Annotated in this window: 57 protein-coding genes (1 of these 57 running past the window's edge); 21 read left to right on the forward strand and 36 right to left on the reverse strand. The window is 43.5% G+C overall.

The genetic code is table 11. The annotated features are described in order from the left end of the window. Positions 1–483 precede the first annotated feature (483 nt). Entirely contained in the window at positions 484–1,605 is a 1,122-nt protein-coding gene (locus tag ABIX36_RS04630) for an AAA family ATPase (RefSeq protein ID WP_348080994.1), read from the forward strand. A gap of 268 nt (positions 1,606–1,873) precedes the next feature. On the opposite strand, the gene ABIX36_RS04635 is transcribed toward ABIX36_RS04630, so the two are convergent. The 8 genes from ABIX36_RS04635 to ABIX36_RS04670 form a co-directional block, all read right to left on the reverse strand. Further along, on the reverse strand, positions 1,874–3,475 hold the full coding sequence (locus ABIX36_RS04635) for a non-canonical purine NTP pyrophosphatase (protein ID WP_348080995.1): 1,602 nt from the start codon (positions 3,473–3,475) through the stop codon (positions 1,874–1,876). Then, positions 3,468–4,463, reverse strand: coding sequence for a beta-ribofuranosylaminobenzene 5'-phosphate synthase family protein (locus ABIX36_RS04640; RefSeq protein ID WP_348080996.1), 996 nt, complete (start codon positions 4,461–4,463; stop codon positions 3,468–3,470). Before ABIX36_RS04640 ends, ABIX36_RS04635 begins: the two co-directional genes overlap by 8 nt. After that, complete coding sequence (locus ABIX36_RS04645) at positions 4,441–5,145, reverse strand: hypothetical protein (protein WP_348080997.1); 705 nt, start codon at positions 5,143–5,145, stop codon at positions 4,441–4,443. The genes ABIX36_RS04640 and ABIX36_RS04645 overlap by 23 nt, the downstream gene beginning before the upstream one ends. A 13-nt stretch (positions 5,146–5,158) precedes the next feature. Continuing rightward, on the reverse strand, positions 5,159–6,238 hold the full coding sequence (locus tag ABIX36_RS04650; protein ID WP_348080998.1) for a DNA adenine methylase: 1,080 nt from the start codon (positions 6,236–6,238) through the stop codon (positions 5,159–5,161). A gap of 527 nt (positions 6,239–6,765) precedes the next feature. Continuing rightward, entirely contained in the window at positions 6,766–8,331 is a 1,566-nt protein-coding gene (locus ABIX36_RS04655; protein ID WP_348080999.1) for a hypothetical protein, read from the reverse strand. Continuing rightward, a complete protein-coding gene (locus ABIX36_RS04660) occupies positions 8,332–10,170 on the reverse strand; it encodes a glycosyltransferase (RefSeq protein ID WP_348081000.1) in 1,839 nt (612 codons plus the stop codon). 48 nt (positions 10,171–10,218) lie between these two features. Continuing rightward, positions 10,219–12,300, reverse strand: a complete 2,082-nt coding sequence (locus ABIX36_RS04665) for a cellulose biosynthesis cyclic di-GMP-binding regulatory protein BcsB (RefSeq protein WP_348081001.1) — start codon at positions 12,298–12,300, stop codon at positions 10,219–10,221. Positions 12,301–12,313: 13 nt separating this feature from the next. Next, entirely contained in the window at positions 12,314–13,663 is a 1,350-nt protein-coding gene (locus ABIX36_RS04670; protein ID WP_348081002.1) for a HAMP domain-containing sensor histidine kinase, read from the reverse strand. A 129-nt stretch (positions 13,664–13,792) separates the two neighbouring features. On the opposite strand from ABIX36_RS04670, the gene ABIX36_RS04675 reads away from it, so the two are divergent. Beyond that, on the forward strand, positions 13,793–14,869 hold the full coding sequence (locus tag ABIX36_RS04675) for a cellulase family glycosylhydrolase (protein WP_348081003.1): 1,077 nt from the start codon (positions 13,793–13,795) through the stop codon (positions 14,867–14,869). A gap of 40 nt (positions 14,870–14,909) precedes the next feature. Continuing rightward, complete coding sequence (locus tag ABIX36_RS04680; protein ID WP_348081004.1) at positions 14,910–15,890, forward strand: acyl-ACP desaturase; 981 nt, start codon at positions 14,910–14,912, stop codon at positions 15,888–15,890. A 66-nt stretch (positions 15,891–15,956) separates the two neighbouring features. Here the strand turns inward: ABIX36_RS04680 and ABIX36_RS04685 are convergent, their stop codons facing one another. Both ABIX36_RS04685 and ABIX36_RS04690 read right to left on the reverse strand, forming a co-directional pair. Beyond that, positions 15,957–17,567 (reverse strand): mechanosensitive ion channel family protein, encoded by a 1,611-nt coding sequence (locus ABIX36_RS04685; RefSeq protein WP_348081005.1) that lies wholly within the window; start codon positions 17,565–17,567, stop codon positions 15,957–15,959. A 55-nt stretch (positions 17,568–17,622) separates the two neighbouring features. After that, the gene (locus tag ABIX36_RS04690) at positions 17,623–17,949 is read right to left on the reverse strand and encodes a hypothetical protein (RefSeq protein WP_348081006.1); all 327 of its coding nucleotides are present in this window, start codon (positions 17,947–17,949) and stop codon (positions 17,623–17,625) included. Positions 17,950–18,063: 114 nt separating this feature from the next. On the opposite strand from ABIX36_RS04690, the gene ABIX36_RS04695 reads away from it, so the two are divergent. The 8 genes from ABIX36_RS04695 to pyrH all read left to right on the forward strand — a co-directional run bounded on the left by ABIX36_RS04695 (position 18,064) and on the right by pyrH (position 24,990). Then, positions 18,064–19,089, forward strand: a complete 1,026-nt coding sequence (locus ABIX36_RS04695; RefSeq protein WP_348081007.1) for an aldo/keto reductase — start codon at positions 18,064–18,066, stop codon at positions 19,087–19,089. Further along, positions 19,086–19,865: a GDSL-type esterase/lipase family protein gene (locus ABIX36_RS04700; protein WP_348081008.1), complete on the forward strand. Its 780-nt coding sequence runs from the start codon at positions 19,086–19,088 to the stop codon at positions 19,863–19,865. The genes ABIX36_RS04695 and ABIX36_RS04700 overlap by 4 nt, the downstream gene beginning before the upstream one ends. 418 nt (positions 19,866–20,283) lie before the next feature. Continuing rightward, the gene (gene rplM, locus ABIX36_RS04705) at positions 20,284–20,721 is read left to right on the forward strand and encodes a 50S ribosomal protein L13 (protein ID WP_348081009.1); all 438 of its coding nucleotides are present in this window, start codon (positions 20,284–20,286) and stop codon (positions 20,719–20,721) included. A 19-nt stretch (positions 20,722–20,740) separates the two neighbouring features. Then, the gene (gene rpsI / locus ABIX36_RS04710; protein ID WP_348081010.1) at positions 20,741–21,127 is read left to right on the forward strand and encodes a 30S ribosomal protein S9; all 387 of its coding nucleotides are present in this window, start codon (positions 20,741–20,743) and stop codon (positions 21,125–21,127) included. 21 nt (positions 21,128–21,148) lie between these two features. Beyond that, on the forward strand, positions 21,149–22,012 hold the full coding sequence (rpsB, locus tag ABIX36_RS04715; RefSeq protein ID WP_348081011.1) for a 30S ribosomal protein S2: 864 nt from the start codon (positions 21,149–21,151) through the stop codon (positions 22,010–22,012). Positions 22,013–22,152: 140 nt separating this feature from the next. Next, positions 22,153–23,004 carry a translation elongation factor Ts gene (gene tsf, locus ABIX36_RS04720; protein ID WP_128535166.1) on the forward strand — a complete coding sequence of 284 codons (852 nt, stop codon included), beginning with the start codon at positions 22,153–22,155 and terminating at the stop codon, positions 23,002–23,004. Between the two features lie 109 nt (positions 23,005–23,113). Then, on the forward strand, positions 23,114–24,235 hold the full coding sequence (nagA, locus tag ABIX36_RS04725; protein ID WP_348081012.1) for an N-acetylglucosamine-6-phosphate deacetylase: 1,122 nt from the start codon (positions 23,114–23,116) through the stop codon (positions 24,233–24,235). A 50-nt stretch (positions 24,236–24,285) separates the two neighbouring features. Next, positions 24,286–24,990 carry a UMP kinase gene (gene pyrH, locus ABIX36_RS04730; RefSeq protein ID WP_348081013.1) on the forward strand — a complete coding sequence of 235 codons (705 nt, stop codon included), beginning with the start codon at positions 24,286–24,288 and terminating at the stop codon, positions 24,988–24,990. Between the two features lie 182 nt (positions 24,991–25,172). On the opposite strand, the gene ABIX36_RS04735 is transcribed toward pyrH, so the two are convergent. The 5 genes from ABIX36_RS04735 to ABIX36_RS04755 form a co-directional block, all read right to left on the reverse strand. Further along, complete coding sequence (locus ABIX36_RS04735) at positions 25,173–26,927, reverse strand: ABC transporter ATP-binding protein (protein WP_348081014.1); 1,755 nt, start codon at positions 26,925–26,927, stop codon at positions 25,173–25,175. Between the two features lie 218 nt (positions 26,928–27,145). Beyond that, entirely contained in the window at positions 27,146–27,709 is a 564-nt protein-coding gene (gene frr / locus ABIX36_RS04740) for a ribosome recycling factor (protein ID WP_348081015.1), read from the reverse strand. A 116-nt stretch (positions 27,710–27,825) separates the two neighbouring features. Next, positions 27,826–28,059, reverse strand: coding sequence for a lipocalin family protein (locus tag ABIX36_RS04745; RefSeq protein WP_348081016.1), 234 nt, complete (start codon positions 28,057–28,059; stop codon positions 27,826–27,828). A gap of 340 nt (positions 28,060–28,399) precedes the next feature. Beyond that, entirely contained in the window at positions 28,400–28,813 is a 414-nt protein-coding gene (locus ABIX36_RS04750; RefSeq protein ID WP_128535173.1) for an RNA-binding protein, read from the reverse strand. A gap of 146 nt (positions 28,814–28,959) precedes the next feature. After that, positions 28,960–29,412, reverse strand: coding sequence for a 3-oxoacyl-ACP synthase (locus tag ABIX36_RS04755; RefSeq protein WP_348081017.1), 453 nt, complete (start codon positions 29,410–29,412; stop codon positions 28,960–28,962). 718 nt (positions 29,413–30,130) lie between these two features. On the opposite strand from ABIX36_RS04755, the gene ABIX36_RS04760 reads away from it, so the two are divergent. Beyond that, positions 30,131–30,316 carry a hypothetical protein gene (locus ABIX36_RS04760; RefSeq protein WP_348081018.1) on the forward strand — a complete coding sequence of 62 codons (186 nt, stop codon included), beginning with the start codon at positions 30,131–30,133 and terminating at the stop codon, positions 30,314–30,316. On the opposite strand, the gene ABIX36_RS04765 is transcribed toward ABIX36_RS04760, so the two are convergent. Both ABIX36_RS04765 and ABIX36_RS04770 read right to left on the reverse strand, forming a co-directional pair. Then, positions 30,313–31,353: a CapA family protein gene (locus ABIX36_RS04765; RefSeq protein WP_348081019.1), complete on the reverse strand. Its 1,041-nt coding sequence runs from the start codon at positions 31,351–31,353 to the stop codon at positions 30,313–30,315. The genes ABIX36_RS04760 and ABIX36_RS04765 overlap by 4 nt on opposite strands. 154 nt (positions 31,354–31,507) lie before the next feature. Next, complete coding sequence (locus ABIX36_RS04770) at positions 31,508–32,089, reverse strand: NlpC/P60 family protein (protein ID WP_348081020.1); 582 nt, start codon at positions 32,087–32,089, stop codon at positions 31,508–31,510. A gap of 772 nt (positions 32,090–32,861) precedes the next feature. Between ABIX36_RS04770 and pdhA the strand changes: the two genes are divergently transcribed. The 4 genes from pdhA to ABIX36_RS04790 all read left to right on the forward strand — a co-directional run bounded on the left by pdhA (position 32,862) and on the right by ABIX36_RS04790 (position 37,319). After that, positions 32,862–33,857: a pyruvate dehydrogenase (acetyl-transferring) E1 component subunit alpha gene (pdhA, locus tag ABIX36_RS04775; protein WP_348081021.1), complete on the forward strand. Its 996-nt coding sequence runs from the start codon at positions 32,862–32,864 to the stop codon at positions 33,855–33,857. Between the two features lie 34 nt (positions 33,858–33,891). Continuing rightward, positions 33,892–35,613 carry a 2-oxo acid dehydrogenase subunit E2 gene (locus ABIX36_RS04780; protein WP_348081022.1) on the forward strand — a complete coding sequence of 574 codons (1,722 nt, stop codon included), beginning with the start codon at positions 33,892–33,894 and terminating at the stop codon, positions 35,611–35,613. A gap of 186 nt (positions 35,614–35,799) precedes the next feature. Next, complete coding sequence (locus ABIX36_RS04785) at positions 35,800–36,621, forward strand: M90 family metallopeptidase (protein ID WP_348081023.1); 822 nt, start codon at positions 35,800–35,802, stop codon at positions 36,619–36,621. A gap of 5 nt (positions 36,622–36,626) precedes the next feature. After that, positions 36,627–37,319, forward strand: a complete 693-nt coding sequence (locus tag ABIX36_RS04790; RefSeq protein WP_348081024.1) for a uracil-DNA glycosylase family protein — start codon at positions 36,627–36,629, stop codon at positions 37,317–37,319. 4 nt (positions 37,320–37,323) lie between these two features. On the opposite strand, the gene ABIX36_RS04795 is transcribed toward ABIX36_RS04790, so the two are convergent. The 5 genes from ABIX36_RS04795 to ABIX36_RS04815 form a co-directional block, all read right to left on the reverse strand. Beyond that, entirely contained in the window at positions 37,324–38,091 is a 768-nt protein-coding gene (locus ABIX36_RS04795; RefSeq protein ID WP_348081025.1) for a hypothetical protein, read from the reverse strand. Between the two features lie 2 nt (positions 38,092–38,093). Next, positions 38,094–38,594: a hypothetical protein gene (locus ABIX36_RS04800; protein WP_348081026.1), complete on the reverse strand. Its 501-nt coding sequence runs from the start codon at positions 38,592–38,594 to the stop codon at positions 38,094–38,096. Between the two features lie 4 nt (positions 38,595–38,598). After that, a complete protein-coding gene (locus tag ABIX36_RS04805) occupies positions 38,599–39,060 on the reverse strand; it encodes a hypothetical protein (protein ID WP_128535197.1) in 462 nt (153 codons plus the stop codon). Positions 39,061–39,169: 109 nt separating this feature from the next. Further along, positions 39,170–39,532 (reverse strand): hypothetical protein, encoded by a 363-nt coding sequence (locus ABIX36_RS04810; protein WP_348081027.1) that lies wholly within the window; start codon positions 39,530–39,532, stop codon positions 39,170–39,172. Between the two features lie 597 nt (positions 39,533–40,129). Then, on the reverse strand, positions 40,130–40,330 hold the full coding sequence (locus ABIX36_RS04815; protein ID WP_348081028.1) for a carboxypeptidase-like regulatory domain-containing protein: 201 nt from the start codon (positions 40,328–40,330) through the stop codon (positions 40,130–40,132). Positions 40,331–40,410: 80 nt separating this feature from the next. Here ABIX36_RS04815 and ABIX36_RS04820 point away from each other — a divergent pair, with 80 nt between their 5' ends. Both ABIX36_RS04820 and ABIX36_RS04825 read left to right on the forward strand, forming a co-directional pair. After that, the gene (locus tag ABIX36_RS04820; protein WP_348081029.1) at positions 40,411–40,986 is read left to right on the forward strand and encodes a sigma-70 family RNA polymerase sigma factor; all 576 of its coding nucleotides are present in this window, start codon (positions 40,411–40,413) and stop codon (positions 40,984–40,986) included. Beyond that, positions 40,979–42,322: a carboxypeptidase regulatory-like domain-containing protein gene (locus ABIX36_RS04825; protein WP_348081030.1), complete on the forward strand. Its 1,344-nt coding sequence runs from the start codon at positions 40,979–40,981 to the stop codon at positions 42,320–42,322. Before ABIX36_RS04820 ends, ABIX36_RS04825 begins: the two co-directional genes overlap by 8 nt. A gap of 36 nt (positions 42,323–42,358) precedes the next feature. Here ABIX36_RS04825 and ABIX36_RS04830 read toward each other — a convergent pair whose 3' ends face one another. From ABIX36_RS04830 to ABIX36_RS04875, 10 genes are all read right to left on the reverse strand, one after another. Further along, positions 42,359–43,081: a DUF4197 domain-containing protein gene (locus ABIX36_RS04830; protein WP_348081031.1), complete on the reverse strand. Its 723-nt coding sequence runs from the start codon at positions 43,079–43,081 to the stop codon at positions 42,359–42,361. Positions 43,082–43,116: 35 nt separating this feature from the next. Next, the gene (locus ABIX36_RS04835) at positions 43,117–44,127 is read right to left on the reverse strand and encodes an inorganic phosphate transporter (protein ID WP_348081032.1); all 1,011 of its coding nucleotides are present in this window, start codon (positions 44,125–44,127) and stop codon (positions 43,117–43,119) included. 22 nt (positions 44,128–44,149) lie between these two features. Then, complete coding sequence (locus ABIX36_RS04840; protein WP_348081033.1) at positions 44,150–44,800, reverse strand: DUF47 family protein; 651 nt, start codon at positions 44,798–44,800, stop codon at positions 44,150–44,152. A gap of 47 nt (positions 44,801–44,847) precedes the next feature. Then, a complete protein-coding gene (locus tag ABIX36_RS04845; protein ID WP_348081034.1) occupies positions 44,848–45,912 on the reverse strand; it encodes an ATP-binding protein in 1,065 nt (354 codons plus the stop codon). 84 nt (positions 45,913–45,996) lie between these two features. After that, on the reverse strand, positions 45,997–46,530 hold the full coding sequence (locus ABIX36_RS04850) for a YceI family protein (protein WP_348081035.1): 534 nt from the start codon (positions 46,528–46,530) through the stop codon (positions 45,997–45,999). Positions 46,531–46,624: 94 nt separating this feature from the next. Then, on the reverse strand, positions 46,625–47,941 hold the full coding sequence (locus ABIX36_RS04855; protein WP_348081036.1) for a carbohydrate porin: 1,317 nt from the start codon (positions 47,939–47,941) through the stop codon (positions 46,625–46,627). 20 nt (positions 47,942–47,961) lie between these two features. Then, positions 47,962–48,606 (reverse strand): HD domain-containing protein, encoded by a 645-nt coding sequence (locus tag ABIX36_RS04860; RefSeq protein ID WP_348081037.1) that lies wholly within the window; start codon positions 48,604–48,606, stop codon positions 47,962–47,964. A gap of 60 nt (positions 48,607–48,666) precedes the next feature. After that, positions 48,667–48,954 (reverse strand): helix-turn-helix transcriptional regulator, encoded by a 288-nt coding sequence (locus tag ABIX36_RS04865; protein ID WP_348081038.1) that lies wholly within the window; start codon positions 48,952–48,954, stop codon positions 48,667–48,669. A gap of 247 nt (positions 48,955–49,201) precedes the next feature. Continuing rightward, on the reverse strand, positions 49,202–49,693 hold the full coding sequence (locus ABIX36_RS04870; protein WP_348081039.1) for a hypothetical protein: 492 nt from the start codon (positions 49,691–49,693) through the stop codon (positions 49,202–49,204). Continuing rightward, on the reverse strand, positions 49,694–50,866 hold the full coding sequence (locus ABIX36_RS04875; protein ID WP_348081040.1) for a class I SAM-dependent RNA methyltransferase: 1,173 nt from the start codon (positions 50,864–50,866) through the stop codon (positions 49,694–49,696). 82 nt (positions 50,867–50,948) lie between these two features. On the opposite strand from ABIX36_RS04875, the gene ABIX36_RS04880 reads away from it, so the two are divergent. Continuing rightward, positions 50,949–51,311: a DUF3127 domain-containing protein gene (locus ABIX36_RS04880; RefSeq protein ID WP_128535183.1), complete on the forward strand. Its 363-nt coding sequence runs from the start codon at positions 50,949–50,951 to the stop codon at positions 51,309–51,311. A gap of 134 nt (positions 51,312–51,445) precedes the next feature. Here ABIX36_RS04880 and ABIX36_RS04885 read toward each other — a convergent pair whose 3' ends face one another. Beyond that, positions 51,446–53,068 (reverse strand): carboxylesterase family protein, encoded by a 1,623-nt coding sequence (locus tag ABIX36_RS04885; protein ID WP_348081041.1) that lies wholly within the window; start codon positions 53,066–53,068, stop codon positions 51,446–51,448. Between the two features lie 220 nt (positions 53,069–53,288). After that, positions 53,289–53,870, reverse strand: a complete 582-nt coding sequence (locus ABIX36_RS04890; protein ID WP_348081042.1) for a Crp/Fnr family transcriptional regulator — start codon at positions 53,868–53,870, stop codon at positions 53,289–53,291. A 313-nt stretch (positions 53,871–54,183) separates the two neighbouring features. On the opposite strand from ABIX36_RS04890, the gene ABIX36_RS04895 reads away from it, so the two are divergent. Together ABIX36_RS04895 and ABIX36_RS04900 are read left to right on the forward strand one after the other, a co-directional pair. Further along, on the forward strand, positions 54,184–54,918 hold the full coding sequence (locus ABIX36_RS04895; RefSeq protein ID WP_348081043.1) for a hypothetical protein: 735 nt from the start codon (positions 54,184–54,186) through the stop codon (positions 54,916–54,918). A 44-nt stretch (positions 54,919–54,962) separates the two neighbouring features. Continuing rightward, a complete protein-coding gene (locus tag ABIX36_RS04900; protein WP_348081044.1) occupies positions 54,963–56,414 on the forward strand; it encodes a family 43 glycosylhydrolase in 1,452 nt (483 codons plus the stop codon). Between the two features lie 316 nt (positions 56,415–56,730). On the opposite strand, the gene ABIX36_RS04905 is transcribed toward ABIX36_RS04900, so the two are convergent. Further along, complete coding sequence (locus ABIX36_RS04905; RefSeq protein ID WP_348081045.1) at positions 56,731–57,213, reverse strand: hypothetical protein; 483 nt, start codon at positions 57,211–57,213, stop codon at positions 56,731–56,733. A 188-nt stretch (positions 57,214–57,401) separates the two neighbouring features. Further along, positions 57,402–57,671 carry the end of a T9SS type A sorting domain-containing protein gene (locus tag ABIX36_RS04910; RefSeq protein WP_348081046.1) on the reverse strand. 678 nt of this gene lie beyond the right edge of the window, so only the last 270 of its 948 coding nucleotides appear in the window; its start codon lies beyond the right edge, outside the window — the gene reads right to left on this strand; the stop codon is at positions 57,402–57,404.

The following is a 57,671-nucleotide window of genomic DNA, read 5'->3' on the forward strand; positions in this document are numbered from 1 at the left end:
AGTTAAGCCCGCCAGAGCCGATGGTACTGCAGTAAAATGTGGGAGAGTAGGTCGGTGCCAAATCTTAATGCCGAAAGGCCTTAACAAGAACCCCGCGTAGCAATACGTGGGGTTTCTTCGTTTAAAACGGTCCATAGTACATGGTAGCTGCAACTGCTCCTCATCTTCCCTGCTATGAACTATCATCTATAAGCTATCAACCCCCTCCACTGTTCACGACACACAGATGAACACCGTGAACATATTCATGTCATTCATAATCAAGTTATTGCGAATTAACCCATGGTGTCAATATCCTGTCACCAACTTTGTTAGGGCGAGCCGGTATATTTGGGTATAAAAACGGTGCTATCTTAACTCGCCTCCATGCAGTTGGGAGCCTGCCCGAAAATTGTGAGCTTTTACTCATAAGCCGCGGACCCAGGTAGATTAGTAGTGCCGGAATACAATTTTACTATATCCCGCACAATTCACGTTACACCAATGGACCATAACCATACTGCAGAACGCCCGGATTATATCGAAAGCATCCGTGCCGAAGTAAGGGGCTTTAAATCGCGACCGGCCAGGCTACCGGCCAGGGAATACCGCCAACCGCCCGACCCGGAAGAAGGCCGCCACCTGTTTACCGTTTTTACGGGCAATCGCTGGATGGAACTTGGCCAGCGCGAACCCGGGGCTAAAATGCTTTTCGGGGAGTTTTGGCACCAGAACGAACTTTGTATCCTTTTTGCCGATACCAATGTGGGCAAATCGGTGTTGGCGGTGCAAATTGGCAATAGCGTAGCCCGGGGTAAGGCTATTGCGCCCTTTGCCCTGCAGGCCCCGCCCGCCAAAGTGCTTTATATCGATTTTGAGTTAACCACACTGCAATTTTACCAGCGCTATACACATACACAAGGTAATGACAGTTTTAACGATAACTTTTTCCGCGCGGAGTTCAACATTGGTAACAACGTTATGGGGACTTATGGCAGTACGGATGATGAAATTATAGCCGGCATTGAGTATAAAATTAAACTGGTAAAGGCCAATGTGCTCATCATTGATAACATCAGCTGCCTGCGGGGCGGTACTGAAAACGCTGCCGTGGCGCTGGGCCTGATGAAGCGCCTTAAAGAGCTTAAAACCCGCTTTAATCTTTCTATCCTGGTGTTGGCCCATACACCCAAACGGCGCAACCCCGGCTGGCCACTCTCGGCCGACGAACTGCACGGCAGTAAAATACTCATTAACCTGGCCGATAGCGCCCTTGCTATTGGCACCAGCAGCGCCCAACAGCACCTGCGTTATTTGAAACAAATTAAGCAGCGCAGCACCGCGCAGGTGTATGGCGAAGATAATGTATGCCTTTGCCGCATTATAAAGCACCATGATTTTTTGCAAATGCAGTTTGAAGGCAACAGCCACGAACGCCTGCACCTGCGCACCCGCGCCCCTCTGGATAAAGAGCTGCTCGCCACACGCGTAGCCCACCTGGCCGGTAAAGGCTACAGCCAGCGCCGGATAGGCATCGAACTGTGCATCTCGGTAGGTTTGGTTAATAAGCTGATGCCGAAGCCGCCGGCGGGAAGCGGTGCGGTGATAACACCGACAGCAAGTTAAAGGTTGTGCTGTAGCAGGTTTAGTGTTGACCGAACAAGCTAAGGCCGATTTAAGAAGTTGTTGTTAAGTCCCTTTGCGCTATCGCGAGCAGCAACCCATGCTGTGCATAGCCTAAATTTAATTACATAAAAGCAGATCCTGGCGAGTGTATGTAGCGCGGAGAATGGCATTAAGCAATCGTGACTTCCTAAAATGAACGGGTAATCAGCACACGCTCCCGCTCGGCATACCCGCGCCAAGTTGTGGACATTTGCGGCAGCAGCGATTGCTAAATTGTGTTAAGGACTTCTTTAACGGGAGCGTCGATATTGTTTTTAGCAATTTGTATCAATTTCTCTAAGAGCCTTGCATAAGCTTTGCCGGTCTGCGATAATTGGTAACAAGCAGTTCCATCTAGGTTTTTCTGGATATCGTAGTAAGGATGGAAATTCTGATTAAAATATCGACTTATATTGTTTTTATTTTTTGATCGTTCAAAATTGGCATCTCTAATTAAATGGGCTATTTCAGTTGTCGTATAAAAAATTGAAGGGTTTGACCTGTTTAGTATTCTTATAATAACATTTTGCAAACTATTGATATTTTTTAAAATAGGTAATTTTTTAAAATTAAATAGGTTTTCGTTTAATTGATACTCGTACTTCTTTTCAAATTTTGCAAATAGACTTTCAATAAGTTCTTCGTTTCTTATTATAGAAGATTTGTAGATTTCCTTAATCTTGCTAAGACCCATATTTTCCTGCTGGTGATCTTTTTCTTTAAACTTTTCATATGTTTTTTGAGCATCATTGCGGTTTCTTTCCAAACTTCTTTTGTATCTTGTTTTATCACTTGCGCTGACGTAAATGACTTTAATTTTTAGGGTTCCAGCGTATTTTTTTTTGAAATTCTCCACCTCTAAAGGCGAGCGAAAACCAGTGACTATTACCGGTATATTTTTAAATTTCGTAATATTGCTAATTATTTGATTTACAACAATAGACGGGTTTTCTTTTAAAGCGACCTCTGCGAAATCTCCGATATTTACGTTTGAATTTATTCCGTGTCTTTCATGATAACTCAAGTACATAAAATCACTTGCTTCGATGTGATAGTAGTTGTATTTTTCGGACAAATAGGTAGAGAGCGTAGTCTTGCCAGCACAAGTAGGACCGGAAATTAGAAAAACAGAGGGCTCAAATAATTGTAGTTGTTTGTAATTTATCTGAGCGTTTATGTAATTGTATTTCTCTAAGAATAGTAGCATTTCTTGAAACGCTTCTGCTCTAAAGTCGTATTTGTCTGCGCTTTTAATAGATAATAGACTTAATGGTTTGTTGCTACCGTCGGGAATGAACCATTTATTAAAAGTTTTGTCGTTTAACCAAGGGTATAAGGGTTGGGTTTTAATTTTCCACTCTTTTTTGGTAATCGTTCCCGAAGTAACACTTGTGAATGTAATATAATTTGTACCTAATTTATTTTGTAAGGTTTTATTAAGTGCTAAAACAACATCCGATCTTACCGTTACTCTTCTATCATTTCCAGCCTGCCGTAACATGTTGTCTATAGAAGAAAAGTTATTTTCTCTCATCCAATATTTTATATCAACACCAGGATATTCTCTGGTTTGCGATAAAGCACTTATGATAACTGACGTGTCCTCGATAAAAAAGAACTTTTCATCATGGTTGGGTACACTTTTCTTAAATCTCGCAATAGCATCTTCTACACTTTGCTTTAATAATTCATGCCGATCATCAATCCTTGGTTCTATGTAGCCAATACCATAGTTTTTTTGTTTTGATATATATACTGAAGCATCTCTACACAAATGCCGTGCATGCTCTAATTTTTCGTTACTGGATGTGATAAAAATTAGTTCAAGCATTATCAATAATTATAGTTCGACCAGAATTTTTGCTTGACGACGCAAATAATTCGCAATTAGGCATTTTGGATCTTAGTTTTTCAATAAGATCGACTACGTCGTCACTCGTGAAAAACAAACACGGGCCTAAACTTGACATCCCGACACATTTTGCACCAGCGTTATATAATATTTGTTCGTATAATTCTATCTCTCCTTTGTAAATGGACCTTTCCGCTTTTTTCCAGCCAGAAGTTTGGATTTTTTTTATAGCTGAAGAAAATGTCTCCTTATCAAGCTCTTTTATGCTAGCAACTAGCCCAAAAACCACCTCATATACAACTTTATGGACTTCCTCATTAGATAATAAAGCATTGGTTTTAAAGAAATTAACCTCCTGAATATTTGAGAGGCCTTTAACTTTATTTGGAATACAAATTCCAAAGTTCCAATTGGGCATTTTTCCCTGGGCAATTATTAGAGACTGTTTTGGGTTGTTTTCTAAAGAACTGGATGGCAAAAGATGTTCTTTTTTGTTTTTTTTCCCCACGTCGAAAACATATCCTCCTTCAAAATATGTCCGAACGCCAATACCCGATGTTCCTCCTCTTCCCGAATAGCTTGTTAATTGGTCGTTGTTAACGCTAATATCATTTAAAAGGAAGAGACCTTCGATAATGGCGAGTCGTATAGCAGTCCCCGAGCCAAAGCCTGAATGTGACTGAAGGCTGCCAGATACGGATATAGCAAGGTTTCTTTCTATACCATATTTTTTTTTGATGAATTCAATTTTGTTTTTGTGTCGGTCAATCTCTTGTTGACTAGTTGACATTTCCCGATTGTCTTTAAATATAAATTCGTCGGAATTTTTAATTTCAATATTAAGTGCTGGATAATCAATCGAGAAGCCAAAGCCCCCATTAACTCTATAACCTTTTTTGCTCATCGCAATTAGTGCAATATGCAACCGGGCAAATGTTTTTATTTTAACTACTCTTACTCCACTCACTTTCAAAGTATTCTAGGTATTTTACTGCGTAAGGACTTGTGTCTTCAAAATATATAGCTGGAGTATCTTTACTATTAATTTCTGGAAACACTGGACCTAAGATACACTTGTCATCGATGACGAATATACTATGTGAAGGTGTGTGTTGAAAATATCTATTTTCAAAATTTTGATGTGAATCCCTAATGGCTGCGAAACTTGTTTTTATATTTTCAAAATGTTGTTGTTGCCTTTCCTTCTGCAAAAATTCTTTGTCCGGTAGTAATATCCTAACCTCCACATCTCTCGTCAACGCTGCAAACAAGACTTTTCTTTCACTTAAAGTGTTATCTATGTCAGCAAAATCATTAAGAAATCGATCAGCGGTAACCCCCATTATATAAATTCTTTTCGTTGAGTTAACAATGAGATTAGCATAAAATTCCCTTTTATCTCTATCGGGCCTGATATCAATTATTTTCATGGATTCAAATTTTTCCATTTTTTTGAATTCATACCAACTAAGAAAAAGTTGCATTATGGCAACTATAACACCCGTTAGTAAACCTGAAAATATACTCGCCGTTTTACTGTTTTCCGTGGCATTAAAAAAAATAAAAAACAAGATTAGTGCGACAATTATTGCAGTTAAAATGACAAGTTTAAAGACGTTTACGTCAAACTTTTTATTGAAAATCAACATATTTTTTCTTAATTCAAATACCTATTATTAAGACTTCTCGATTCTTTTGTGCGTCACCATTTTGATGATTAAGGGCATATTTATAATGAATGCTTTTTGAGATTACTTTTTTTCCAAGTTTGTTAAGTATTTCAATAATATAATCAATGGACGGTATCCCGCCTTCTTTATATGAAAGTATTATTGTCGATTTTCTAAATTTATAAAGTAATTCTTCAAGTTTTTCACTTATGTTGTGTCGATTCAGGGATGGTTCAGGCAATTGATAAATTAAACGCCGATTAATTGTTTCATAATTAATCATTCGTTCCCAATTATTATAATTGGCTAGTCCTTCTAAAAAATGGTAGCATTTAAAATAGTCGGATGTTTCATGGTCATCTTTTTTTACAAAATATGGCGGATCAAAATAAACTAAATCGTAACCATCTGAATTCAAATCAAAAACCGACAAATTCAACGATAAACATTTTTTTTGATTATCAAATGCAGTTGTATTTGCTTCTTCAATAAATTTTTTAAACAACTCGTCAAATGGTTTTTCCCAGCTGGTTTTATTCCCAAAATTTCTCTTTACATCATTTAATCTAAGGTTTAAATTTTTCCTATGGAAAAGATTGAATGGGCGTTTTATCAAACAAGCTTGGAATAATGCGTAAAAAGACATCGCGTACTTATATTCGTCGAATGAGGGCGAACCGGCCCCAAACCTATTGTTAATATTTTCTGCAACGTTGTCAATCCATTTATTCTCGTTGTCGGTGTAATAAATTCCCTGGAAATTCTTTTCAACGATATTAGAAATAGAATTAAAATTTACGAGAGTCTCCAGTTCATTTGGATATAACCTTACGTCATTATTTTCAATTAGTGTTTTGCCAATTAAATAGTTAAATTTCAAGCTATCATTATAAGTTACATTTTTCCCCATTTTTTTAAATAAGTAGCTTACAGATGCTGTACCCCCAAATCCGTCAAGCACTGTTTCAAACGATAAATCTAATTCGTTAAGGACGTCGAAAATCCAAGAAATCATTTTTCTTTTGCTTCCTTGATACCTTGTTACTGGGAATTCTTTTAGGTTTATTATCACTATTAAAAAAAACAAAAATATCCTTTTATTTGGATAACTACTATTCAAATAGTTATGTCTTAAAAATAAGCAACTTTTTCTTTTTCAATCAAATAGAATCTATTACTGCCTACATCTGGTAGCATATAAAGCACACAGAAAATAAAAGGTACTACGGTCAATCCACCACCCAGTTTAAAACTGCTCTCTTTACCATCGTTCCCCCCTAAACCCGATTGGCGGAAAAGCCGCTTCCACCGGCGTCTTGTACAGAAAGCGGGGCGGAACCGCGGCGAAGCACTACAACAGCACCTTCTTTGAAAATAGAATCAAGAGGTAAGAATCAAGAGACAAGAAAGAAATGCATGGTGGTAAGGTCTTCGACAGGCTCAGACTGACACGTAGATATGCATGGCCTATACCTGTCCTGTGGGGTGCTGAAACAAGTTCAGCATGACGGGGTGATAAATCCGAAACTGCGTAGCCCTCTGGAGCACCAATTAAAACAATAAATCCGAAATCGAACATCCGAACTCCGAAATCAACCCCTACTTCACTACCCGGTATACTATCCAGTTTTCGGTTTCGTATACTTTTTTAAAGATGAGCTGCGGCAGGGTGCGTTTAATGCTCACGAGGTAGCGGTCGTTGAGTTGGGTGTAGCCGGTTACGAGGTTTTTGGCGGTGGCGATTACAATGTAGTCGGCAGCTTTATCGGGCGATTCTACCCCGCTCAGGAAGTTATCCTGGTAAGGCATTGTGAGCGATTTTATCTTCTGCGGTTCTACAAACGCTACCACGCCGTAAGCGGTGGCATCGTCCATTAATATATGGGCATCATCGGGCAGGCTGTTAAGGTATCCGGCTACGTCGGCATTATCGGCCTGGGTTTTGTCTTCGGTACGTTTGGTAAGTACGCTCAGGAAGTTGCGGTCTTCGGCAATGGGCGATGTTTTGAGGAAATACCAACCGGAGTACAGCTGCACTATTACCGATAGAACGAGCAGGATGCGGAACGACTTCTGATTTTTTACGGTTTGCGATTTAAACATTACGCACAGAAACGCCAGCACTATAAAGATGAGGTAGTATTGGTAGGCGAGGTAAACCTTATCGTACTTAAGGTGTAAAAACTCGATGAACGCGAAAGGTGTAAGCAGGGTGAGGATCTGGTAGGTGCTCTCCCTGAACAGGTAGATGGCTATCAGTATCATGGGGCAGAACAGTAGCACCCGGGCCGATAGCAGCAGACTGATCTCGGGGATCTGGTAGATGTTGTTGGTGGTTTGCTGGTCGAAGCTGAGCTTATCTATCAGCACGTTCCAGGTGGCGTAGGGGCTTTCGCTAAAGTAGTTGAGGTCGCTTGCGTGGGTAAGGTTCAGCAGCTTGTAGCAAAGCACTGCAACCAGCGGCAAAGCAAACAAAATAATGTACAGCGCGAAGGTTTTGTTCACCAGTTTACGCCTCAGCGACGGGCTGTTGAAGCTGAGGAACAGGCGGAAGATACTCTCCTGCTCGCCAAGGTTTAAGCTGTGGATGGTGATGGTAAGCACCAGCGGTAAAAAGAACAGCGTAAGCCATACAAACTTATAATCGCAAAAGATGAGTGTTACCAAACATATACTGGCAATAGATACGTGGAAGGTAGTATTGCTTCGATAGAATTTGAGCAGGTTGAGGAAGAACAGGAAAAAGAAGATGAGTACGAGGTACGTGCTTTTGCCGGAGGCCGCCGTATACAATATGCCGGGGTGAAACAGGAAGATAGCCAGCAGCAGGTACATAAAAAAGTCATCGTCGCGGCGTTTGATAAGGGTGCCTGCAATTACATGGAACAACATGCCCGTACCAATGGCCGACGCGAGTGCCGGTGCAAGCGTATAGCTGATGGAGGTGAAAAAGAAGGTAGCCATGAAGGGGATCATGGGTGATGTTAGGCCCATTACCTTTAAACGCGCGCCTACGCCATCGAACACTATGCGTGTTTTTTCGATGTAGAATAACGACTCATGGTTGTAGTACCCCAAATTGTTAAGATATATGGCAGCCACCAGGTAATATATGATCAATATAACCGTGAGGAAGATTAAATATAGCGACCTGCTGATTCTCATTTATTTAACAACGTTTGTTGGGTTATTAACTTTACTTAGGCCGTGGTTGGTTTTTTCCCAGTAGAACGGATTGGTAATTAACTGGTAAAGCCCCTTATAAGCCGATATGCTGTGCATTAGCCAGTAAATAGGGTTGGCTATGGCAAATAATATTAACTCGTAGTAGCGCCTTTTAAATACAGCCATCATGTTTATGTATATCATGAGGATGTTACCCACCATGAGGTTAAAGATAGACATGAAGAGCACCCAATCCGGAAACAGGGTACGGATAGATGACAGATCGAATACGATATAGCAGATGAAAAAGGTTAACAGCAGCGGGTACACCAAAAATATAATGGGTGTGGCACCTATAAAGAAGTTAAAGCCCAGGAAACCTTTCCAGCCTATCTTTTTTATGAGTGCAGCAGGGTCGCGCATGTGTACCAGATAGGTTTGCATGTAGCCCTTTATCCAGCGGCTGCGCTGACGGATCCAGTTGAAGGGTTCGTTGTTGGCCTCCTCGTAAGTGGTGGAGTTGATGATGGCAATTTTGTGCCCCTTTGCATAAGCGCGCACGCCAAGGTCGGCATCCTCGGTAACGTTAAAGGGATCCCAGGCACCAAGGTCAACCAGTTCCTGTAGTTTAAAGTGGTTACTGGTACCACCAAGCGGGATAGGGATATCCAGGGTATCCAGCCCGGGCAGCATATAATCAAACCAGTACGAGTACTCGAGGGTAAACATACGGGTAAGAAAGTTCTCGTTACGGTTGAAGTAGTTAAGGGCACTTTGTATGCAAATGTATTCTGACGGTAGTTTGCCAAATAGCGATACTACTTTCTTCAGCTGATCGGTATCGGGGATATCCTCTGCATCGTAAATGGTAAGGTATTTACCACGGGCAAAGTGCAGGCCGTAGTTACAAGCCTTAGGCTTGGTTTTAGGCATGTGGTAAGGTACTACGATCACCTCAAATATAGCCGGGAAATCGAGGTTACGTACCGCGTTAAGGGTTTTATCGTCGTCTTCCTCTATCAGCAGCTTAACATCCAGCTTGTGGCGCGGATAATCAATAGCCTGTAAGTTCCAGATGAGCTTTTTGATCAGTTTATCTTCCTTGTATACCGGTAGCAGGATGGTGTATATGGGTAGCTCGTCATCAAATACCAGCTTAAGCTCCTCTTTGGTAACCGCCTGGTGCAACTCAAACCTCGACCCAACCAGTGCCAGAAACAGTTTGAAGATGATTGCCACCAAGAAAAACGAACTGATGATAACGTTGATGATGATGGACGTATTCTTAAAACTCAATACCATCCCTACGGCCACAAGCGCTATCAGCACAAAGATAAAAACCAGCTGTGCCGATGAAAAGGTAACCACCGCCGAACTATCCGGATCGCGCTTCATCAGTTCAAAAACGGATGATTTAAGGTATTTTTCACCAATTAATTTATTGCTGAGCCATATAATATCAAGGTCCGACGCGATGATGATATGGGGCTCCATATCATAAGTGAACCGTATAAAATCTTTAAATAGTTCATCATCCGGGTTGGCCATTACCGTTACTACCTTCCCGTTTTCTATACGCAATGGCAGGGCAAGGCGCTCGTTGGCAAACGCGAGATCTATTTTATCTAAAACAGCCTGGTCGTATTCCATTTCCCTTATCTGGGCAAAGTCAATACCGGCGTTGTTTAAAGATCGCTCGTAGTTTTTGCGGGATATATAGCCAAGCGTAAGGGCTATCTTGATAAAAGATAAGCCACTTTCGCTTGAATAACTGTCAATCTTCCCACGATCAGTCGCAGTAATAAACCCATCATTGATCAATAACTCAGGAATCGACATCGCTATGAAAAAATTAATAGGTTAGTAAATGAATATGCACCAGGTACATTAATCATTAAATAACTCCTGTGATTTTTGAACTTTAGAGCGTATGTAAAGGAATGATAACAATATCAGCACCAATATAGCCAGCAGTATGTACAGGTTGTAGCTATCCCAAAACCGTGTAAGCGCGCTTTTGGTATCTATGTACTCCAGGTTGTCGCTGCTTTTGTTAATGTTGAACAGGTATTTATTGTTGTTTACATCAGAGATACAAACGTTGCTGCTTAACGTAGATAACTGCTCGGTTATTGATTTGGATGCCGATAAAAATGCTTCGGCGAGGTGCTTGCCGGTAGCGGTTAACACCAGTGTGGCGTTATTGCTTCGGCCGTAAAATATTTGCGCCAAGCCGTTTGAGGTGGTATCCGATAGCTGGTAAACCACAGTGTTATTGTCGGTTCGGTAAAGGCGGAAGTTTTTATTAAAATCGATTGGCGCATCCGGGAACTCTTTAAACATCTTATCGTCTTTACTCAAAAGTGCTATGATGTTGTTCTTTTTAAGATCAGAGGGCGGAACATCTTCCGAGTAAACAAACTCAGGGAAGTTGTTTGCATTAATGTTGTTGTTCAGCTCAAATATGATCTCGCCCATGGCGCCGGCAGCGTATTTGGCATATTCTTTTGTTACCACTATTTTGGTAGTACCGCTGTTAAAAGCTTCGGGATATTGATAGAAGCTCAGGTCGCTTGTGATGAAGGGGTTCTTAGATTCGAGGTAAGATTTATCTACGTCAACCTCGGCAAAGAAGTTAGTAAAGCTGTTTTTACAGTTACCATTGTTAGGGTAAAACCTAAACTCAGCCTCAAGTGTGTTGTATTTATGGTGCTGGTAACGGTTAATAGTAACGGTAGTATTTAGCTTGCCAGATGCATCCAGCTTTTCGCTGCTTAACAATAAACCGTTAAGGTAAATGTTAAAGAAACCACGATCGCCGGGGTTAAGGCTGCTGTAGTTACCAACTATGCGTATCTCTACTTCTTTTGGGGTAAAGCTAAAATCGGAGTTTTTAAAGTTGAAGGCGCTTTTTAATGAGCCAATACCCGAAAGGAAATCGCTAACGCCGCCAATTTGTTTTAACGATAGTTTAGAGCGGTTCTCATCGACAGTTTTAAAGAACTGGTTTTGAGCTTTATTCACCAGCAGGTAATCACCAAAGGTTGAGTTTAAGATGTTCATATTACCCAGCGCAGTGATGGTTTTTTCATAACCGGTATCATCGCCGCCTGTTACAAATAATATTTCGGTAGGTACTACTTCTTGTGAAACAGATTTTACCGGTATCAGACGCCCTTTCACATCAACCATACGTGTTATGGTATCTGTTACTGTGCTAATTGCTTTGTGCAGGTAAAATAAACCCTGGTTGTTTTGCGGGGTAACTTTCACCAAAGGGCGCTTATTTGCCGGCAACGACGATATGTTGCCTACCATAATATAGTTACGCACGGTATCGGGCAGCTTGTTAACCTCGTAAACGCTGATGTTTTTCTGTTGCGTTTTCTTTAACCTGGAGTAAGCCCATGCAACCGCCTTCAAATCGTGCAGGGTTGGGTTTGATGGATATACGATAGCTTTCTTACTGTCGAAGCAATTGCTGATGTTGATATTGTTAAAAAAGTTCTTGTTACTTTTTATCAGCGACAGGTACGAGTAGTTTTTTATTTTCAACCACATGGCGGGATTATCCAAATCCTTACATTGGTCATCTGTAATGGTTAAAAGGGTTTTGACGGCTATTTTTAGATAATTATCCGGCGATATATCGGCCCTGGTAAGGTTTACGGATATTTTTTGGATAGAATCTTTTGTTAAACGTGCACTGTAAACCGGTTTTGACCCGATGAATAAATTTACATAGGATCTATCCCTGATAAGGGCCTGCGACGGCTCAAAATATATTACCAGTTTGCTGCCAACTATTTCGTACTGCGGGGGAATCTTGAAATAGAACGAAGTGGCCCCGCTCATACCATAAACGGTTTCGTCATCGTCATGGCCCATCGCTTTGAACGACACAATAGTCTGCGCAAAAGATGTTGTGCTTAGAATTATAAAAGCCAATAAGGTTAATAATCTCTTCATCAGGTTGTTAGTATTAGTTTATTACGTAAAATTCTACTCTAAAATAGTTGCCGTTATCATCACTGCGGTACATCATCTCGCCGCCAAGCTCCTTGGTCATCAGCTTGGCTATAGATAAGCCCAGCCCAAGGCGGCTCTCAATACTTGCAGATGCATCGTTAAGTGTTTTAAGCTTGTTAAACATCATATCAAGCTCTTGCTGGCCAATGGCAACGCCCTCGTCTATGATCTCAAAAACAAATTTCTGGCGCTGCAAACTGGTAACAATTTTTATGTTGTTGTTTGTTTGCGAAAACTTTATAGCATTCGAGAGTAGGTTTTGGAACACCTGCCCCGCAAACACCCTATCCAACTTCACATTCAGCGGCAGTTTCAGAATATTATCAACCAGGTGGATGTTCTTCATCTGGGCTGTTTCCTGCAGGCCTTTAAATACATGCAGTACCTCGGCGTTAATATCAAAGATCTCCATGTTGAATTTCATCTCAGGCGATTCTATCTCTTTCACGTCCATCAGCTTGTTCAGCATGTACTGCATCTTCTCGGCCGATTCTGAAATGTAGCTACTCATTTCCTTTTGATCGGAACTGAGGCGATAATCCTCTTCTTTAAGCATGTTATTGCTCATGATGATCTGGCCAATGAGGTTCTTCAGATCGTGCCCGGCAATGTTAATAAAGCTGTTCTTCTGGTCGTCCAGTTTGCGCAGCTGCTCGTATTGGCTATCTATAATATTGTTCTTCTCGTTAATGTCGCGGTTTTGGTCTTTCAGCTGGTCGTTAGATTTTTCGATCAGAATTTGCGACCGTACCTCGCGCGCTATAACTTTATATCGCGCGTTTGGTATTAAGCAGGAAATAAACGCGATTACAAAAAAGAAGTTGCCGCCGGTGCTCACAACCAGGTCCAGCGGGTACTCGCTAAGCAGGTTGTAAAAAATGGCAAGCAATAAAATCGCCATCAGGGTTTGGATTACGGAGTTTATCGGTTCCCAAAATACCTGCAGGTTAAAAAATAGCAGGATGGCAGAGTAGGTGAGGAAATATATAAGCTGTGCCTCTAACTTTACAATATTGCAAAGTATGGCAGAGGTAAGAGAAAGGAAGAAAAAACAAAGGTGCAATAACGACCGGTAATTGTACTTTTTGGTTTGGAAGAAATTGTAGAGCCCTAATATGATAAGTACCGTAATGATGCGTACAATAGCAAATTGCAGCCATATATCATTTGAATATACGAAATCGACGATGGTAAAAAGGATAGGGTATATAAACACAATAGACCAAATAATATTATTAGTTTGGTACCAGGCCTTTTTTAATATTTCCCTTTTATATTCCTCTTTTGATATTTGAACAAACATTATTTGTTAAATTATAATAAGATTTCAGATCAGTTAATAGTAACACGATTAAATACTTTGAAAAATACAACTCTTAAACGATATAGTCTAAAACTACCGGTAAGGGCGTTATTTATAACTTTGATTATAATGATGCAGTGCCTTAGTGCAAAAAGTAAACCAATTCCCTCAAACGAAAGGTTACTGGCTTTTAAACGAGCAAAAAGCCTAAACAATGCAGTGAGCATTTCATGGCTGGAGCAATGGTGGAACAAGGGCGTTTTAAGTATAAACCCAATCAAAAAAAGCGACTATGAGTTAATTAAAAAACTTAAAATTACAAGCATCCGCCTTCCTGTGGCCTTTGAGCACTTCGAAACTACGAAAATTCCGATTGAGAAAGTATTTACTCACATTGATGAAGTTTTGAAACAATGTAAGGTATACGATATAAAGTTGATCATAGATTACCACTACGGTAAAATAAATGATAATAATTATTTAACCGAGACCCCAAAGGTGATTAACTCGTGGTTGTTATTAACCAAAAGGTATAAAAAAGAGAGCCCCAACCTGCTTTTTTTTGAAATATATAATGAACCGCCACCCATAAACCCCAAAGTGTGGAAAGATGCCGCATATAATATCGTTACTGCTATACGCAAAGTTGATGCCAAGCGCACGCTGATAGTAGGCGCATCAAACTATAACAGCATTTACGAACTGAGCCGGATGGAAAGATTAGCCGATGAGAACATTATTTATACTTTCCATTTTTACGAGCCTTTTTTATTTACCCACCAGGGTGCCGATTGGGTGGGCGACCAGGTGGCCACTACGGGGATTCCGTTCCCCTATGACGTGAAGAATTTCCCGCCCATGAACCCCAACGTAATTGGTACCTGGGGCGAGAACAATTATTTTCAATACAGGGTTGATGGCAACCAGCAATCGATAAAAGATAAATTACAGATAGTAAAGAACTGGAGCAACAAGTATTATGTACCCATTATTTGCGGCGAATACGGGGTTTACCGAAAGTATACCGATGAGGATAGCAGGATCAGGTATATTAAAGCGGTACGCCAGGCATTAAAAAATTTAGATATCCCTGGAATTCATTGGGATTACAACAGCAATTTTTCGATATTTAACGGTCCGCCGTCGGTAAAGAATTTGTCAGACGGTATGAAAGAGGCGATTGATTATAAACAGGCAAAACAATAATGTAATTTAATTGATTAACTTTGTAAGCTAATACTGTACTATGCATTTTTTCGAAGAAAAACGTAAGGAGGTAATGTCACATATCGAGCCCCATATGCTCGAGAAGATGTTCGAATACCTTAAACCTATCGATACTATTTGGCAGCCGTCAGATTTTTTGCCTGATGCATCCCGGTCTACTTTTTTCAGCGAGATAAAGGAATTGCAGGAAAGCGCTAAAGGCTTATCGTACGACCTGATAGCGGTACTTATTGGTGATACTATCACTGAGGAAGCTTTGCCAACCTACGAATCGTGGTTAACCATGGTAGAAGGCGTATCCGACAATGAAGAAGGCGGCTGGATGAAATGGACCCGCCACTGGACTGCCGAGGAAAACCGCCACGGCGACCTGCTGAACAAATACCTTTACCTGAGTGGACGCGTAAATATGCGTATGATGGAAGTAAGCACCCAATACCTGATAGCCGATGGCTTTGATATTGGTACCGGCCACGACCCATACCGCAACTTTATTTACACCTCTTTCCAGGAGCTGGCTACAAACGTATCTCACCGCAGGGTGGCATCGCAGGCAAAAAAAGATGGTGATGCATTACTCTCAAAAATGTGCGGTGTTATTGCCGGTGACGAAGCCCGCCACGCTAAAGCATACAAATACTTTATTGAGAAAATTTTTGAAGTAGACCCCAACGAGGCTATGCTGGCCTTTGAGGACATGATGCGTAAGAAAATTGTAATGCCGGCCCACTTTCTGCGCGAAGTTGGCTTAAAAATAGGCCAAACATTTGGCCACTTTACCGATGCCGCAGAACGCCTGGGTATTTATACCGCCCTGGATTACGTAGACATCCTGAAAGAACTGATAGAAGACTGGCACATTGAAAGCGCAACAGGTTTAGAGGAAAACGGCGAAAAAGCACGTGATTACATCATGAACCTGCCTGCCCGCTTATTGCGTGTAGCCGAGCGTATGAAAAACCCCATGCTCGAATACAAATTCAGCTGGATAAACGGATAACATCGCTTGAACAATATACACAGGAAAGCCTCCCGACTAACGTTAGGAGGCTTTCTTGTTTTGAGGCTATTCAGATCTGTCGACTTTAAATCCCGGTGTTTTATAATCCTTATCCACATAATCGTTAGGGATCTGGATGTGGTTACCATCGCGCAGGGCGCTGTAATGCGGCGACATAATTTCTACGCCTGCCTCGTTAAACTTATCCTGTATGTTTTGGTGCAGCCGCGAGTATATCACCGCCATTTTATTGGGCTGATCGGTATAGGCGTTTACCTGGTAGCTCACGTTAAAATCGTTCAGGGCGGTTTGCAGCACAAAGGGGCTTGGTTCCGGCAATATACCTTCGGTGGATCTGGCGGCACTGATCATCAGGTTTTGTATTTGCTCCCACGGTGCATCGTAGCCTATGGTGATGGTAGTGTTTAATATCAGCCCTAAGGTTTTAGCGGTGGACGTGTAGTTTACCGTGTGCCCGCCCAGTACAGAGGCATTAGGGATGGTAATATCCTCGTTTTTAATGGTGCGGATCCGGGTAACCAACAGGTTCTTTTCGATAACATCGCCGGTGATCTCGCCAATTTTTACACGGTCGCCCAGTTTAAAGGGACGCATGTAAGTAAGCACAATACCTGATACCATGTTTGATATGGCCGACGATGAACCAAACGAAAACAACACCCCTAAAAACACCGTAACTCCCTGGAATATTTTAGAATCGGATCCCGGCAGGTAGGGGAATACCACCACAAACATAAAGGCATAAAGCAGCACTTTAATAATATTGTAGGTAGGCATGGCCCATTCAGGGTAAAAGCCATCTACGGCAAACGCACCCTGCTCAATTTCTTTGGCTATGAATTTTACCAGTTTTATAATGTAGTGGGTAACAATATATATCACCGCAATGGTGAGCATATTGGGGATATAATGTAAAAATGCCAGGGCGATGCTTTTCAGCGGGGTTAATACGTAGCCCAGCAATAGCGTGGCCATGGGCTTTGATGCCGGGAAAATAAAGAACAATACGGGCAGAGCCAGGTAAACCAACAGAATGATGATCACAAACCGTGTTATTCTCAGCAGGTTATTTATCAGCGGGAAAATACGATTGGCGTAACCCACCGGCGCGCCTTTGGCGGCCAGTTTATCCAGCCGGCTCTCCCAGGCTTTTATAATCTTCAACTTAAGCCAGCGGAAGGCACGGTTAACCGCCCATATAAAACATATCAGCAGTACAATTACGGCAACCGCCTCCAGTATGTTTATTACAATTTGCTTAATGCTGTTATTTTCAAAAACGTTCCCCAGTTTTTTCTTTAGGGTACTTAGGTAGCTGGCAGCTAATTGCGGGCGGTTAAGTTCGGTAAAGGCGGCATCCTGGTCGTTCAGCGCCAGTATCATTTGCGATTTGTAAAAGATTACCGATATGGAGGTGTCGTTTTTTACTGTGAGCGAATCGGGGTTAAAATCAATGCGGTTAAGCAGGCTGTTGATGCGGTGGGTAATAACTTCTGCACGTTCCTTCGGGTTAAACATCCCCTGCCCGGCATAAACTTTAAACAGCGTATCCTCGTTGATGACGATAGGCTCACCAGCCGCAGGCGCAACGTTTTGGGCACGCGCAGTAACCGAAGCGCATAATAACAGTATCGGCAAAAGGTATTTTATCCGCATCGGCGCTTTTTTATGTTAAAGCTAAAAATAAATATCCGGATATAGGCGGGTGGCTTTATCCTTCCAACACAAGGTCGGTACCTAAGCCGTTTGATAGGTCGTCGAATAAGCTGTTGAGGATGGATTCCACGGTTATCGAGTTTACATCATCCACGTAATGCTCATTGCGGGTTATCAAAAGCTGATCATCCTGAACTACAATATTGAATAGCACACCATCGTACAGGTCTGGCTGGGTGATGTCGATACCCCTTGGGGTGTTGGCTGTGGAAAACGAAATATCGCTTTGCCTTTGCTTTTGAAAAATGGGGTTCAGGCGTTCGTTGATATGCCTGAAAAGTTCGTCGGGGTTTACAGGTTTATGCAGTGTGATGATCTTCATAATATTGGTATTTGATATATTTACAATCGCCTGTACTTATTGTTTACGCGGCGCTTTTATTTAAGCCGCCAAAACAGGAGTTTTGCTTTAATCGTTCATCATAAAACTACCGCTATGAAATATAAATTATTGGGCCGCTCGGGCCTTAAGGTGTCCGAACTTTGCCTGGGTACCATGGGTTTTGGCACCGAAGCCGGCTGGGGAGCGGATGCTGCCACCAGTTTCGAAATTATGGACGCCTATGCTAACCAGGGCGGCAACTTTTTAGATACCGCCAATATGTACAAACTGGGCACCAGCGAAAAGATCATCGGCGATTACATCAGCAACCACGACCGCGATTATTTTGTGCTCGCCACAAAATACAGCTTAAAGGATAACATCACCAACCCCAACGCCAGCGGTAATAATCGCAAAAATATGATGCGCAGCGTGGAAGAAAGTCTTAAGCGCTTAAAGACAGATTTTATGGATGTACTATATCTACATATATGGGACGATATCACACCCATAGATGAAGTGCTCCGCGCAATGGACGACCTGATAAAGCAAGGGAAGGTAACCTATGCCGCCATCAGCGATACGCCCGCCTGGGTAGTTGCAAAAGGCAATACCCTTGCCGAACTGATGGGCTGGAGCCAGTTCATAGCCCTGCAGGTAGAATACAGCCTGCTTGCCCGCACCGCAGAACGCGAGCTGATCCCCATGGCCAAACACTTCGGCATGACGGTTACGCCATGGGCACCTTTAGCAGGCGGTGCCTTAACCGGTAAATATCTTAAAGGCGACAAGGGCCGCATAAAACCCGGAAGCAACCGCCTGAATGAGCGTGCCGAAAAGATAACCCGTGTAGTGATGGAAGTTGCGGAAGAACTCGGCGTATCCGAAAGCCACGTGGCCCTGCAATGGACCATGAGCAAAGGGTTCCAATGCATCCCCATAGTTGGCGCTACCAAAGTAGATCAGCTAAAAGATAACCTGAAAACAGTCGATGTAAAACTAAGCGCCGAACAGATCCAAAAACTGGATGATGCCAGTAAAATAGAATTAGGCTTCCCCGGTGATTTCTTTAACGAAGAGGCTGTGAAGATGAATTCTTTTGGCGGGTTTTACGATAGGGTGGAGAAGCGACAGGCATGAAAATAATAATTGTATATATATTGATCGCCTTTAGTTGTTTAATATCTAAACGGGCTTCCGCCCAAAGCCGTAATCTCAACATCGTCTACATCGGCAACAGCATTACCTTTGGTGCCGGTTTAGATAGCCCCGCCAAGCAAGCCCCGCCGGTAATTGCTTCGGCATGGCTGCAAAAGCAAAAAGGCATTGGTGCGGTCAACTTTAGCAACCAGGGGCATAGCGGCTATACCACACTTGATTTTTTGCCCGGCACGCCGGCATTTATTGCGGTAGAGCAAGCGGCGAAGGCGTTTAAGCCGGAGAATGCGCTGCTCATCTTCTCTATAAAAATAGGCACTAATGATAGCGCGGTTAAAGGCACACATGGCGCACCTGTTTCCATTGAGGATTACAGAACCAACTTAAAAGCGATAACCGATACCTTATTAAAACATTTCCCCAATGCTGTAGTGATTTACCAGCACCCTGTTTGGTATAGCCCTAACACTCAAAACGGCGCTACCTATTTGCAGGAGGGGTTAACCCGTTTGCAAACCTATATACCTGTAATAGATAAACTTGCAGCGGACTACTCAGCCAATCAGCCCAAGCATGTCTTCGTAGGCGATACCAAAGCATTCAAATACTTTGAAAAGAACTATCAAAGCGATTTCCAGGCGGAGCCGGGTAGGCAGGGGATATTTTATTTGCACCCCAATAAAAAGGGTGCCATTGCCTTAGGTGTATTTTGGGCGAAGGCGATATATAAGGCGGCGAAGGGAGTAACGAAGATTTAATGATAATTTATGTAGCCCTAATTATCATTAAATTTGCAAGAAAATATGTTAACCCTGCTTTTTTATAATATATTGGTTATGAGGCATTTAAAAAATAAAAAGTGAAATTGTGTTAAGTTGTGTTAACCCTGATTGCTGCCCATATAGCCATCGCAGAATAGCAATGGCGGAATCCGTAAAACCACTTTTTAAGAAAAGGGCCATCCGGGCCATCTAAGCCCGCTACTACTGAGGAAATCATTGTGCAATTATAGGAATTATAATTCGGTAACAGCACTTACAACCCACGTTCATAATTAACACAATAACCCTCTCAATAAAAAGCAAATACCATTTGTGAATTAAACTTTTAAGCGTATCTTTGCAGTCCCGTAATTACGGGGTATAGAATACGTTTAATAAATTTAATTTAAAGCAAGTGAATACGTTAAGTTACAAAACTGTCTCAGCCAACAAGAAAACCGTTAATAAAGAATGGGTTGTTGTTGATGCTAACAATGAGATTTTGGGGCGCTTGTGTACTAAGATCGCAATGATGATCAGAGGTAAGCACAAGCCAGGGTTCACCCCACACGTAGACTGCGGAGATAATGTAATAGTTATTAATGCAGACAAGGTTAAACTGACCGGAAACAAATTCAGCGAAAAGCAGTATGTTTCTTACACCGGTTACCCGGGTGGTCAGCGTTTCATTTCTCCAAAAGAGTTAATGGCGAAGCATCCTGAGCGTGTGATTGAAAAAGCCGTACGCGGTATGTTGCCTAAAAATCGTTTAGGCCGTGCTATTTACGGTAACCTGCATGTTTACGCAGGCGCAGAGCACCCTCACCAAGCTCAAAATCCAACAACCATTTAATTAAAAGGAGAAAAGAAAAATGCCAACAACTAACACTTCAGGCAGAAGAAAAACAGCAGTTGCCCGCATCTATTTAACTGATGGTGCAGGTGCTATTACCGTAAACGGTAAAGATTACAAAGAGTACTTCCCTACCTTACCTTTACAATACATCGTTATGCAAAGCACAGAAGTTTCTGGCTCGGCTGGTAAATTTGATGTAAAAGTAAACGTAGCGGGTGGTGGTGTAAAAGGACAGGCAGAAGCCGTTCGTTTAGCTATTGCGAAAGCTATTGTTGAACTGGATCCGGAGAAAAAACCGTCGTTACGCGCTAAAGGTTTAATGACACGTGATGACCGTATGGTTGAGCGTAAGAAACCAGGCCGTAAGAAAGCACGTAAGAAATTCCAATTCAGTAAACGCTAAAATTTTAGGAGGACAACAACAATGGCAAGAACAACATATCAGGATTTACTGGATGCAGGTGTACACTTTGGCCACCTTACCCGCAAATGGGACCCAAAAATGTCACAGTACATTTTTATGGAGCGCAACGGTATCCACATTATCGATTTAAATAAAACCTTATCAAAGGTTGAAGAAGCTGCTGCAGCTATAAAACAAATTGTAAAATCAGGCCGCAAGGTATTATTCGTAGCTACCAAGAAACAAGCTAAGGATATCGTTGCCGAGCATGCTAAAATGGTAAACATGCCTTTCATCACCGAACGTTGGTTGGGTGGTATGTTAACCAACTTTGCTACCGTACGTAAGTCGATCAAAAAGATGTCAAACATCGATAAATTGACAAAAGACGGTACTTACAGCAACCTTTCTAAAAAAGAAAGACTGATGATACAACGTGAGCGTATCAAATTAGAAACTTTGTTAGGTGGTATCTCGGATCTTAACCGTTTACCGGCAGCATTGTTCCTTATCGATGTTAAGAAAGAGCACATCGCTGTTTCTGAGGCATTGAAATTAAACATCCCGACTTTCGCGATGGTTGATACCAACTCTGATCCTTCTAACATCGATTTCCCTATCCCGGCGAATGACGATGCTACCAAATCAATTTCATTGATCACCGGTATTATCATCAAAGCTATCGAAGAAGGTTTAGAAGAGCGCAAACGCGATAAAGAAGATGAAACTGAAAAAGAAGCAGCTGCTGCTAAAGCAAAAGCTGATGCACCGGAAGTAGCAGATCGTTCTGCAGCAACTGATGGTGGCAAAAGAAGAAGGACTGCAGACGTTACAGCTGAAGCTGCTGAAACCGAAGCACCTGCTGCTGATTCAACAGAAGAATAATTTAAATTAAGTGTTGGGTTGTAAGTTGTGGGTTATAAGTGTTTATAACTACAGTTTACAACCCATAACTTTAACAGGCAAGTGAGAGTTTAACATAGGTTAACTCAAAACTCAAAACTTATAATTCAAAACTTAAGAATATGTCTACAGTACAAATATCTGCATCTGATGTAAACAAACTGCGCCAGCAAACCGGTGCAGGCATGATGGATTGCAAAAAAGCTTTAACTGAAACTAACGGTGATTTTGAAGCTGCTATTGATTTTTTAAGAAAAAAAGGTGCTAAAGTGGCTGCAAGCCGCCAGGACCGCGAATCTAACGAAGGTGTTGTTATTGCACGTACTTCAGAAGATTTCAAACGTGGTGTTGTGATCACCCTTAACTGCGAAACTGATTTCGTTGCTAAGAACGCTGAGTTCGTAGCTTTCGCTAACCAGATTGCTAACGCTGCTGTTGAAGGAAACCCTGCAAGCATCGAAGAGCTTTACGCTTTAGAAATTGACGTTGACAACAGCCGTGTTAAAATTGGTGATGCTATCATTGATAAAACAGGTAAAATTGGCGAAAAGATCGGCGTATCTAAATACGAAGTTATTGATGCTGAAAAAGTTGTTGCTTACATCCACGGTAACTTCCGTTTAGGGGTATTGGTTGGCTTAAGCAAAAACGTTGAAGGTGCTGATGAAGCAGGTAAAGACGTTGCAATGCAAATTGCTGCAATGAACCCGGTTGCTATTGATAAAGATGGTGTTGATGCATCAGTTATCGAACGCGAATTGGAAATTGCAAAAGACGTTATCCGTGCAGAAGGTAAACCAGAAGCAATGGTTGAAAAAATCGCTGCCGGTAAATTGAATAAATTCTACAAAGACTCAACCTTACTAAACCAGGAGTTTGTAAAAGACTCTTCGAAAAACGTAAGCCAGTTTTTAGATAGCATTGATAAGGGCCTCACTGTTACCGCCTTTAAGCGGATAGCTTTAGGAGCTTAAATTTATTATCCCCCTCGTTTATTAACGAGGGGGATTTTTTTTGCGATATTGTGCTCTCAACACGGCATTGCGTGGTACGAAGCAATGACGCACTAAAACAGAAAGGTTTATGATAACAGCACTTCATAATCTTAAGCTCGTCTCTAACGGTACCATCACCGATGGTAAAGCAGTTTTAATTTCCGGCGATAAGATCATCAATGTTATTGATGTATTTGCCATTCCCGAAGAAGCAAAAAAGAAAGACATGCAAGGCGCTTACCTTGCGCCGGGACTTATCGACCTACAGATATACGGTAGCGGCGGTAAACTATTCGCCGGCACGCCGGAAGTGGCCGCCTTAAAGCGTATGGAAGATGACTTGCTCAGCCAGGGCACCATTGGTTTCTTTGCTACCATTGCTACCAATACTAACGAAATTGTGGAGCAGGGGATAGCATCAGCCAAAGCTTTCAGAGTAGAGGCACGCGGCAATTTCTGGGGACTGCACCTGGAGGGGCCCTATTTAAACCCGGCAAAAAAAGGCGCGCATCCCGAAAAGTATATTAAGAAGGCAACGCTTGCCGAAATAAAAAGTTGGGTGGAAGAAGCGGACGGCGTGATAAAGATGATCACCATAGCACCGGAACTACAAGATCAGGAAGTAATAGATTACCTGCACGAGCAGGGTATCATCATCTCATCCGGCCACAGCAATGCCACTTATGAGCAGGGGAAAGCTTTCTTAAACAAACCCATCCCGGCGGTTACGCATTTATTTAACGCCATGCCCCAAATGCACCACCGTGAGCCTGGTTATATCCCGGCGATATTCGAGGAAAAACCATACACCAGCATCGTAGCCGATGGCAACCATGTGGATTGGCCGATGATACGCCTTGCCAAACGGGAACTGGGCGATAAATTATTCCTGATAACCGATGCCGTTACGGCAGCTAACGAAGGTGCTTACCAGCACCAACTGGTAGGCAATAAGTATGTAATGCCCGATGGTACACTCTCCGGATCGAGCCTGACGATGTTGAAGGCGGCGCAGAATTGCGTGGAGAATTGCGGGATAGCGCTTGCAGAGGCTATTAATATGGCTTCAAAATACCCGGCAGAATTAGCAAAGGCAAATAAAAACGGCCAGGTTGCGGCGGGTTTTTATGCCGACCTTATTGTGTTCGACAGCAATTACGGAGTTAAAGAAACCATCCTGAAAGGTGATTTCTTAACAGAGACTATATAAAATTTTAACAATACCATTAATTATCTATTTTTGACAAATCATCCCACCAAATGAAATACAAAAGAGTTCTCCTGAAGCTTAGCGGCGAATCCCTGATGGGGCAAAGACAGTATGGTATTGATAACAACCAGGTTTTGCAATACGCGCAAGACATCAAAGCTGTAAAAGAAAAAGGTATAGAGATAGCAGTTGTAGTTGGCGGTGGTAACATCTTCCGCGGACTAAGTGCCGAGAAAAGCGGCATGGAACGCGCCCAGGCAGATTATATGGGGATGCTTGCAACCGTTATAAACTGTATGGCTTTGCAAAATGCATTGGAAAGTGTTGGTGTAGAAACCCGCCTGCAGTCGGCTATAAAAATGGAACAGATCTGCGAACCATATATCCGCCGCCGTGCTATGCACCATTTGGAGTGCGGTAAGATTGTGATTTTTGGTGCCGGTACAGGTAACCCATATTTTACTACGGACACTGCTGCATCCCTTCGCGCTATTGAAATAAAGGCCGATGTGGTTTTAAAAGGAACCCGTGTAGATGGTATTTATACTGCCGACCCGGAGAAAGACCCAACCGCAACCCGTTACGACGAGATCTCCTTCCAGGAAGTATATGATAAAGGCTTAAACGTTATGGATATGACCGCCATCACCCTTTGCCAGGAAAATAAACTACCTATCATCGTATTCGATATGAACAAAGAAGGCAACTTTATGAAAATTGCCCAGGGCGAACCGATTGGAACGCTGGTAAAATAAAGAGTAACAAAAGAGGCGGAATGATTCTGCCTCTTTTGTTTACTACCACACGTCATGTTACTTGTTTCAACATCCCACACGGCAAGTAGCCACTATGCATAACCGCCTTGTATGCCTACACTTTGCAAATGGGTTGCCGAAATAAATTCGGCATGACGGTTAGGGTTTAGTAACTCCCAATTTTACACTTCTACCGTAAACTTCTCACCTATTTGTTGCCTCCACATGGCGTAGTATAGGCCCTTTTGGTCTATCAGATCGTGATGCCTTCCTTCTTCAATAATATGGCCTTTCTCCAGCACGAAGATCCTGTCGGCATGCATAATGGTGGATAGGCGGTGCGCTATCAGGATAGTGATATGATCGTTCAGCACGGACACATCGCGGATGGTATCGGTGATCTCTTCTTCGGTGATAGAATCTAATGAGGAAGTAGCCTCATCAAATACTAATATATCTGGCCTGCGCAGTAAAGCACGCGCAATAGATAGGCGTTGTTTTTCGCCACCGGAAACCTTTACACCACCTTCACCAATCACCGTATCCAGCCCTTTATCGGCACGGGCCAGTAAGGTTTGGCAGGCCGCGCGCTGCAAGACGTTCATACAATCTTCATCCGTAGCCTCTGGGCGTACAAAGAGTAAGTTCTCGCGGATAGTACCGGAGAATAGCTGCGTATCCTGTGTTACAAAACCGATCTTCTCGCGCAGCTGGTCCAGATCAATATCCTTGCTCAGGATATTGTTGTATGATACCTCACCTGCAAACGGCTGGTATAAGCCTACCAGTAATTTCACCAAAGTACTCTTGCCAGAGCCGGATGGCCCCACAAAGGCGATGGTTTGCCCGGCCGTAGTTTCGAAACTAATATGGTTTAGCGCGTTACGATTAGCGGTTAGGTGCTTAAAGCTAACATCGTCGAAAGTAAGTGTTGCTATTTTTTCGAGCAGTACAGGCTTCTCTGGTTTCTTGTCGATAGGCACACTTAAAATGCCTTTAAAATTGGCTAAGGATACCTCTGCTTCGCGCCAGCTTAATATAACGTTACCAAGTTCCTGTAGGGGATTAAACAGGAAGAACGAGTAAAATAGCAAGCTTAGGTATTGCCCGGGAGTGATGGTGGTCTCGAATATCAGGATCAATAACACCACCACCATACTGCTGCGTACCAGGTTAACGGTAGTGCCCTGTACAAAACTCATGCTTCGTACATATTTTACCTTTTTCAATTCCAGGTCGAGGATTTTGTAGGTAGTATTATTCAGGCGTTCTATTTCCTGTTTCGCCAGCCCAAGGCTTTTTACCAGTTCGATGTTCCTTAACGATTCGGTTGTGGAACCGGCGAGTGCGGTAGTTTCGCCCACTATTTTTTTCTGGATCACCTTTATTTTACGGCTCAATACCATACTTACAAAGGCGATGATAGGGATAGCTGCTAAATAAACCAGTGTTACTTTGTAGCTGATGCTCAACGAGTAGAAGATAACAAACAACATACCGGTAAGGCTAACAAACAAAATGCTGATGAACGAGGTGATAAACTTTTCACAATCTAAGCGTACCTTTTGCAAAATGCCCAGTGTTTCGCCGCTGCGCTGGTCTTCAAAAACCTGGTAGGGCAATTCCAACGAATGCCTTAAACCATCGGCATACATTTTAGCACCCACTTTTTGGGTAATAATGCTGGTATAATAATCCTGGAAGTTTTTGGCTATACGCGATACCATGGCCACGCCAATAGCCGCACCCACAAACGTTAAGGCAGCCATTAAATAGCCGTGGTAAGTATAATGAGCACGGCCACCAATAACTTTATCAAGTATACGGCCACTGATGTAAGGATCGAGTAAGGAGAAACCGATGTTGATGCCGGCAAGCAGAAGTGCAATAATTACAATTCCGCGGTAATTTTTTAAGTAGGATAAGAGTATGTTCATTAATACAAAACTAAAAAAAGGGAACGGCTAAGAAGCTCATTCCCTTTAATTTGACAATGCCGTTAAGTAAGCTGCCGTATTTTTCTGGATTGTATTGAATTTACGAATGTTAAGCCAGGCACTAAATTCGTGACATTAGCTTCTGTTCGTGAAATCCGTGTCAATAAAAAAGGGAACACCTTTACGGCCATTCCCTTCTCCAAGCAGTTTAAGCAAACTTAAACCGTCATAATATCTTTTTCCTTAGCTTCTGATAGCTGATCTACTTTAATAATGTAGGCATCCGTTAGTTTCTGCACTTCGGCTTCGCCAACTTTTATCTCATCTTCAGATACGCCTTCGGTTTTTAATTTTTTAATTTTCTCGTTAGCATCCTTACGAATGTTACGCACGGCAACTTTACCGGTTTCAGCTTCACCTTTCGCTTTTTTAACCAGATCGCGGCGGCGCTCTTCGGTAAGTGGTGGTACGTTGATACGGATGATGATGCCATCATTTTGCGGGTTAACGCCCAGATTGGCTTCTTTAATGGCTTTCTCTATCAGTGGCAGCAGGTTTTTCTCCCATGGCTGCACTATAATGGTGCGCGCATCGGGCGTATTTACGCTGCCTACCTGGCTAAGCGGGGTAGCTGTGCCATAATAGTCAATACTGATATCATCCAGCATGCTTGGGTTTGCCTTTCCTGCGCGTATTTTGGTTAATTCGCTATCTGCGTGTGCAATTGCTTTATCCATTAAAGCTTTTGCATCAGTTACTTGTTTTTTAATGAGTTCGCTCATTGTTTAAGATTTTTGACAAAAATAATAAAAAGTATCAAAGCCCCTAATTAAAGGTTTTACCCGCAACGCGTTTTATGCAAGTAATTTAGTTAATTGGTTTTGAGATAAGCAACAGATTAAACGCCGCCGTGTTTTTGCGACACCAGTTTTTCTACCGGGTAGCCCATAGCTTTGCATCTGGCAACCAGTTCGTCGTGTGTTTTTTTGCTGATGGATGACTTCCGGCTCATAATAAAAAGGAATTTATGATCTGGGTAGCCGACTACTACGTAGGAGTAATCGTCGGCGAGATCCTCTTTTTTACACTTCGTTAAAACATCGGAATAGGCTTTCCCGGTTGCCTTTATCAAATAGGGTAGAGAGTGGCGAGTACCAGGTGCCTGCAGAACGTTTAATACCTACCTGGGCGACCGGTTTATTGGGGATGACCGTAAAGCTGTAAATAAGATGAGCACTATGGCGCATATCGTTTTCATACTTAAAAACGAAATTGCGGAAAGGACGGCCTTATTGCGCCAGTTTAATTTTAAGGAAAGAGATAGCGTACGGCGAAAAATCCTGCTGTGAAAGGAAAATAACCGGGACCATAGCGCATAAAAAATCACGCCACCAAGATGTATGAAAGCGTGCAAGTAAAATACGTTAGCAAAGCGCTGGTTGAAACAGCGCTTTGCTAACGTATTTAAAGAATTACCAACGGCTACCGCCGCCGCCGCCGCCTCTGCTATCTTTTGAGTAGCCGCCGCCACCGCCGCTACCGCCACCTCTGCTGTCTCTTGAGTAGCCACCGCCACCGCCGCCACGGTTACCACCGCCACCGCCGTAACCGCCGCCGCCACCACCGCTTCTGCGATCGCCCGGTTTTTTGTCTTCAGCCTGGCTAACCGCAATTGAGCGGCCGCTAACTTCAGAACCGTTTAGGCCAGAAATTGCTTTTTGAGCTGCTTCATCGTCAGACATTTCAACAAATCCAAAGCCTTTGCTGCGGCCAGATTCTCTGTCAATAATAATTTTAACGGTGGTTACTTCACCATAAGCTTCAAAAAGCTCTTTTAAATCTGCTTCCTCTAAAGAGTAAGGAAGGCTTCCTACGAATATGTTCATCAAAAAATTAGTTTAGTAATGATCAGTTTTTCTTCCTGTCATTTTATTGTTTACACCAAATATAGAATAGATATTAATCACTTGTACAATAATTTATCAAACTACTGCCTTTATTTTACTAAAAAGCGCCATTTATGGCTGTTTTTTCAAAAAACAGAGCTGATGGAGTAGCTTTTACCGTTCAAGTTAAATTCTTGTCCCTCGGTTTTACCCTTTAATTTAAGGCCTATTGGGGACGCCGGCGACACCGCAAAGTAGTTTTTGCCATCCAGCAGCAGGTTGCCGGCACTTATGGCGATGTAAAAGTCTCCGTTATTGGTAGTTACAAGGCTGCCCGTATCGGCAATGGAGGCAGTGCCCTTAAAACTTACCTGGTTTAACGCCACCATTAGTTTGTTGGCCTCGTTCAACTGGGCCAGGTTGCGGTTGGTTTCCTGCTGGGCCATTTCGCGCCCGGTTTCATATTTGTCGCCGGCGCTGCTTTTGGTATCGTTGTTGGCGGCTTGCTGTGCTTCGGCTATGGCCTGTTCGGCGGCTTGCATGCGGCCTTTTACATAGGCAACACACAGTGCATGCAGCTTCTCCTTTATATCGCTCATTTTGGTTATCCTGAAAAAACGAAGATGCTAAATAAAACGGCAATCAAAACGGCTTAAAAAATAAAAGCCCCCGTGCACTCGCTGCCGGGGACTTTCAACCTAAACCTTATCACAATTATAAGTGCGGATGCACTTATGCTGTTTTAAACGAAATGTATTGCCCAAATGTTGTGTAAAGCCATCTCAAATTACTTACAAATGATAAAATCTTTTTAATTTTTTAGTCCCCCGGTCAAACAATCCGGTAAAAAAAATATTATCAGCATTGTTGCGTTTGGCAATTTTGCCGCGTAATGGAAGATACATAACCGACATACATGATCAAGCATATTAAACAAAGTGCTTTAAAAGGATATACATTTACATTAATACTGCTTTCTATCCTGCTGATATTAATGGGGCTTTTTGCGGTGGTGCCATTAAGATAAATTGGAGTTTATCTTTTACGCGAATTTGCTTGCGTTTAAATTTGAGGGACTGGTATAATTTTACCTAATTCTAACCGGGCCTTTCTACAGCCGGGTCTTCGCTATAGTTTCTTACCTGCTCAATATTAGGCTCCGGCTGATATTTGCATCATTCTTTTCCCCTAACACAAAACTATGGCAATAAGCATTGGCGGTCGTTGCTGTTTTAGCCGGGTAGCCAAAACAAACCACCACCAATTTGGTTAATAGCTGTACATCTTTTACACACAACAATTTAACCTGTTAAAATCATGAATTTAAAAAGAACTTTTGGAGCAGTACTTACCGTACTTGGCATAATAGGCCTCATCTGGACCGGCGTTGAAGTAATCAACAAAAGCGGGCAGGTTACAACTATGATAGTTGTGGGCGTTATTTCTATAATATTTTTCACTACCGGCATAAGCCTGGTACGCAACACTAAGGACGAAGCTTAATTTAAGGCAGTGGGCATGATCACCCCGGTTTCGGAAATGGTTAGGCCCGCTTGCTCAAAATCATTTTCGGTAAGTGTTTTGATACGGCGGGAGGCGCGATTAAGCGTGTCGCGAAGCAGTCCTTTGTCGTGCGATTGCTTATAGGATACTATCTGGCCACTTAAAAACTGGCCTTTTTTGTTGATTCGTAATTTAAGCATCGGTGCCAGCCCGCAAATGCCCGATACGCTTACGCTGCGGTAGGTGCAAAAATTGCCGAGGCTGTAAGCGATCAGCCTGTTTTTGTATAATTCCATCGCGCGGCTTACGTGTGGGCCATTCCCTAAAATAACATCTGCCCCGGCATCAATAGCCGCGTGTGCAAAGGCATTTACGTTGCCCCGGCGTTCGCCGTTGTAAGATTCGGGCACGCAGGGTACGTGCTCAAAATCAACACCTTCGCCGCCGCCATGGAACGATACGATCACTACGTCGCTTTGCTGTTTCAACTCCTTTATAATAGCCGACGCTCCTTTAATATCCAGTAAAGATACCGTTTGGCTGTTAGGCGAGAACGCGCAAAACCCGTATCTAATCCCATTTAAGGTAAAGGCTTTTGTTGGCGATGTTTTTAATCCTGCATAGTGGATGCCCAGACTATCTAAGATCTTTGCGGTATTAACGCGGCCCTTCAACCCAAAATCGTTGCTGTGATTATTGGCCACGCTTAAAATATCAAAGCCCGCATCTTTAAAAATCCCGCCATAATGCTCGGGCATTTTAAACAGGTAGGGCTTGCTGCGGAACTTTAGCTTCATGGCAGCAGGGGCGCCGCTATCTATTAGTGCACCTTCCAGGTTGCCAAAGGCGATATCGGCTTCGCGCAGGTCTTTCAAGGCATATTTAAAGCTATTCTTCCCGCTATCGGGCGGTAAATTATTGCTGTTTGGATAGGCTGTGCCCAGCATCATATCGCCAACAGCGGCAATGTTAATAACGGTGTCTGCAGGTGGGGCGGCAATGGGATCAACTGCAACGGGCTCTGCTATCGGTTCCACTTTGGCAAACCGGTGTGCAGTGGGATTGTTGCAGCCCATAAACAGGAGACTTGAGCAAAAAAGCAAAGTGAGTGTTAAACCTGATTTCATGGCAAAAAAAATCCCTCCATATTAGGATGGAGGGATTGGGGAATTATAAATAATTTAGGTTTAATCAATTATTATCTGGTCCGGGCTGGTCCGCACTGCTGCTGGTCAATTCGTTTTTAAACGACTCCAACATGCGGCCCCCTTTGTAAAAGTAACGGCTGTAATAAGCATCATCAAGGCTGCTGATAGCTACACCACGAGATGAAGCATGCGCGAACCTATTATTGCCTAAGTATATACCAACATGCGAAATGCTGCGGCTGTGTATTTTAAAGAAAACCAGGTCGCCTTCTTTCAGATCATCTTTACCCACCGGGTTAACCATGCTGAAGATATCGCGGGAATTGCGGCGGATAGCTAAATTAAAAACATCGCTATACAATTGCTTGGTAAATGCTGAGCAATCTATTCCTTTTCTTGAGCTGCCGCCGAAACGGTAAGGAGTACCTATCCAATCGTGCACGAAATTGAAAAGTTTCATGTTTGAGGTAGCCGATAAGGCCACGCCCATAATTTGTGAAAGATAATCTTTAGCTAATGACTCCTGATCGTCAGGTTCGACAGATGGAGCTGGAACACTTTTTGTTTGAGCCTGTGCGGCTAAAACGCTCATAAATAATGCAATAGCAAGTGCGAGTTTCTTCATTTAATCCCGTTTTTTGTTGCAATTAGGACAACAAATGTATATTAAATCAGACGGTGTGTCTATTGTTCAATACAAATCTATATAAATATTCTAAACCACCAAATAAATAATGAAATTAATTTCATGTTCGTTGCGGTAAATAATATTAACCAATGTTAATAAAGTTATCGTTGAAGTAAATATTTATGGAGCTATTAAACGATTAAACAGTTAATTTTCAATGACTAAGATTTTTTACCCTCTTGGCCTGGCAAAAGTATAAAATGTGGAAAAAAAATCAATTTTTAATTTTTCCCGCGACTATCAAAATAAAGGGCCATTTACAAGTTTTTACCACAAACGCCCGTGAACTCCGCAGATTTGTAAATAGCCTGTTGTTGATGTTTATGACCGTTGGACGCCCCTGGTTAGATACGTCCGCGTTTTTCCACATTATTTCTACGGCTAAAGGGCAACCAGGTAACCGATTGAACCCCAATAAAGGAATATCTGTCGAATAAGACAGCACGATGCATGTTTAGCTTTGAAAGTCATCCATCATAACTAAACTACTTGCGAAAAGATTATTGCGGGAAAGCAATATATTGCATTGCGGCAAAGCGTATTAATTACACACTGTCCAAATGATATTCTGCTTTTGACGAAATCTGCGTTTTTGGCGTAAAAAGGTTACATTCATGTTAAATAAATCTTTACAACAAATTCATTGCGGTTTCGGTTATTTGCGAGATATAATTAGATTTGCACATTCTCTTAGAATTGTTTTTAACAAATGAGTTCAATCGAAATAACGAAAGACACCTACCTGATGTGGTATGAGTCCATGCTCCTGATGCGTAAGTTTGAAGAAAAAACTGGCCAATTATATGGGCAGCAAAAAATACGCGGATTTTGTCACCTGTACATTGGGCAGGAAGCAGTGTTGGCCGGCGCCATGTCGGTTATGCGCCACGAAGACAGTATGATCACTGCCTATCGCGACCACGCACATGCTTTGGCAAAAGGTACACATCCAAACGCTATTATGGCCGAGATGTATGGTAAAGCAACCGGCTGCTCAAAAGGCAAAGGCGGCTCCATGCACATGTTCGACAAAGAAAACCATTTTTATGGCGGGCATGGTATTGTAGGCGGTCAGATCCCTATGGGTGCAGGTGTAGCTTTTGCTGAAAAGTATAAAGGTACCGATAACGTTAACATTGCCTATATGGGCGATGGTGCCGTACGCCAGGGTGCATTAACCGAAGCCTTTAATATGGCCGCGCTATGGAAACTCCCGGTAATTTTTGTTTGCGAAAACAATGGTTATGCCATGGGTACATCTGTAGAGCGTACCACCATACAAACAGATATTTACAAATTGGGCTTGCCTTACGGGATCCCCTCATCGCCTGTTGATGGTATGGACCCGGTTGCAGTACACAACGCTATGGACGAGGCTATCTCACGCGCGCGCCGCGGCGAAGGGCCAACCTTCCTGGAAATGCGTACCTACCGTTTCAAAGGCCACTCGATGAGCGATCCGCAAAAGTACCGCACCAAAGAAGAGTTGGAAAGCTACAAAGCAAAAGACCCTATTGAAGTGGTAAAACTCGCTATACAAAAAGAAGGCTATGCTAACGACCAATGGTTTGAAGAAATTGAAGCTAAAATAAAAGCACAGGTAGATGAATCGGTGAAATTTGCCGAAGAGTCGCCATGGCCTGAGGCATCGGAACTTTATACCGATGTTTACGTGCAGCAGGACTACCCTTACATTCGCGACTAATTATTATACCTAAAATATTAACAACAAACAGTATATGGCTGAAGTAGTTAAAATGCCCAAAATGAGCGATACCATGACCGAAGGGGTATTGGCAAAATGGCATAAAAAAGTTGGCGACAAGGTGAAATCGGGCGATGTTTTAGCCGAGATAGAAACCGATAAAGCCACTATGGATTTTGAATCGTACCAGGACGGCACCTTGCTTTACATAGGTGTGGAAGAGGGCAACGCTGTACCTGTTGATACTGTTATAGCAGTTTTAGGTAAAGAAGGCGAAGACTATAAAGCTTTGTTAGACGGAGCAGCATCTGCGCCGGCCGCACCAGCCGCCGAAGAAAAAGCGCCTGAAGCTGCTAAGCCAGAAGAAAAGCCTGCTACCGCAACTGCTGACGCGAAACCTGCTGCCCCTGTTGAAGCAAAACCGAAGGTCGATCTATCGAGCATCCCGGCTGCCGTTATACGCATGCCATTGCTTAGCGATACCATGACCGAAGGCACTATTGAAAAATGGTACTTTAAAGTTGGCGATACTGTAAAGGCAGATGATTCACTTGCTGATGTGGCAACCGATAAGGCTACCATGGAAGTTGTGGGCTACGAAGCTGGTACACTGTTATATATAGGTGTTAAAGAAGGCGAAGCTGCCCTTGTGAATGGCATTATAGCTATTGTAGGTAAAGCCGGTACAGATATCACCCCGTTATTGGATGGTGGTGCCGATGCACCGGCCGCCGAAGCTGCGCCAGCCGCAGAAGAAGCCGCACCCGCTGCAACTTCAGACGCTGCACCACCCGCTACCGCAACTGGTTCTACCGAAGATGATAGCCGTGTAAAGGCATCACCTTTAGCACGTAAAATTGCAAAAGATAAAGGCATTAACCTTAACGATGTAAAAGGCAGCGCAGATGGCGGCCGCATTATTAAGAAAGATATAGAAAGCTTTACACCATCGGCTGCTGCCGCACCACAGGCCCAGCCTGCTGCTGCAAGTGCTGCACCTGCCGCCGCGGCTTCATCAGCTCCGGCTGCTGCACCAGCAAAAGCACCTGTTGTATTGCCAACCTTTACAGGCGAAGAGAAATTTAGCGAGCGTGCTGTTACGCAAATGCGTAAGGCCATCAGCCGCAGATTATCTGAGAGCCTGTTCACCGCGCCGCACTTCTACGTTACCATGTCGATAGATATGGACCAGGCGATCATCGCCCGTGGTAAAATGAACGATGTAGCTCCGGTTAAGATCTCCTTTAACGATTTTGTATTGAAAGCCTGCGCGGTTGCCTTAAAACAACACCCTGCAATCAATTCATCGTTCCTGGGCGATAAGATCCGCACTAACGAGCATGTACATATTGGCGTAGCCGTAGCGGTAGACGAAGGCCTGCTGGTACCGGTTATTAAATTTGCCGATGGTAAATCGCTTAGCCATATCTCGCAAGAGGTGAAAGAGTTTGCCGGTAAAGCCAAAGGAAAAAAACTGCAGCCTGCTGAAATGGAAGGCTCTACCTTCACCATATCAAACCTTGGTATGTTTGGTGTAGACGAGTTTACCGCCATTATTAACACACCAAACGCGTGTATCCTTGCGGTAAGCGGTATACAAGCGGTTCCTGTTGTTAAGAATGGCGCGGTAGTACCGGGTAACGTAATGAAGGTTACGCTAAGCGCAGATCACCGCGTGGTTGATGGCGCATCAGCAGCCGCATTCCTGCAAACACTAAAATCAATGCTGGAAGAACCGGTAAGGATGATGATATAATTTTTTCGGACGAAGGACGAGAGGACAAAAGATAAAAGACGAAGAGCGATGGGTTTTACCTGTCGCTCTTTTTGTTTTGAGGAGATTCTAAACAGTTTGTCATCTTGAGCGACAGCGAAGGATCTAATCACGAACTATGCTTCGCCGTTTTGCATGCCAGCGATTTGATGCTTACTGTCGTTCCGCATGATAACTAAAAAACGTTATCTTACCAGCATCATCAACAAATACCCTATGATAATAACTTTTATTATCCTTATCGTAATCATACTTTTAATAAATAAAGGTAAAAAGGAACCTGCTGTCAAAACAACTCCGCTTTTGCTTAAGCCGCTTCTAACCGAGCATATCCACTACTACAATAACCTTACAGAGGCCGACAAGACTATTTTTGAACAACGTATTCAAACTTTTTTGGACGATGTCCGCATCGAAGGTGTCGGCCTGGAATTGACCGATACCGACCGCATTATGGTAGCTGCCAGCGCGGTGATCCCCATCTTCGGTTTTAAAGACTGGACCTACCGCAACATCACCAACGTGCTTTTGTACCCCGATACTTTCAATAAAGACTTTGAATTTGAAGGAAACGAAGGAGAGGGGCGCAGTATTATGGGCATGGTAGGCAGCGGTTATATGAACGGGCAGATGATCCTGTCTCGCGCGGCGCTCACCAAAGGCTTCTCCAAAAATTCGGGTAAGGAAAACACCGGCATCCATGAGTTTGTGCACCTGCTTGATAAAGCTGACGGCGCGACGGATGGCATCCCCGAAGGATTTCTGGGGAATGAATACGTGGAGCCCTGGGTGAAAATGATGCACCAGGAGATCTTTAAAATAAATAAGGGCCGGTCGGACATTGATATCTATGCCGCTACCAACGAGGCCGAATTCTTTGCCGTGGTATCAGAATATTTCTTTTCTAAACCTGATCAATTTCAAACCAAACACCCGGAATTGTATGAGATGCTGAGCAGGGTTTTCGGCCAGGATCCATCAACGAAATAATACAAATGACATTCGCCGAAAAGGTTATCCAATTTAACCAGGAACTGGAGTATACCGGGCCTCCATTGCCCTCCGGGATCCGGATCATGAATCCGTACAAAGAGGAAGAATTGGCCATGGGCAGCTCTTCAGAGTTTTACCGCAAATTTTACAGCGACGAAAATAAACGCCACCTTATCCTCGGCATCAATCCCGGCAGATTTGGCGGCGGCGTAACGGGTGTACCCTTTACCGATCCAAAACGGTTGATAAGCGAGTGTCATATCCCTTACGAGGGGAGGATGATGCACGAGCCCTCCTCTGTATATGTTTACGAAGTGATCCGCGCTTACGGTGGCCCGGAGGCGTTCTACAGAGATATTTATATCAACTCGCTTTGCCCGCTTGGCTTTACCATTATGGATAACAAGGGCAGGGAAAAGAACTATAATTATTACGATAGCAAGGAGCTTAGCGCCATTGTAACGCCCTTTATCATCGACAACATCAAAAAGCAAATAGCGCTGGGTTGTTATACCGATACCTGCTTTTGCTTCGGCACCGGGCAAAACGAAAAGTTTTTGAAAAAGGTAAATAACGAGCACGGCTTTTTTAAAGAGATCGTCGCGCTGGAGCATCCGCGGTTTATTATGCAGTATAAAGCAAAATCCCAACAGGCTTACATAGATAAATACCTGAAAGCATTTAGCGGCTTTTAATCCTCTAAATACCAAATATCACCCCATGCAATAAAATAATGCCCGGGTACGCCAGCGGGAACGTGAACAAAAAATCGTTCAACCCCATTAATATAGCCGTAGAAACGTGGAAGCATAATATACAGAACAAGGCGATAAATAAAGGAGCATGGTACGGCAGTAAAAAGGTTACCGGCACGGCGAGCATAGTAACTATTGCCGAGTAGCACATACCTTTTTCTAAGAGCGGGTGGGCGCTTAAAAAGCTGGACACTTTGGGCACTCCGTAAGAGTAAGTGCTTAAAACCCCTGCCAATACATTACCACCCCGCCAATGTGGCGACATTAACTTTACTATTCCGGATGTGGAGTAAGAAATGAGCGCCTGCCCGCCGGTAAAAAATACCGATAGGAGCTGCCCCTGCTCGTTCTTCAGTAAAAAACAAACGCTGTAAGATAATAGCGCCAGCATCCGCATTTGGTCAGACCCATCCTTGCCTGCCTGCCTTTTACGGTACGAGTACAAGGTAACTGCCGTTAACGCTGTAAACAAAACTTTAAAGTAAATATCTGGCGCATTAAAAAATGCTATACAGGTTAAAAAGGCCAGGCTTGCCTGCATCGCGTGGATGGTGATCCAGGTCCTTCGTTTGTTTTTTATGGCGGTTGAAGGCATCCCAAAATTGAGGTACAATTTTGGGATGCTTAATAGCTCGGTAGCTGAGATAAACGCGGATACCAGTATAATAGCAATGCTTATTTGATAGGCAACAGGTACGGTAAGATGGTTCATGGTTAAATAATTTGATGGTATGATGCAAATACTACGTTCTTGATCTTCAGGGTCTCTGCCCCCTCTGAACTTATAATAGCAAAACGGATCTTCTGCGGATCCCCGCTACCTTTATTAAGGCATGCCGAAATAGTGATGAGTATGTTTAAGTAATGCGCCGACACCTGTATGAATTTCTTGTTTTCGAGCGCGTTAAACTCGCTCACCAAAAAATTGCAGGTATCTATCATCCCCTTGTTGTAGTATTTAAAAGGGTTCCAGCACAGGCGCATAAACCGAAAGGGCTTGTACATCGGGATCTCCGTCCATTCGCCATCGGTTTCGGCTATGGTTTTGTACACTACCCTAAAATCGTTCATGAGCGGTTTAGGCGCAAAAAACGAATAGTTGGGCAGGATGCCCAGTTTATCAAACCGACTTAATCTTCTTTGCAGGCGTTTTACCTGGAAGAAAACACTTGCTATAGTAAATATAGCAAGTGTTGTTATGACTAAATATTGCATAAGCTTATTTAGAATATTGGTTCCTTATCTTAATAAGATTCTCTAACGATAAATGCGACTGCAGGCCATTTTTGTTGAGAGTATTAACTAACGCGGCTACGTCTTCAGAGGTGGAATGTGCTGCCAGGGCGGCGGCGGCGACTTCGGCCACTACCGGGGCAGCCTCAACTATTGCTTCTGCAACAGCCGGGGCGGCTTCTGCAACAGCTTCTACAGCTGCGGGAACTGCATCTGCAACAGCATTGGCTGCCACGGTTACTGCATTAGCGGCGGCATTGGCTGCGGTAGCGGCTGTTGCTGCAATAACAGAGGCTGCTGCCCCTACGGCGCTGGCTGCTGCCTGTATGCCGTCGGTAATGGAATCCCAAAAACCACCTAATTGGGTTTCTCCTTTTTCCTGCATGTGCGCGATCATCAAATCAATAGCGGCAAGCTGCGCTGCTGATAGGTTTTGGTTTTGTGACATTTGATAATGTTTTTATAAAAGGTTCGACTACTCTATATGCTTTTCGTCTGCCGCATTGCCTACTTTATTGTTTAGCGTCGGTTTTCAGCGCTTCCCGACCTGGAAGAAATTATTTGGTAAACTGGTTCCTTATTTTAACCAGGTTTTCCAACGTAAGCCGGGGCTGCAAACCACCTTCATTCAATTCGCTTACCAGGGCTGCTACATCTTCGGTTATTGATGTGGATTGGCCTGCTGCCCCTGTGGTTGCCATCATTGCGGCTGCCGGGGCAGCAACTACAGCGGCATCGTCCAAATTCCCTATCCCGGTAAGCGGCCCTACCCAGGCAGAACCTGCCGCGTTTTGTGTGGCGTTTACGATAGCCTCCCAAAAGCCGCCTAATTGTGTTTGGCCGTTTTCCTGCATGTGAGCTATCATCAGATCGATAGCGGCAAGCTGCGCTGCAGATAAGTTTTTATTTTGTTGTGACATGGATAGATAATTGTAAAAGGGTCGGCTACTCTATATGCTTTTCACCTGTCGCATTGCATACTTTGGTATTTATTGTCGTTTTTCTGCATAGCCGACACTATTAAAAGGATAGTTTGGTGTGTTAATCAATAGTTAGATGCTTTCTTATTGATTATAATAATTTAAACTGGCATGTAAAATTGCAAATGGATAAAATAATATTTGGCAATAGATTAGCCCTATTTTGAGGGGTGTTATTATTGTTTAAATTGCTTATAATCAACCCTGTAAGCAGGGTGTTTACACCCTGTGGTTGTAAATGAGGCAAAAAAAGGAATAAAAAAAAGAGATAGCTATTAACTATCGCTTAAATCATATTTCCACCCCAAGCGGATATAGCCGCCTTATTCGGTAGGTAGAAGCCTATTCCTCCACCTCATCTTTTCACCATCGCTGTCTTGGCCAATAACCTTGCACTTTCTATCAGGCGGATAAATTCAGCACGGTAACATTCGGCACAAAGGATGATTTCATTAATATGTTGATCGTATCGCTTTGGCCGATCGCTACTTCCTGCGTGGTATATCCCGGGAAACTCACCACCAAGGTTGTCGCCGACTAGGGAACCTTTAACGAAAATTTACCGATAGTAGTGGTTTGGGTGCCAATTGTGGTGCCTTTTACCTTTACGGTAGCTCCCGGAATGGGTAGGTTATCGTCAATTGAAATTACCGTTCCGGTGATAGTGCGGGTGTCGTTTGTGCGAAATCCGCTGAGGCCGATGGCCATTATTAAGACGAGTAATACAAAGTTTTTCATAATGTTAAATTTTTGTAGGTAGAATGCAGCCGAAAGCAAATTTCCATAAACCATAAAAAAAAACTTATTTTGTGGCTTTAATGAACTTCTTCAGAAAACCAGTTAGGCCCGATGATACCGCAGATGAAGAGCTGGTTAACAGCTATCGCCTAAACGCCGATATAAGCGTACTGGGGAAGCTGTATGAAAGGCATATGCCCTTGGTTTTTGGTGTTTGCCTGAAGTACCTGAAGGATGAAGAACTTGCCCGCGATGCGGTGATGGGGATATTTGAAGAGCTGGTGGCAAAGGTAAAACAGCACGAGGTAAAACAGTTTAGGAGCTGGCTGTACGTGCTTAGCCGTAACCATTGTTTGATGCAATTGCGGGCAGATAAAAAATTACCTACCGTTGGGATGGATGAGTTTATGGAATTTAGCCCGGTTTTGCATCCTGATGATAATGATAGTAATAAGGAGGAAGCTTTGCAGGCATTAGAGCGCTGCATGAATAAATTGATACCCGCGCAAAAACAAAGCGTGCGTTTGTTTTATTTAGATGAGAAGTGCTATAAAGAAATTGCAGAACTAACCGGTTACACCTTAAACGAAGTAAAGAGCTATATACAAAACGGCAAACGCAATTTAAAGCTTTGCCTGGAGAAACACGGTGGATAAGCAGAGGGCCAACATATTGCAGATACAGAAGTACCTTAACGGGGAGCTTGACGCCAAAGCTATGCACCGGCTGGAACGTGAGGCTCAGCACGATCCGTTTTTGATGGACGCGCTGGAGGGCTACCAGAATAGCGGCAACCAGCAGGCAAACCTTGATCTGTTGGCCGGGCAGCTAAAAGCAAGGGTAAATAAAAAAGAGCGCCGCATTATCCCGTGGACAACCATATCTATAGCTGCAGGTGTTGTAGGTTTTATGATAGTAGTTGGCTTGCTCTACAAAGGAGGTAACGATCCGGCTAAACCTATGCAAACGGCGCAGGTAACCGAATTGCCAAAGATTAATGCAGATACTGTTGCTAATGCCCCTGTTACAACGGAAACTGAGGCAAGCAGCATGGCCGCATTACAACCACAGAAAAAAACGGTGATATCTTCTGGCTTAGGAAATAGGTATGCACCAGCTGTAGCAAACAAGCAAGTTGATGTACTCAAAAAGGTGCCCTCAACACTTGACGACGCGGAAGAACCGCCGGCACTTGCCGGGATAGCCACGGCACCCGCTTCTGCGACTAATGCCGAAAACACTCCTTTGGATGAAATGGTAATTAGCGCAATAGCCAAACAAAAAGATAGCGCAGAGATGCCGCTTACGGTGGCTATTACAAAGAAGCCGAGGTCTCAGCCGCTGGTCAGTAAGGCGGAGGGTGTGGCTATCATTAAAGATAAGCGCACGGATAACAGCGCGTACGAACTAAGCAAGCTGAACCTGCCACCGGGGTATTTTACGGGTACCGTTACCAACACCGAAGGAACGCCGATGGCTGGCGCTACCATTAAGGTAGACGGTAAACCTGCTATTGTTACCCAAACCGATGCTAAAGGTGTATATAAGCTGCCTGCCACCGCAGAAAAGGAAACCGTTGAAGTATCTTACTCAGGGTTTGAATCTAAAAGATTAAGTGTGGGCAATGGCCTGTCTAATACGGTAGCGATGAAAGCGAACGTAAACACTGTAAATGATGCGCCGGGCCTTGGTTATTCAAATTCGGCAGGTGCTGTAAGCAATTTAGCTCACCCTCAAAAAGGCTGGGTAATGTACCAGTTATATCTTGCGCAACAAAGCTATTTACCGGCTGGTGAAAAGCCCGGCGTGGTAGAAATTAAATTTACCGTGAGCCCAACAGGCGCTGTAAGTAATATTACCGTGGTTAAAGGGCTAAGCCCTGCGGCAAATAAAAAGGCCGTAAGCCTGATAGCCGACGGCCCTAAATGGGTTGGGAATAAAAATGGTAAGCCCGAGGAAAAAATACTACAGCTGGAATTTTTGATCAAATAAACCCCGCCGATTTCTCCGGTTTATGCGGGAACGATTTTATCTTTTATTCTTATCGTAATACCCAAATACCTTTTGCAACAGCGGTGTAGTACGTGCCGATAGGTTTGAGCGAATATTAAGCTCTTCTTTTGCTACCTCAACAAATAAACCATCAATAGCCTTTTGCATCACGTAATCGCTTATATCGGGGTTTAATTTAGTTACAAACGGAACCTTGTTATAAGCAGTAGCGGCATCGCCATAGTATTTGGTGGCGCCTACCTTGTTAAGGCTTGCTTGTATAATAGGCTTAAAGTTGGCAGCCAGCTGCAGGGACGTGGTGCGTTTAAAGTATTGTGTTGCGGCATCCTGGTTACCCAAAAGTATGTTGGTAACATCCTGTATGGTCATTTGCTTAATGGCGGCAACAAATACGGGTTTAGCGCCTTTAGCCGCATCTTCTGCAGCACGGTTAAGCGATAGTATCACATTATCGGCCAATTTGCCCAAGCCAATGCTGCGCAGGGTTTTTTCGGCCTTTTGTGCTTCGGGCGGGAAAAGTATTTTGATGGCGGCGTTTGCAAAGAAACCGTCAATAGCAGATAGCTGGTCAGAACTTTTGCCGGTACCAATTTCAAGCGCCTGCTTAAGCCCGTTGCCTATCTCCAGGCTGGTGGGGTTGCCATATTGCTGTATGGTGCTTTGGGCTACCTGGTTAAGCGTATCGCAGCCGGAAAATAATATAAATAGTAACGGGATAAACAGTAAGGATTTTTTCATAATACGTATTAAGCAAATCTACTGCCAAGATACGCTTATCCTATCAGATGTATCAGCACAAAAACAAGCCCTGCAATTAAAGCGGAGATAGGTATGGTAATTATCCAAGCCCAAACCAGGTTAATGGTTACGCCCCAGCGCACAGCAGATACGCGCTTGGTTAAGCCTACGCCTATGATGGAACCGGTAATAGTGTGTGTGGTAGATACAGGGATAGCCAAACGCTCCGTCATGAACAGGGTAAGCGCACCTGCTGTTTCAGCGGCAACGCCTTCCAGCGGGGTTATCTTGGTGATCTTTGATCCCATGGTTTTTACGATCTTCCAACCGCCGCTCATGGTACCCAGTGATATGGCCGAATAACAGGCCAGTGGTACCCACTCGGGCATTGGTGCGCCACTGTGGATCACCTTTGATGCAATTAGCGCTACGTATAAAATACCCATTACTTTTTGGGCATCGTTGGTGCCATGTGCAAAGCTAAGCATAGCCGCAGAAACCAGTTGCAGCCTTTTAAACCAACGCTCGGCAACTGCCGGCCTGGCGCGCTTGCAAATGTGCAGTATCAATATGGTGATAATATAGGCCACAATTAAGCCTATAAAAGGAGCCAGTACAATATATGCTACAATGGTTAATATATAGTGGGCGTTTACAGCGCTTAATGCCGGTGCGCCCAGGTATAAGGCATTGGTGATACCTGCACCTGCAAAACCACCAATAAGTGTGTGCGACGAACTTGAGGGGATGCCAAACCACCAGGTAACCAGGTTCCAGGTAATGGCCGCAATAAGCCCGGCTAATATAACATGCAGGGTAATGTATTGCTCTACTACAATTTTGGCAACGGTATTGGCAACTTTGTGGTCTTTTATAAAAAAGTAAGCGGCAAAGTTAAATACCGCGGCAAGCAACACCGCCTGAAAAGGTGTTAATACTTTTGTTGAAACTATGGTTGCTATAGAGTTGGCCGCATCGTGGAAGCCGTTGGTATAATCAAATATGAGTGCCAGGGCAACTACAGCAACTAATAAGGTGGTAACCATTTATTATAAAATAAGTATATGCTTAGGCGTTTTTAACTAAAATTGATTCCATTACATTGGCAGCATCTTCGCACATATCGGTAGCGGTTTCTAATGCGGCTAATATCTCTTTGTATTTTATCAGACGGATAGCATCTGTTTCGTATAAGAACAGGTCGGCAACAGCGCGGTCGAAAACGTAATCGGCCTGGTTCTCTACACTGTTTATACGGATGCATGAATCTGCAATAGCGCGTACATTGCGCAGATCTTTTAATTCGCGTACTGCTTTCTCCAGGTCGCCGGCTGCTTGAAGGATAAGGTCTGATAACTTGCGGATATGCTCGTTAAAATCATCTATCTTGTAAAGGCTCATGCGGTTGGCTGCGCCATGTATATAATCGGCAACATCATCAATAGCGGTAGCTAAAGCGTGGATATCCTCGCGATCAAACGGGGTGATGAAGTTTTTGCCCAGTTCCAGGTATATCTGGTGGGTTAGCTCATCGCCTTTGTTTTCCAGTTTATCTATCTGCCTGAACAATTCTTCCTGAGTAGCCGGGTTATTGCTGTTAACGGCCTCCACTAAGATAGTTGCCATGGTAACTACGTTGCTTGCAGCCTGCTCAAACAAAGGGAAGAAGGTTTTTTTGTCCTTAGGGACGAAGTACTGGAAAATACTGTTAAGTGACATTTTTTTATTATTTGGTGTAAAGGTACGGTTGCAATGTTAAGTTAATGTTAACTTTTTAACACTGGTATATTTGGGAAAGGTAAGATCTGCTTGGTTTTTTGTAGGGTGAATCCAAAGGTGGAACCCAATCCCTCGGTACTGCGAACGTTGATGGTTTGCTGGTGTGCTTCTATAATATGTTTTACAATGGCCAAGCCCAATCCCGAGCCGCCAATTTGCCGCGACCTGCTGGTATCGGTACGGAAAAAGCGCTCGAAAAGGCGGGGAAGGAATTTTTCTTCGATACCCATACCATCATCGGTAACCTCTACCAGCACCTGCTCGTGCAGGGTGAAGATGCTTACCGAGGTTTCGCCGCCTTCTTTACCGTATTTAAAGGAGTTGTCTATAAGGTTTACCAGCACCTGGCGAATCTTCTCGCGGTCGGCATTTACGTAGATGCCATCATCATACTTCTGCTTAAAGGTAAGCCTGATGTTGTGGTGTTTTGCCTTTAGCTCCAGCGATTCAAACACATCTTTTATCAGGTCGTTTATTTTAAACTTGCTGTAATTGATAGGGATCTCGCCTGATTCAAGCTTGGAGATCTCATCCAGGTCTTTGATCAGGTAACTCAGTCGGTCTACATTTTTTGAGGCTTTCTCCAAAAAGTTGGCCGCGAGTTCTTTATCCTCAAATTCATCATCCTGTAAAGCCTCAATATAACCCTGAATAGCAAAAAGCGGTGTTTTAAACTCGTGCGAGATGTTGGAAAGGAAATCGCGGCGGAAACGTTCTTGTTTCTTCAATTCGTCAACTTCTATCTTTTTTAACATGGCCCATTCTTTTACTTCTTCTTCCACATCTTTTATCGGGTTGGCGCTTACGTGTTCGCCAAGTGCATCGCGCAGGTCGCGGCCCAGTTTTAGGTTGTGGATGAGTTTATAAATGAGCTTTATTTTGGAGTAGATGTATTTTTCTATCAGGTAGTAAAATACGATGTAGCTGCTGATGAGGGTCACCAGAAAGGTGATCATCATATCGTACCACTTATGCTGAAAATAATAATTTACGGCCGAAAGGCTGATGGCTACCGCCGCGGAGTTAATAAGCACTAATACACGCAAATTCATAGTGTAAAGTTACACTTTGTATGCGATGATTTTGCAGCCTGCGCGGCTATGCCAGGTTAAGTTATTGTTATGAATAACGTAGGGTTACTTAGCGGTCTCCACTTCCACGTTAATGGTGGCTTCGTCTGCCAATGTCATTGTGCTGCCGCCGATGCCGAAATCGGCGCGGCTAATTTTAAAGCTGCCATTTAAGTAGGCAGTGGTTGCATTTGTGATGTAACTAAAAGGCACATCAATCACCTTGGTTTTATCTTTTATAGTGATATTGAACTTGCCGATATAGTTGTCGGTGTTTTTACGGGTGAACGATACCGACGACATGGTGATCTTTGGGTATTTAACCACATCAAAATAATTCTCGTTTTTGATGTGGTTATCGCGCATCTCGTTATCGGTAGTAATGGTGGTCATATCGGCAACAGCATCAATTTTACTGGAAGCCAGCTTTGCCGGGTCGAACGACACATTTGCCTGCATAACGCCAATTTTGCCACCGGTATTAATGCCTAAGTTTTTTATTTTAAACGTGATGGACGATTTGGTAACGTTATTTTTTACCTGGCCGAATGCTGTAACACTGATTATTAAAAGGGCTATTGCGAAAAATGCTTTTCTCATCTATGGGTCGGGTCTTTTTTTATATACGGACTTGATTAGCAGCCCTTAGTTTAACATGCGCAAAAATAAACGTTGCAACAGCCAAATCTATTGCTTAAAATTCTACGTGCGCCCGCAGCGAAAATACGTTCACAGGCCCCCTGTCGCGGTTGTAAGCGGGGTTAGCAATAAACTGGTAATCGGGCGTGAGCCAAAGTTTACCCTGGTAGGCGTTAATCTTGTAGTAAAGCTCCGCTATCAGCTCGGTAGCGTAGTTTAGCTTGCCATCGCCGATTATAAAGCCATAGCCGCCTGCCGCCAGGTAATCGCGGTGCGGTTTAGATATGCCGTTGCCAACAAATGCCAGCCCAAGTTCATCATCTTTACGGTTCCAGTTGCCGCCTTTTAGCACAGCGCCTAAACTCACCGAGCGGTCTATCTCTGTAAATGCCCAGGTTTCGGTTTTGCCATCGTTATAACTGGCTTTAGCAAATACACCAAAGTTATCGCCCAGGTATTGGTCGGCGCTAATGCCAAAGCCAAACTTGTGCTTGCCGTAAACCAAATTGGTATCCACTTCAGGGTTAACCGGGTTTTTAGCCAGCGCGAGGCGATAATCGCCCATTTTGCCGTTATTGCGGAAGCCCAGTAGCCTTACAGTGCCCTTGCGCCCGTTAAGTGTGTAGCGTTTTTCGTATTCGAGGGCCTGGGTGTTGGCATGAGCTACTTGCTGATCCCAAATGGCACCGTTGGCAGATGTAGTGGTCATGGTGAAGGCAAAGCGCAGGGCCCAGGTAGGCTGGCCAAGTTCGGCCATGGCACCCATTACATAGCCGCGGGTATTGGCGGGGTAATCCCAGGCGCCGTTATCCATCAAGCTCCAGTTCATAAACTGCGAGCGGGCGTCGTGACTAAATTCGTTACCATCAAAAAAATCGGCCATGCCAAATTTACCAATGGTGAAGTTGAAGTAGCGTTTACTTCTTAGTCCTGCTAACTGGTTCACATCATCGGCAAGGGTATCTTTTTCGGTACCCCATTCAAAATTTTGAGAGAGATACAGGCGGGCTATATAAATTTTAGGTTCCGCACCGCCAACCCTAAAGGTTTCGCCATTTGGGAAACCGGCTACGCCAAGCGTTTTACTGAGGCCCGAACCGCCCGACATCTCAGGATTAAAATAGGCAGATGCCCCTTTCCACAATCGTGCACCACCAAAAAAGGTAGTGGTTAGCGAGGTTTGGGTTTCTTTTAGGGTGGAGAGGCTATTATCTCCGGTGTAAGGCGCGCTAAAACCCAGTTTAGACTGAGTAATTACCGTTTGTTGAAAATGGAAATTGAACCGCTGCTTTTTAAGTGTGTCCTGCGCGACGCCGGCTTTGCAAATAAACAGGGATGCTGCAAAAAGAATAAGGGGGGCTTTATTCATCATGATATAATAGAAATGGTTAATTACTGTACTTCGTTGTAAAACTGCTGTAAATAGTGCTCCATAAACTCGTGGCGTTGCTGTGCCATTTGCTTACCGGTTTCGGTGTTCATTTTATCTTTCAGCAGTAAAAGCTTTTCGTAAAAGTGGTTGATGGTAGGGGCGGTGGTGTTTTTATACTCCGCCTTGCTCATGTTAAGATTGGGCTTTAGTTCGGGGTTGTATATTTCGCGGCCTTTAAAACCACCATAAGTAAATGCGCGGGCAATGCCAATAGCTCCAATGGCATCCAGCCTGTCGGCATCCTGTACAACAGCCAGTTCCGGCGAGTGAAAGGTGGTTTTATCAAAGCTTGATTTGAACGACATGTGCCTGATGATCTGCTGAACATGTTCAACAATTGTAGTATCAACATGAATGCTGGTAAGGAAATCGCCGGCGGTTTTGGGGCCTATTTCTTCATCTCCGTTGTTGAATTTACTATCGGCAATATCATGCAACAGGGCAGCAAGCTCAACGATCAGGATATCGGCATTTTCGGTTTGGGCAATGCGTTTGGCATTGGTATGTACACGCTGAATGTGCCACCAGTCGTGGCCTCCTTCGGCGTTTTTTAGGGTATCCTGTACAAAAACGGTGGTTTGGGCTATAATATCTGCTGCGCTCATCTTTTACAATTTGCTGCAAATATATTTATCAGGGGAGAAGAATTAGCTTATAAAAAGAAATTATGCGGCTTCGGCATTTTCGGTTTTGATAAGTTCCATCAGCTCTGTTTCCAAAACGTCGGCAATTTGGAATAGGCGTTCGAGCGTTATTTTGGTGTAACCCAATTCAATTTTACTATACGCGTTTTGCGAGATATTAAGCTTGGCGGCCAAATATTCCTGCGTGTAATTTAATTCTTCGCGCTTGCTGCGGATGTTGGCTGCTACTGCTTTTACCTTGAAATTCAATAAGTTCTTCATCGTTTCGTTTACAGGGGATTGATAATTATCATATAAACGAGAATACATTGCAGGGGGATTTTGTTTTGTTAGGTTTTGGTTAATTTTTTTTCAAATAATACACAGGCTAAAAAAACAGATAGAAATTTTTTGATGGGAAGCGCGGATAATTGGCTTTGCCCGGAGAGAATATGCTCTTTTAGCAAAAAATGCGCCTTTTGAGAAGATAAAATACCGCAAAAACTACCGGTAAAATTTGCAGTGGTTTTTGCGGGAAAAATGACTGAATGACTTTGAGCCATTACCTGGGACTCGGCTACAAGTCGTACTTAATTACGATGGTTGGTAGCAAGGTCGCCGAATTTAGTGGGATCTGGTCGTTAGATACAATGGGTTTGCGGGTGCTGTAAAAATCGTAGGCCGCTTTTTGCACTTCGGCTTCGCCGGATGATGGACTGTTGTAACCGATAGAGAACGGGATGATAAAATCATGGAATTTCTCCTTGTTCGGGATGATCCATTTTTTGGTCGATTTTTTCAGCGCTTGTATCACGGGCATGGTTAGCAAGTAATCATCGGCATAATAGATCACAATTTTTTGGATGTTGCCACTAATATCTGCCGTGAATTTAAACACCGCCATACCGGTAGCTTTTTTCGCTTTTATATCATTGCCAATTTGCAGGCTATCTTTAAAAAAGCGTGTCATTACCGGGCTGCCCCCTTGGAAAGGGAACGCCAGGTCGCCTTCCTGTGCTTTGCAATAAACCGATGATAATAACAGGGCAATAATTAATAGCTTCTTCATTTAATCTACTTTTGGTTCGCGTTTGCTGCCCTCGTACAACTCGTACTCAAACAGGCGGCAATCTAACTTGCCGTTATAAAATTCAATTTTGCGGGTAGGGCGCAGGCCAATCTTCTTGGCAAGGTCCGGGTTACCTGTAAAAACGTAACCGCGATAGCCGCCACATTTCTTTTTAAGGTAATCGCCAACGCGGGCATAGGTCAGCTCCAGCTTGGTGTGTACGCCAAGGCGCTCGCCATACTCGGGGTTAAACATTACCACGCCCGGGCCTTCCGGTACTTCCGTATCCGCAAAATCACAAACGCTAAACTCTATTAAATGTTCTACGCCGGCAGTATTTGCATTTTTGCGGGCAATATCCACGGCGTCATCAGAAATATCTGTAGCGATTATTTTAAAATCGACGGCCTTTTTTGCTTTATCCTTCAACTTACGGCGTTCTACAAAAAATACCTGCTCATCATAACCCATAATGTGCATAAAGCCATAATTCATGCGGAACAAGCCGGGATGCTTATCGGTAGCCAGCAAAGCCGCTTCGATAGCTAAAGTGCCCGAGCCACACATCGGGTTGATGAAGGTGCTCTTCATATCCCATTTGGTAGCGATGATGGTCGAAGCCGCCAGCGCTTCCAGCATTGGGGCCTTGCCAGGTATTTTGCGGTAGCTGTGCTTGGCCAGGGTTTCGCCCGATGTATCTATATAGATATCGGCCTTCTCATCCTGCCAGTACAGGCTTATAACGGTTTTGTTGGCTTCGGCACCACTGTTTGGGCGGATGCCTTTTTGCGCTTTTATCCTATCAACAATGGCATCTTTTACCTTTACGTTGGCAAATAACGGGGTAAGGATGTGCTCGTTATTTACGTTTGATGTTACCGAAAAATAGCCGGTAAAATCTATCAGCTTTTCCCATTCTATTTGTACCAGCTCATCGTAAAGCTGGTTGGGGTCTTCGGCCGTAAAGCTTTTTAATAGATATAGCACCTGGCTTGCGCAGCGCAGGTTAAGGTTAAGCGCAATGGTATCGGTAACGGTACCAACTAACTCAACGCCTGTTTGGAAAACACGGGTGGGCGTAAAGCCCAGTGCTTCAACTTCCTGCTGCAGGTAAGGCGAAAGCCTTTTGTTGCAGGTGATTATGATTTTACTCTCGGTGTGGAAAACTTGCATGATATATTTTGCGAATTTATGAATAAATAATCCCGGTTTTAATTTCTTACTGCTAACTTTACATTTTAAATATTTCGGAACTATGGAAATCAAAGGTAAAGTGTATGAAGTGTCTCCAACCACACAGGTTACGGAGTCGTTAAAAAAGAGAGAATTAATACTTGAATATATCGAGAACCCACAATATCCCGAGTATTTGAAATTTGAAGCTATACAGGATCGTTGCGCGTTGCTGGATAATGTAAAGGTTGGCGAAGACGTAGAAGTTTTCTTTAACCTGCGTGGCCGCCCGTGGACAGATAAAACAGGCAAAAAAACCTATTTTAACTCCCTGCAGCTTTGGAAACTGAACGCATTGGGCAGCGCGGGCACAGCCAGCACACCAGAATATGCAGCCCCAGCCGATATCAGCTCAACCGCTGATGACGACGATCTGCCGTTTTAGGGAGTGGTGAGTTTTGCCATTGTTGGATATAAAAAAGGCCTTTCGGGTATTCCGGAGGCCTTTTTGCCGTATTGGTGGTATTGTGAGGTACTCTTCCCGGCGATGCAAACTCGCACCCGGATAAGGGCTTATGATTAAACTTTACCGATGGATCGCCACATGGCAAGCTCTTCTTTAAACCTGTTGTGTATTATTTCGCACTTTACATCTATGCGCATGGTGGGCCTGTCGGTTAAATTGTATGGCAACCATTTAGGGGCATTTTTTGCCGCGGGCCGGCCAGTTTTTGCAAAGGTCGCCCATAATTCGGCCATGTGATGAGATGCAACAAATCGTTCCGGTTTATTGCCGCCTAAAAACCCTGCACGCGCACCGGGAACTTCATTATTAAATTTAAAAGTGATGTCCATGGCGTGCGGTGTTCCAAACGGATAATCCGTGCCGGGAACTTTTGATTCAGACTTGTACCCAAAATTATATAAATAAACGGGGGCACCTTGCTGTTGTAACTTCCTTTCGGCTATCTTAACCGAGCCCAACCCCATCATGTTGATCGATTCAATCGCAACCCAAAGATCTGATGCTGTAGCATTGGGCATTGTATGCCTGTAAGTATCAATAATTTTTTGCGCGTTGGCACCGAACTGACCTGTAAGTTTTGCCGGCAAATCCGAATAAGTAAAGTCTTTTTTTAATGCGCCGGTGTCACCGAAAGCCATCGCAAAAAATGTAAATTCATCCTCGTTCCAACCAACCATAAGCGGTTTGTTTTTTGAGATATTAGGTGCAATAGGATCGAAAGGGTGGTATGGAAGGGCAACGCCATCCACTACAGGCGCGAAAGCGTTTGGTGCAAAACCTACAGCGCCATTTTTCTTCGTGTACTCAGATTGCGCCATTAATGCCGGCATCTTCATCTGAAGACTTAACAAATCTTCTACCGGCACTTCAAGTAACTTTCTCCAATCCTTTGCAGAAATATTTAGTTCCCGTAAAACTATTGCCGTCATTTCAGCGGCCGCTTCTTTGGGTATCATTCTAACGCCAGGGCCACTTTCAATGGACGCTTTATTGAAAAAGGGGGCGGCTTCGGGCATAGCGTACAGGCAAGATGTTTTAGCGCCTCCGCCAGATTCGCCAAAGATCATTACATTATCCGGATCGCCGCCAAAAGCTGCAATGTTTTTATTTACCCAATTTAAACCCGCGGTTATATCTAACATTCCCATATTGCCCGAACCTGCATATTCGGCCCCGGCTATTTCATCAAGGTAAAGAAACCCCATTATGCCTAACCTGTGGTTGGTTTCTACAACCACTACATCAAATAAGCGGGAAAGGTTTGAGCCATCCTGGTCAACTGCACCACCAGACCCACCTACAAAAGCCCCGCCGTGATTGTAAAACATCACCGGCCGTTTTTTATTATCGTTGGCAGGTGTCCAAACATTTAAAAATAAGCAGTCTTCGTTTGGTACTGGCTCATTTATTCCGCGTGTTCCGTTAAGCGGTTGAATGGCGGGGGCACCCAATCGCAAAGCATCGCGTACCCCAGTCCAGGGTTGTAAAGGTGCAGGTCGTTTAAAACGCCGGTCGCCGGAAATCCGCCCTGCATATGGAATACCTTTAAACAGATTTACCCCGTTGGTACGGGTACCTCTGATTTTTCCATGAGTGATCTCAACTTCGATGAACTCTTCGATTCTTAAAATAGACGAATAAACAGAACCTGGTATTGTTAATGCAGCTGTGGCCATTGACACTCTGCTTATAAATTGTCTTCGGTTGGTTTTCAATTTTTAGTGTATTACAATATGGGTTAGCAGCGAAAAAATAGTACAAAAATAATTGGTTTAACGTGCAGCCGTTTCATGGGGTGCATACATTTGGATGCGGTAAATGTAGCACACCTGTTCATTTATGATGTTGATTTAGGTCAAGAAATAACATTGATTCAGATCAACAGAATTCTAATCTTTACAGTTTTGTAAAGATCTTTTTTCGCAGGCGACTTAATGTTTCTGGTGTTAAACCCAGGTAAGATGCAATCATGTGTTGTGGCACGCGCTTAGTGATGTCTGGATATATACTGAGCATTTTTATATACTTTTCCTCTGCGGAAAGTGTAAACATGTCAGTTAACCGCTTATGTTGGGCGATGTAGGCACCCCGATATTGAAGGTAATTAAATTTAAAAAATTCCGGGATGGCTTTTTCCAGATACTCATGCGATGCCTTGCTTATTAACACCAACTCGGAATTCTCAATCGCATCTATATTGAGGTGCGAATTATCGTTATTTATAAAACTGTGGAGATCAGAAATAAACCAGCCCTCTGGTGCAAACTGAATAATGCGTTGGTTAGTTTTTTCATCAAAAAGGTACGATCGTAAAAGGCCTTTGCTTACAAAAGCCACATACTTACAAACCTCCCCTTCCTGCAAGAGATATTGTCGCTTTCTTAAATTCTTTAAAATTACATGCTGACCGAAAATTTCTTTGTCAGTTTCAGTCAACGTTATGGTATTCGATAATTTAACAAAAAGAGAATCAAGCATGAGCCACTAAAATACTAAATAAACGTTGGTTAGAGATTAAAAGGATGGGTTAAAAAAAATTGCCGTCACCGCAAAATTGCCTGTTGGACGGCAGAAAAGCTTGGCAGGGCCCTTTTTCAAGAAACCCCGCGGCGGCGGCAAAGAAATGGGCCAGTCCTCTCATAAATCGTTTTTGATGCCGTATTATAAACTAAAGTTGGCTTTTATTGGCGAATAGTGTGATGCCGTCTTTTTCTGATAGTATAGTTTTGGATAAGTGGTTGTGGCAAACCACTTTTTAAAACCGGAGAAAGATTTAAGTAAAGCATCTACTATGAATATTAAACGCAATGCATTATTGCTGGCAGCCGGCTTTGTAATTTTGGCAGCATTGAGGTCACAAGCGCAGCCTCCCCCTTCAAGAGGCAGGGTTGATAGTATAACCCTAAACGATACTAACCGAAGTATCTCACCATTCTTTACCCGCGCGACCGCATTAAAGAAGACCCCGGATCCCGAGGGGTTTATTCAGCGTTGGTTACTCTTAGAGCCCATTAACAAAGCGATACGGAGTAATGTTGTGTTTACAGATAACTACCTGAAAACAGAGTTTGAAACTAATTATTTTCCAAACCAGTTTACCGTTATCCCAAAAGACGGCGAAAAAGTAAAAGTTGGCGAGCAGGAATTACTGTGGCACGCATTAGAGAGCCCGACTTTCAACCTTAAATTGTTTCGTTTTGCCTATGGTTTAAAGAAGCAAACCTATGCCGTATTGTTTTGGGCAGTAACGGTAGTTAACAGTCCGCGCGAAATAAAAAACGTAAGACTGGCGGTGGGGTCAAACGGCGGATCGACGTGGTGGCTAAATGGAAAACAGGCGGTAACGCTTGACGGAGACAGGCGTATGGTTATGGATGATTGTGTTTCCACCCGGTTTACGCTCAGCAAAGGGAAAAATATTATACGGGGTGGGTTGATCAATGGGCCCGGACTGAGTGATTTTTGCGTTCGCCTGCTGGATGAAGACGGAAAGCCGATAAAAGACCTCACTATCAGCCTGCAATAAATCAATCATCCCATTTAACACCGAATTTGTATAGCAATTGAGTTATGATGAAATTAACAGTAAAGGTAATAAGCACTATAGCCCTGTTTTTGTTGTTGGCAACCGCAACGACGGTAGCACAGATTGGCAAACCATTTATACACGATCCCTCAACGATAGCAGTATCTGATGGTAAGTATTTCACATTTGGAACATTTGGCGGAGGATTAATATCCGAAGATGGCTGGACATGGAATGAGGGCGGAGTAAGGCCAGGCAAGGGGGCCGCACCTGATGTGTTGAAAATTGGTGACCGCTACATTATTGCTTATGGTGCCACCGGAGGCGGCCTGGCGGGCGGCCATAATGGGAAAATACTCACCATGTGGAATAAATCGCTCGATCCAAAATCTCCTGATTTTAAGTATTCGGAGGCTATTGTAGTTGCCTCATCTGATGGTATTGAGGATAATGACGCGATAGATCCGGCACTTCTTTCAGACCCAACCGATGGCAGGTTATGGTTATCCTACGGCACCTATTTTGGGTATATTCGCCTGGTGGAACTCGACCCTAAAACAGGGAAACGCGTAAAAGGCAATAAAGCGTTAAATATTGCTATTGATTGCGAAGCTACAGATCTGCTATACCGCGATGGATGGTACTATTTGCTTGGCACACACGGTACCTGCTGCGACGGCCCAAACTCCACCTATAACATTGTTGTTGGCCGCGCCAGAAAAGTAACGGGCCCATACCTGGATAATATGGGAAGAGATATGTTAAAGGGAGGCGGCAAAATGGTACTTGCAGCCGGCGACAGGCTGATTGGGCCGGGACATTTTGGGCGTATTGTAGTTGGCAAAGGGGTTGAAAAGATGTCTTGCCATTACGAGGCAGATCTGGATCAAAGCGGCCGCAGTGTATTGGGCATACGCCCGTTACTATGGAAAAATGGATGGCCTGTTGGAGGGGATAACTTCAAGGAAGGGGCTTATGAGATAGAATCGGAGCGAAGGGGGTACGCCCTGGAATTAAGCGTTGATTTTACGAGGATGGCAGGCGGCATGCGGTTTAACCGTAATAATGATGAACCGGTAAAACCGGTACCGTCACAGGAACTGGCAGATGTGATTGCAGGCTGGCCAACCACAAATATTGGTGTAAGGATGGCAGATTATATGTTTCGCCCTCATCAAAAATGGACAATTTCTCCGGTCCCGGGTGCAGGAGGATACCTGGGCGGGCCCTATTATAAAATAGTAATTGCCGGTACAGACCGTGCATTAGCGGCAACCGCGGAAGCTGAACTCACAACCGTGCCAACATTTACCGGTGCGCCGGAACAATTATGGCGAATAGATCAGTTGACGGATGGGACTTACAGGATCATGCCAAAAGTGGTGCCAAACACCAAAGAGCAACTGGCTTTAGTATCCTCCGGAGACAGTACGCCCACCCTCGGCCGGTTTGATATGAATAGCGATAATTCCAAGTGGAATTTTAGGGCTCACTAAATGTTTATTTAAGTAAAATCGAACCCTCTCAAACCTGGGCTGCTGCACAGCGATATGCGCATTAATGAAATTTCTACGAATTTAATTTTACCGACGAAGCCACCTGAACAGGGCATTCAAAAAGCACAAAGGCATAAACCCGTCCGAATTCAGGAAAATGCACAGTACAGATATGGGGCGTAATTCGTGGTAGTCGCAAGTTTGCCTGGCTTGTGGTGGTTTAGTAGATCGACATTACTTTTCACGTGCATAGTTTGCATAACGGCTACCTTCCTGTGGGTAGCCTTATACGCTGCTGGCAGCGGGACTTATTTTGTTATTTAGGAACATCATAAAGTATAGAATCTGGCAGCGACTGCTTTCTGCCATAATGCTCTGCTTGATTTATAACTTCTGTTCTAAACCTATTTGCAATCCGATCTATTTCTTTATCCCCTAATAAAGTTCTATTGTTGACTAAAGTATCGGTAAGGTTTTTGCAGTAAATTGTTTCTATCCAACATGGCGCGGCGTTAAAGTTAATCATATACCATTCATCAGGATTATTTTTAAAGTGAATAATGCGCTCTTGCTCTTTTAACGGCTCTCCTGATAGGAAGATGTAATTTATCGAATCGGGGATGGTTAAGTTTTTATTTACTACGCTATCAACATATTTGGCCAAGAAAATGCTGTTTATACGGCTGTCGTTAAATGTTATACTTAAATAGCTATACTCTGTCATCTTATAACAGCCTGATAGCATAAATAAACAGACGAGTGAAAGTATTTTTTTATTTAACATGCAGTTTTTTTTCATTCTTAATAAGTTATTACAAATTGTAAAGCTGTAGTGCAACACAATATGGTGCCATTATAAGAGCTGGCTGTGGGAAAAGGCTACTCGTGCCTAACCCGGCAGGTTGCAAACTCCCTAAATATACAAAAGGCCCACCGGAATATCCGAAGAGCCTTTTTTATACGGCCACTGCAACTATCTGCGGCTACTTAATCCTCTTTCACAATCCGCTTAACGGCAACATTTGCGCCTTGCTTAACGGTTAAAAAGTAGATGCCGTTGCGGGGCAGGGTCATTTTTTTGCTGAAACTACCGCCTGCGGCTTTATCGCTCCAAAGGGCTTTGCCTTCGCTGTCGGTTAGTTTAACTTCGGCACTCGCTTTGCTATCGAGGATAAAGCTTAAGGCGGTTTTACCGGTAGAGAATTCGGGCGATAAATTCAGATCGTTAATATCCAATGCCGTTTTTTCTGTGCCGGC

Source organism: Mucilaginibacter sp. (assembly GCF_039925265.1).
In the GTDB taxonomy this organism is placed as follows: domain Bacteria; phylum Bacteroidota; class Bacteroidia; order Sphingobacteriales; family Sphingobacteriaceae; genus Mucilaginibacter.

Excerpts from the sequence above, each read along its gene's own strand:
- ABIX36_RS04700 (WP_348081008.1), top strand. The coding sequence starts at position 19,086 with ATGAAAATAATAATTGTATATATATTGATCGCCTTTAGTTGTTTAATA.
- ABIX36_RS04785 (WP_348081023.1), top strand. The coding sequence starts at position 35,800 with ATGATAACTAAAAAACGTTATCTTACCAGCATCATCAACAAATACCCT.
- ABIX36_RS04770 (WP_348081020.1), bottom strand. The coding sequence starts at position 32,089 with ATGAAGAAACTCGCACTTGCTATTGCATTATTTATGAGCGTTTTAGCC.
- tsf (WP_128535166.1), top strand. The coding sequence starts at position 22,153 with ATGTCTACAGTACAAATATCTGCATCTGATGTAAACAAACTGCGCCAG.
- ABIX36_RS04780 (WP_348081022.1), top strand. The coding sequence starts at position 33,892 with ATGGCTGAAGTAGTTAAAATGCCCAAAATGAGCGATACCATGACCGAA.
- ABIX36_RS04870 (WP_348081039.1), bottom strand. The coding sequence starts at position 49,693 with ATGAAGAAGCTATTAATTATTGCCCTGTTATTATCATCGGTTTATTGC.
- ABIX36_RS04630 (WP_348080994.1), top strand. The coding sequence starts at position 484 with ATGGACCATAACCATACTGCAGAACGCCCGGATTATATCGAAAGCATC.
- ABIX36_RS04665 (WP_348081001.1), bottom strand. The coding sequence starts at position 12,300 with ATGAAGAGATTATTAACCTTATTGGCTTTTATAATTCTAAGCACAACA.
- pdhA (WP_348081021.1), top strand. The coding sequence starts at position 32,862 with ATGAGTTCAATCGAAATAACGAAAGACACCTACCTGATGTGGTATGAG.
- rpsB (WP_348081011.1), top strand. The coding sequence starts at position 21,149 with ATGGCAAGAACAACATATCAGGATTTACTGGATGCAGGTGTACACTTT.
- pyrH (WP_348081013.1), top strand. The coding sequence starts at position 24,286 with ATGAAATACAAAAGAGTTCTCCTGAAGCTTAGCGGCGAATCCCTGATG.
- nagA (WP_348081012.1), top strand. The coding sequence starts at position 23,114 with ATGATAACAGCACTTCATAATCTTAAGCTCGTCTCTAACGGTACCATC.
- ABIX36_RS04820 (WP_348081029.1), top strand. The coding sequence starts at position 40,411 with ATGAACTTCTTCAGAAAACCAGTTAGGCCCGATGATACCGCAGATGAA.
- ABIX36_RS04645 (WP_348080997.1), bottom strand. The coding sequence starts at position 5,145 with ATGTTGATTTTCAATAAAAAGTTTGACGTAAACGTCTTTAAACTTGTC.
- ABIX36_RS04905 (WP_348081045.1), bottom strand. The coding sequence starts at position 57,213 with ATGAAAAAAAACTGCATGTTAAATAAAAAAATACTTTCACTCGTCTGT.
- ABIX36_RS04810 (WP_348081027.1), bottom strand. The coding sequence starts at position 39,532 with ATGTCACAACAAAATAAAAACTTATCTGCAGCGCAGCTTGCCGCTATC.
- ABIX36_RS04855 (WP_348081036.1), bottom strand. The coding sequence starts at position 47,941 with ATGATGAATAAAGCCCCCCTTATTCTTTTTGCAGCATCCCTGTTTATT.
- ABIX36_RS04830 (WP_348081031.1), bottom strand. The coding sequence starts at position 43,081 with ATGAAAAAATCCTTACTGTTTATCCCGTTACTATTTATATTATTTTCC.
- ABIX36_RS04900 (WP_348081044.1), top strand. The coding sequence starts at position 54,963 with ATGATGAAATTAACAGTAAAGGTAATAAGCACTATAGCCCTGTTTTTG.
- ABIX36_RS04835 (WP_348081032.1), bottom strand. The coding sequence starts at position 44,127 with ATGGTTACCACCTTATTAGTTGCTGTAGTTGCCCTGGCACTCATATTT.
- ABIX36_RS04865 (WP_348081038.1), bottom strand. The coding sequence starts at position 48,954 with ATGTATTCTCGTTTATATGATAATTATCAATCCCCTGTAAACGAAACG.
- ABIX36_RS04875 (WP_348081040.1), bottom strand. The coding sequence starts at position 50,866 with ATGCAAGTTTTCCACACCGAGAGTAAAATCATAATCACCTGCAACAAA.
- ABIX36_RS04695 (WP_348081007.1), top strand. The coding sequence starts at position 18,064 with ATGAAATATAAATTATTGGGCCGCTCGGGCCTTAAGGTGTCCGAACTT.
- ABIX36_RS04755 (WP_348081017.1), bottom strand. The coding sequence starts at position 29,412 with ATGAGCGATATAAAGGAGAAGCTGCATGCACTGTGTGTTGCCTATGTA.
- ABIX36_RS04840 (WP_348081033.1), bottom strand. The coding sequence starts at position 44,800 with ATGTCACTTAACAGTATTTTCCAGTACTTCGTCCCTAAGGACAAAAAA.
- ABIX36_RS04885 (WP_348081041.1), bottom strand. The coding sequence starts at position 53,068 with ATGGCCACAGCTGCATTAACAATACCAGGTTCTGTTTATTCGTCTATT.
- ABIX36_RS04850 (WP_348081035.1), bottom strand. The coding sequence starts at position 46,530 with ATGAGAAAAGCATTTTTCGCAATAGCCCTTTTAATAATCAGTGTTACA.
- ABIX36_RS04655 (WP_348080999.1), bottom strand. The coding sequence starts at position 8,331 with ATGAGAATCAGCAGGTCGCTATATTTAATCTTCCTCACGGTTATATTG.
- ABIX36_RS04895 (WP_348081043.1), top strand. The coding sequence starts at position 54,184 with ATGAATATTAAACGCAATGCATTATTGCTGGCAGCCGGCTTTGTAATT.
- ABIX36_RS04795 (WP_348081025.1), bottom strand. The coding sequence starts at position 38,091 with ATGAACCATCTTACCGTACCTGTTGCCTATCAAATAAGCATTGCTATT.
- frr (WP_348081015.1), bottom strand. The coding sequence starts at position 27,709 with ATGAGCGAACTCATTAAAAAACAAGTAACTGATGCAAAAGCTTTAATG.
- ABIX36_RS04675 (WP_348081003.1), top strand. The coding sequence starts at position 13,793 with ATGATGCAGTGCCTTAGTGCAAAAAGTAAACCAATTCCCTCAAACGAA.
- ABIX36_RS04680 (WP_348081004.1), top strand. The coding sequence starts at position 14,910 with ATGCATTTTTTCGAAGAAAAACGTAAGGAGGTAATGTCACATATCGAG.
- ABIX36_RS04635 (WP_348080995.1), bottom strand. The coding sequence starts at position 3,475 with ATGCTTGAACTAATTTTTATCACATCCAGTAACGAAAAATTAGAGCAT.
- ABIX36_RS04760 (WP_348081018.1), top strand. The coding sequence starts at position 30,131 with ATGAATTTAAAAAGAACTTTTGGAGCAGTACTTACCGTACTTGGCATA.
- ABIX36_RS04735 (WP_348081014.1), bottom strand. The coding sequence starts at position 26,927 with ATGAACATACTCTTATCCTACTTAAAAAATTACCGCGGAATTGTAATT.
- ABIX36_RS04660 (WP_348081000.1), bottom strand. The coding sequence starts at position 10,170 with ATGTCGATTCCTGAGTTATTGATCAATGATGGGTTTATTACTGCGACT.
- ABIX36_RS04685 (WP_348081005.1), bottom strand. The coding sequence starts at position 17,567 with ATGCGGATAAAATACCTTTTGCCGATACTGTTATTATGCGCTTCGGTT.
- ABIX36_RS04805 (WP_128535197.1), bottom strand. The coding sequence starts at position 39,060 with ATGTCACAAAACCAAAACCTATCAGCAGCGCAGCTTGCCGCTATTGAT.
- ABIX36_RS04815 (WP_348081028.1), bottom strand. The coding sequence starts at position 40,330 with ATGAAAAACTTTGTATTACTCGTCTTAATAATGGCCATCGGCCTCAGC.
- rpsI (WP_348081010.1), top strand. The coding sequence starts at position 20,741 with ATGCCAACAACTAACACTTCAGGCAGAAGAAAAACAGCAGTTGCCCGC.
- ABIX36_RS04890 (WP_348081042.1), bottom strand. The coding sequence starts at position 53,870 with ATGCTTGATTCTCTTTTTGTTAAATTATCGAATACCATAACGTTGACT.
- ABIX36_RS04880 (WP_128535183.1), top strand. The coding sequence starts at position 50,949 with ATGGAAATCAAAGGTAAAGTGTATGAAGTGTCTCCAACCACACAGGTT.
- ABIX36_RS04860 (WP_348081037.1), bottom strand. The coding sequence starts at position 48,606 with ATGAGCGCAGCAGATATTATAGCCCAAACCACCGTTTTTGTACAGGAT.
- ABIX36_RS04670 (WP_348081002.1), bottom strand. The coding sequence starts at position 13,663 with ATGTTTGTTCAAATATCAAAAGAGGAATATAAAAGGGAAATATTAAAA.
- ABIX36_RS04790 (WP_348081024.1), top strand. The coding sequence starts at position 36,627 with ATGACATTCGCCGAAAAGGTTATCCAATTTAACCAGGAACTGGAGTAT.
- ABIX36_RS04845 (WP_348081034.1), bottom strand. The coding sequence starts at position 45,912 with ATGAATTTGCGTGTATTAGTGCTTATTAACTCCGCGGCGGTAGCCATC.
- ABIX36_RS04690 (WP_348081006.1), bottom strand. The coding sequence starts at position 17,949 with ATGAAGATCATCACACTGCATAAACCTGTAAACCCCGACGAACTTTTC.
- ABIX36_RS04800 (WP_348081026.1), bottom strand. The coding sequence starts at position 38,594 with ATGCAATATTTAGTCATAACAACACTTGCTATATTTACTATAGCAAGT.
- ABIX36_RS04750 (WP_128535173.1), bottom strand. The coding sequence starts at position 28,813 with ATGAACATATTCGTAGGAAGCCTTCCTTACTCTTTAGAGGAAGCAGAT.